This window comes from Brevibacillus reuszeri, assembly GCF_001187725.1.
Taxonomy (GTDB): Bacteria; Bacillota; Bacilli; order Brevibacillales; family Brevibacillaceae; genus Brevibacillus; species Brevibacillus reuszeri.
The window spans coordinates 748,547-806,217 of sequence record NZ_LGIQ01000009.1 but is presented as its reverse complement, the minus strand read 5'-3'; the positions used below and the strand labels follow the sequence as shown (position 1 = coordinate 806,217).

Annotated in this window: 47 protein-coding genes (1 of these 47 cut by a window edge); 41 read left to right on the top strand and 6 right to left on the bottom strand. The window is 46.1% G+C overall.

Features of this window, described 5'->3' with window-relative positions; genetic code table 11:
- From ADS79_RS18175 to ADS79_RS18140, 8 genes are all read left to right on the top strand, one after another.
- A protein-coding gene (locus ADS79_RS18175; RefSeq protein WP_049739811.1) for a cytosine permease crosses the window boundary here: on the top strand, positions 1–52 show its 3' end. It extends 1,274 nt beyond the left edge of the window; the window shows 52 of its 1,326 coding nt (coding positions 1,275–1,326); its start codon lies off the left edge, out of view; it ends in the stop codon at positions 50–52.
- A 27-nt stretch (positions 53–79) separates the two neighbouring features.
- Positions 80–1,177, top strand: a complete 1,098-nt coding sequence (locus tag ADS79_RS18170) for a DUF917 domain-containing protein (RefSeq protein WP_049739810.1) — start codon at positions 80–82, stop codon at positions 1,175–1,177.
- Positions 1,174–2,766 carry a hydantoinase/oxoprolinase family protein gene (locus ADS79_RS18165; protein WP_049739809.1) on the top strand — a complete coding sequence of 531 codons (1,593 nt, stop codon included), beginning with the start codon at positions 1,174–1,176 and terminating at the stop codon, positions 2,764–2,766. The genes ADS79_RS18170 and ADS79_RS18165 overlap by 4 nt, the downstream gene beginning before the upstream one ends.
- A gap of 98 nt (positions 2,767–2,864) precedes the next feature.
- Positions 2,865–3,593: an aspartate/glutamate racemase family protein gene (locus ADS79_RS18160; RefSeq protein ID WP_049739808.1), complete on the top strand. Its 729-nt coding sequence runs from the start codon at positions 2,865–2,867 to the stop codon at positions 3,591–3,593.
- 77 nt (positions 3,594–3,670) lie between these two features.
- Positions 3,671–4,387 (top strand): aspartate/glutamate racemase family protein, encoded by a 717-nt coding sequence (locus ADS79_RS18155; protein WP_049741052.1) that lies wholly within the window; start codon positions 3,671–3,673, stop codon positions 4,385–4,387.
- A 234-nt stretch (positions 4,388–4,621) separates the two neighbouring features.
- Positions 4,622–5,314, top strand: a complete 693-nt coding sequence (locus tag ADS79_RS18150; RefSeq protein ID WP_049739807.1) for a YjjG family noncanonical pyrimidine nucleotidase — start codon at positions 4,622–4,624, stop codon at positions 5,312–5,314.
- 132 nt (positions 5,315–5,446) lie between these two features.
- Positions 5,447–7,276, top strand: coding sequence for a UbiD family decarboxylase (locus ADS79_RS18145; RefSeq protein ID WP_049739806.1), 1,830 nt, complete (start codon positions 5,447–5,449; stop codon positions 7,274–7,276).
- Positions 7,277–7,362: 86 nt separating this feature from the next.
- Complete coding sequence (locus tag ADS79_RS18140; RefSeq protein ID WP_049739805.1) at positions 7,363–7,740, top strand: acyl-CoA thioesterase; 378 nt, start codon at positions 7,363–7,365, stop codon at positions 7,738–7,740.
- Here the strand turns inward: ADS79_RS18140 and ADS79_RS18135 are convergent.
- Positions 7,733–9,589 (bottom strand): sigma-54-dependent Fis family transcriptional regulator, encoded by a 1,857-nt coding sequence (locus ADS79_RS18135; RefSeq protein WP_409362405.1) that lies wholly within the window; start codon positions 9,587–9,589, stop codon positions 7,733–7,735. The genes ADS79_RS18140 and ADS79_RS18135 overlap by 8 nt on opposite strands.
- Before the next feature lie 208 nt (positions 9,590–9,797).
- Here ADS79_RS18135 and ADS79_RS18130 point away from each other — a divergent pair, with 208 nt between their 5' ends.
- Positions 9,798–11,300, top strand: coding sequence for an aldehyde dehydrogenase family protein (locus ADS79_RS18130; protein ID WP_049739803.1), 1,503 nt, complete (start codon positions 9,798–9,800; stop codon positions 11,298–11,300).
- 35 nt (positions 11,301–11,335) lie between these two features.
- Positions 11,336–12,388 (top strand): zinc-dependent alcohol dehydrogenase family protein, encoded by a 1,053-nt coding sequence (locus ADS79_RS18125; protein WP_049739802.1) that lies wholly within the window; start codon positions 11,336–11,338, stop codon positions 12,386–12,388.
- 94 nt (positions 12,389–12,482) lie between these two features.
- Here the strand turns inward: ADS79_RS18125 and ADS79_RS18120 are convergent, their stop codons facing one another.
- Entirely contained in the window at positions 12,483–13,007 is a 525-nt protein-coding gene (locus tag ADS79_RS18120) for a 2,4'-dihydroxyacetophenone dioxygenase family protein (RefSeq protein ID WP_049739801.1), read from the bottom strand.
- 180 nt (positions 13,008–13,187) lie between these two features.
- Here ADS79_RS18120 and ADS79_RS18115 point away from each other — a divergent pair, with 180 nt between their 5' ends.
- From ADS79_RS18115 to ADS79_RS18085, 7 genes are all read left to right on the top strand, one after another.
- Positions 13,188–15,941 carry an AfsR/SARP family transcriptional regulator gene (locus tag ADS79_RS18115; protein WP_084765986.1) on the top strand — a complete coding sequence of 918 codons (2,754 nt, stop codon included), beginning with the start codon at positions 13,188–13,190 and terminating at the stop codon, positions 15,939–15,941.
- A 79-nt stretch (positions 15,942–16,020) separates the two neighbouring features.
- A complete protein-coding gene (locus tag ADS79_RS18110; RefSeq protein ID WP_049739799.1) occupies positions 16,021–16,806 on the top strand; it encodes an SDR family NAD(P)-dependent oxidoreductase in 786 nt (261 codons plus the stop codon).
- A gap of 167 nt (positions 16,807–16,973) precedes the next feature.
- Positions 16,974–18,611, top strand: coding sequence for a GAF domain-containing sensor histidine kinase (locus ADS79_RS18105; RefSeq protein WP_049739798.1), 1,638 nt, complete (start codon positions 16,974–16,976; stop codon positions 18,609–18,611).
- Positions 18,612–18,638: 27 nt separating this feature from the next.
- Positions 18,639–19,271 (top strand): response regulator, encoded by a 633-nt coding sequence (locus tag ADS79_RS18100; protein ID WP_049739797.1) that lies wholly within the window; start codon positions 18,639–18,641, stop codon positions 19,269–19,271.
- Between the two features lie 197 nt (positions 19,272–19,468).
- Entirely contained in the window at positions 19,469–20,503 is a 1,035-nt protein-coding gene (locus ADS79_RS18095; RefSeq protein WP_049739796.1) for an ornithine cyclodeaminase family protein, read from the top strand.
- Between the two features lie 27 nt (positions 20,504–20,530).
- Positions 20,531–22,243 (top strand): gamma-glutamyltransferase, encoded by a 1,713-nt coding sequence (locus tag ADS79_RS18090; protein WP_049739795.1) that lies wholly within the window; start codon positions 20,531–20,533, stop codon positions 22,241–22,243.
- Positions 22,244–22,277: 34 nt separating this feature from the next.
- A complete protein-coding gene (locus tag ADS79_RS18085; RefSeq protein WP_276525292.1) occupies positions 22,278–23,801 on the top strand; it encodes a carboxypeptidase M32 in 1,524 nt (507 codons plus the stop codon).
- A gap of 124 nt (positions 23,802–23,925) precedes the next feature.
- Here ADS79_RS18085 and ADS79_RS18080 read toward each other — a convergent pair whose 3' ends face one another.
- Entirely contained in the window at positions 23,926–25,296 is a 1,371-nt protein-coding gene (locus ADS79_RS18080) for an MFS transporter (RefSeq protein ID WP_049739793.1), read from the bottom strand.
- Positions 25,297–25,525: 229 nt separating this feature from the next.
- On the opposite strand from ADS79_RS18080, the gene ADS79_RS18075 reads away from it, so the two are divergent.
- From ADS79_RS18075 to ADS79_RS18035, 9 genes are all read left to right on the top strand, one after another.
- Entirely contained in the window at positions 25,526–25,861 is a 336-nt protein-coding gene (locus tag ADS79_RS18075; RefSeq protein WP_049739792.1) for an ArsR/SmtB family transcription factor, read from the top strand.
- A gap of 168 nt (positions 25,862–26,029) precedes the next feature.
- A complete protein-coding gene (locus ADS79_RS18070) occupies positions 26,030–26,815 on the top strand; it encodes an enoyl-CoA hydratase/isomerase family protein (RefSeq protein WP_049741051.1) in 786 nt (261 codons plus the stop codon).
- 327 nt (positions 26,816–27,142) lie between these two features.
- Entirely contained in the window at positions 27,143–30,103 is a 2,961-nt protein-coding gene (fdhF, locus tag ADS79_RS18065; RefSeq protein ID WP_049739791.1) for a formate dehydrogenase subunit alpha, read from the top strand.
- A complete protein-coding gene (locus ADS79_RS18060; protein WP_049739790.1) occupies positions 30,103–30,585 on the top strand; it encodes a helical membrane plugin domain-containing protein in 483 nt (160 codons plus the stop codon). Before fdhF ends, ADS79_RS18060 begins: the two co-directional genes overlap by 1 nt.
- Before the next feature lie 41 nt (positions 30,586–30,626).
- On the top strand, positions 30,627–30,983 hold the full coding sequence (locus tag ADS79_RS18055; RefSeq protein ID WP_049739789.1) for a Na-translocating system protein MpsC family protein: 357 nt from the start codon (positions 30,627–30,629) through the stop codon (positions 30,981–30,983).
- 222 nt (positions 30,984–31,205) lie between these two features.
- Positions 31,206–32,264: a D-alanine--D-serine ligase VanG gene (vanG, locus tag ADS79_RS18050; RefSeq protein WP_049739788.1), complete on the top strand. Its 1,059-nt coding sequence runs from the start codon at positions 31,206–31,208 to the stop codon at positions 32,262–32,264.
- Positions 32,261–33,112 carry a D-alanyl-D-alanine carboxypeptidase family protein gene (locus tag ADS79_RS18045; protein ID WP_236700033.1) on the top strand — a complete coding sequence of 284 codons (852 nt, stop codon included), beginning with the start codon at positions 32,261–32,263 and terminating at the stop codon, positions 33,110–33,112. Before vanG ends, ADS79_RS18045 begins: the two co-directional genes overlap by 4 nt.
- Positions 33,090–35,243: a serine racemase VanT catalytic subunit gene (gene vanT, locus ADS79_RS18040; RefSeq protein ID WP_236700032.1), complete on the top strand. Its 2,154-nt coding sequence runs from the start codon at positions 33,090–33,092 to the stop codon at positions 35,241–35,243. Before ADS79_RS18045 ends, vanT begins: the two co-directional genes overlap by 23 nt.
- A gap of 182 nt (positions 35,244–35,425) precedes the next feature.
- The gene (locus ADS79_RS18035; RefSeq protein WP_049739787.1) at positions 35,426–36,211 is read left to right on the top strand and encodes a GNAT family N-acetyltransferase; all 786 of its coding nucleotides are present in this window, start codon (positions 35,426–35,428) and stop codon (positions 36,209–36,211) included.
- A 129-nt stretch (positions 36,212–36,340) separates the two neighbouring features.
- Here the strand turns inward: ADS79_RS18035 and ADS79_RS18030 are convergent, their stop codons facing one another.
- Positions 36,341–37,447: an AbrB family transcriptional regulator gene (locus ADS79_RS18030; protein ID WP_049739786.1), complete on the bottom strand. Its 1,107-nt coding sequence runs from the start codon at positions 37,445–37,447 to the stop codon at positions 36,341–36,343.
- A gap of 151 nt (positions 37,448–37,598) precedes the next feature.
- Here ADS79_RS18030 and ADS79_RS18025 point away from each other — a divergent pair, with 151 nt between their 5' ends.
- The 9 genes from ADS79_RS18025 to ADS79_RS35035 all read left to right on the top strand — a co-directional run bounded on the left by ADS79_RS18025 (position 37,599) and on the right by ADS79_RS35035 (position 47,727).
- Positions 37,599–38,480 carry a TetR/AcrR family transcriptional regulator gene (locus ADS79_RS18025; protein WP_049739785.1) on the top strand — a complete coding sequence of 294 codons (882 nt, stop codon included), beginning with the start codon at positions 37,599–37,601 and terminating at the stop codon, positions 38,478–38,480.
- Positions 38,481–38,534: 54 nt separating this feature from the next.
- Positions 38,535–39,347 carry a MerR family transcriptional regulator gene (locus tag ADS79_RS18020; protein WP_236700031.1) on the top strand — a complete coding sequence of 271 codons (813 nt, stop codon included), beginning with the start codon at positions 38,535–38,537 and terminating at the stop codon, positions 39,345–39,347.
- A gap of 68 nt (positions 39,348–39,415) precedes the next feature.
- Entirely contained in the window at positions 39,416–40,099 is a 684-nt protein-coding gene (locus ADS79_RS18015) for a DUF554 domain-containing protein (RefSeq protein ID WP_049739783.1), read from the top strand.
- Positions 40,100–40,270: 171 nt separating this feature from the next.
- Positions 40,271–41,806 carry a spore germination protein gene (locus ADS79_RS18010; protein WP_141260823.1) on the top strand — a complete coding sequence of 512 codons (1,536 nt, stop codon included), beginning with the start codon at positions 40,271–40,273 and terminating at the stop codon, positions 41,804–41,806.
- Positions 41,803–42,903, top strand: a complete 1,101-nt coding sequence (locus tag ADS79_RS18005; protein WP_049739782.1) for a GerAB/ArcD/ProY family transporter — start codon at positions 41,803–41,805, stop codon at positions 42,901–42,903. Before ADS79_RS18010 ends, ADS79_RS18005 begins: the two co-directional genes overlap by 4 nt.
- On the top strand, positions 42,900–44,021 hold the full coding sequence (locus ADS79_RS18000) for a Ger(x)C family spore germination protein (protein WP_049739781.1): 1,122 nt from the start codon (positions 42,900–42,902) through the stop codon (positions 44,019–44,021). Before ADS79_RS18005 ends, ADS79_RS18000 begins: the two co-directional genes overlap by 4 nt.
- A 337-nt stretch (positions 44,022–44,358) precedes the next feature.
- Positions 44,359–45,705, top strand: a complete 1,347-nt coding sequence (locus ADS79_RS17995; RefSeq protein WP_049739780.1) for an APC family permease — start codon at positions 44,359–44,361, stop codon at positions 45,703–45,705.
- A 104-nt stretch (positions 45,706–45,809) separates the two neighbouring features.
- Complete coding sequence (locus ADS79_RS17990) at positions 45,810–47,441, top strand: amidohydrolase (protein ID WP_049741047.1); 1,632 nt, start codon at positions 45,810–45,812, stop codon at positions 47,439–47,441.
- 67 nt (positions 47,442–47,508) lie between these two features.
- Positions 47,509–47,727, top strand: a complete 219-nt coding sequence (locus ADS79_RS35035; protein ID WP_141260825.1) for a DinB family protein — start codon at positions 47,509–47,511, stop codon at positions 47,725–47,727.
- Positions 47,728–47,888: 161 nt separating this feature from the next.
- On the opposite strand, the gene ADS79_RS17985 is transcribed toward ADS79_RS35035, so the two are convergent.
- Both ADS79_RS17985 and ADS79_RS17980 read right to left on the bottom strand, forming a co-directional pair.
- Complete coding sequence (locus tag ADS79_RS17985) at positions 47,889–48,182, bottom strand: SAV0927 family protein (RefSeq protein ID WP_049739779.1); 294 nt, start codon at positions 48,180–48,182, stop codon at positions 47,889–47,891.
- A 37-nt stretch (positions 48,183–48,219) separates the two neighbouring features.
- Positions 48,220–49,578, bottom strand: coding sequence for an APC family permease (locus ADS79_RS17980; protein WP_049739778.1), 1,359 nt, complete (start codon positions 49,576–49,578; stop codon positions 48,220–48,222).
- A gap of 801 nt (positions 49,579–50,379) precedes the next feature.
- Between ADS79_RS17980 and speB the strand changes: the two genes are divergently transcribed.
- The 6 genes from speB (at position 50,380) to ADS79_RS17950 (ending at position 57,656) form a co-directional block, all read left to right on the top strand.
- A complete protein-coding gene (speB, locus tag ADS79_RS17975; RefSeq protein WP_049739777.1) occupies positions 50,380–51,324 on the top strand; it encodes an agmatinase in 945 nt (314 codons plus the stop codon).
- A gap of 156 nt (positions 51,325–51,480) precedes the next feature.
- Positions 51,481–52,953, top strand: a complete 1,473-nt coding sequence (locus ADS79_RS17970; protein WP_049739776.1) for an aldehyde dehydrogenase family protein — start codon at positions 51,481–51,483, stop codon at positions 52,951–52,953.
- Positions 52,954–52,981: 28 nt separating this feature from the next.
- Positions 52,982–54,370, top strand: a complete 1,389-nt coding sequence (locus tag ADS79_RS17965; protein WP_049739775.1) for a putrescine aminotransferase — start codon at positions 52,982–52,984, stop codon at positions 54,368–54,370.
- A 108-nt stretch (positions 54,371–54,478) separates the two neighbouring features.
- Positions 54,479–56,617, top strand: a complete 2,139-nt coding sequence (locus tag ADS79_RS17960) for a sigma 54-interacting transcriptional regulator (RefSeq protein ID WP_049739774.1) — start codon at positions 54,479–54,481, stop codon at positions 56,615–56,617.
- Positions 56,601–56,846, top strand: coding sequence for a biotin/lipoyl-containing protein (locus ADS79_RS17955; protein WP_049739773.1), 246 nt, complete (start codon positions 56,601–56,603; stop codon positions 56,844–56,846). The genes ADS79_RS17960 and ADS79_RS17955 overlap by 17 nt, the downstream gene beginning before the upstream one ends.
- Before the next feature lie 495 nt (positions 56,847–57,341).
- Positions 57,342–57,656: a TniQ family protein gene (locus tag ADS79_RS17950; RefSeq protein ID WP_049739772.1), complete on the top strand. Its 315-nt coding sequence runs from the start codon at positions 57,342–57,344 to the stop codon at positions 57,654–57,656.
- Positions 57,657–57,671 lie beyond the last annotated feature (15 nt).

The following is a 57,671-nucleotide window of genomic DNA, read 5'->3' as shown; positions in this document are numbered from 1 at the left end:
AGCAGCGCTGGACCAGCGGTGGAAAAGCGTAAAAATGGACCAGGCAGGCTAAAGCTTGGAAACAAAGGAGAGGGACACGTTGAGACAACTCGGAAAACAAGAAATTGAAGATATTGCGGTGGGTGCCGCTTTATTAGGGACAGGTGGGGGAGGAGATCCGTATATCGGAAAACTGATGGCGCTCCAGGCGTTCGAAGAATTTGGCCCGATCACGCTATTGTCTGTCGATGAAATTCCAGACGATGCGCTGGTGGTAGCCTCTGGCGGCATGGGTGCACCAACCGTTCTGATAGAAAAAATTCCAAGCGGACAAGAGGTTTCCAAGGCTTTCAAGGGCTTGGAGAAATACATGGGAAAGGAAGTCTTCGCTACGTACCCAATTGAAGCAGGCGGAATCAACTCGATGCTTCCACTTGCTCTCGCAGCCCAACTTGGACTCCCGGTTGTGGATGTGGATGGGATGGGGCGCGCTTTTCCCGAGCTGCAGATGACTACATTTTATCTCAATGGAATCTCAGCGACCCCGATGGTGCTTGCTGATGAAAAAAATAACGTAACGATCATGGATACCATCGACAACTCCTGGACTGAGCGGATTGCCCGCAGTGTCACCGTGCAAAAGGGAGGCTCGGCAACCTGCGCCATCTATCCGATGACAGGGAAAAACCTCAAGGAAAGCGGCATTCACAACATCTTGAAATTGGAAGAAGAAATCGGTCGTGCGATCCGCATGGCAAAAGAAGCGAATGTCGATCCTGTCAAAGAAATTTTGAAGCTGACGAGTGGCTTCGAATTGTTTATTGGAAAAGTAATGGACGTGAATCGCAAGACAGAAGGAGGCTGGGCACGCGGTACAACCAAAATAGAGGGACTTCTGCAATACAAAGGCGAGAATCTCGAGCTGAGCTTCCAAAACGAGCATTTGCTTGCCCGAACGCAGGACCGTCTCCTATGTGTGACGCCCGATTTGATCGCAGTGGTGGACTCGGAGACAGGCTTGCCGATTACTACGGAAGGACTGCGGTATGGTGCTCGCGTCGTTGTGATCGGGATGCCGTGCCATCCAAAATGGCGGACGCCGAAAGGAATCGAGACGGTGGGACCTCGTTACTTCCGCTATGACGTGGATTACACCCCTGTAGAAGAATTGGTAGAGAAAGGGAGCGTTGTAAAATGAGCTATCGAATCGGGATTGATGTAGGCGGCACACATACAGATGCGGTTTTATTGGATAAAGACTATCGTGTGCTGGCTAAAACGAAGACCTCGACTACTCAGGATGTAAGCACAGGAATATACGAAGCGATGCGGGAAGTAATTGCCCAATCAGGTGTTCCACGCGAACAAATCACCTATGCGATGCTGGGAACGACGCATTGCACGAATGCGATTGTAGAGAGAAAGCACTTGAACCAGATCGCAGTTATCCGCGTTGGTGCTCCAGCTACTCTCGCCATTAAGCCGTTAATCGGTGTTCCCGATGACTTGAGAGCCCATCTCGGCAAGCATGTATATATCATTTCGGGCGGACATGAATTCGATGGAAGAGAAATCACAAAGCTCGATGAAGCACAGCTGTATCGCATTGCAAACGAGATCAAGGACAAAGTGGATTCGGTTGCCGTTGCTTCCGTATTTTCACCGGTATCCAAAGAGCATGAGCTGCGGGCTGCCGAAATATTACGAGAAGTTCTGGGGGAGCATGTCCCTGTCTCTCTCTCCTATGAGATCGGCAGCGTAGGTCTTCTGGAGAGGGAAAATGCAACGATTCTTAATGCTGCCATCGTCAATGTGGCAAAAACCACAGCTACCGGCTTTATCAATGCCTTGAAAGCGGAAAAAGTAGACGCCAGAGTCTTCTTTGGGCAAAACGACGGGACACTGATGAGCATCGAATACGCCATGAAGTACCCGATTCTGACGATTGGCTGCGGACCAACTAACAGTATTCGGGGAGCGTCGTACTTGTCTGGGCTGGCAAATGCCCTTGTAGTCGATGTAGGCGGCACGACGACAGATATCGGTGTACTTGTCAACTCCTTTCCACGTGAATCTTCGCTCGCTGTTGAAATTGGCGGTGCTCGTACGAACTTCCGAATGCCTGACTTGATCTCCATCGGACTCGGCGGAGGAACGATCGTCCGAATCCAGGACGATGGAAGCTTCACGGTTGGTCCTGACAGCGTTGGCTATCAGCTCCCGCAAAAAGGGCTGGCGTTTGGTGGTGATACCTTGACGACGACAGATGTTCTGATTGCATTAGGGAAAAGCGATTTGGGAGATGCCGAGAAGGTAGCGCATCTGGATCCAGACATTTTGCTAAAAGTGTATGACAGAATCGTCGAGATGGCTGAGGAAGCAATCGACAAAATGAAAACAAGTGCAGACCCAGTCCCTGTCATTCTGGTTGGTGGCGGCAGCATTTTGTTCCCCGAGCAATTAAAAGGGGCATCCCAAATGATCCGACCTGAAAACTTTGGTGTGGCCAATGCTATCGGCGCTGCAATCTCGCAAATTAGCGGGCAAATTGATCGCGTCTTTTCCCTTGATGAAATGGGACGTGACCAAACTTTGGAGGTGGCAAAAGGCATTGCGATCGAAGAAGCCATCGCTGCAGGAGCAGAGCCTTCAACTGTTGAAATCGTGGAGTTTGAGGATATCCCACTAGCCTATTTGGGCAATGCGACGCGAATTCGTGTTAAAGCTGCCGGAACACTTGCATCCGTGGGTACAGCATCCACACGTGAACAGGTGAGCAATTCCTGATAGTTGATGTCCTTTTCACACAGAAGCATAGACATCAAGTGGATCGATCAGCACAGGCGGGCTTCTGAACCAAAATGACTTTGAAAGAGGGAATTTGGATGAAAATCAGAGTCTTATTGCCGATCGTTGTAGACATTTTTAATGAAGAAGTCAAACAAGAATTCAGAAACTATTTCCCAGAGACGACCGAAATTGAAGTTTGCCATTTGGACTATGGCCCTGCATCCGTCGAGGGGGAGTATGACGAAGCACTATGTGTTCCCAACATGCTTGAAAAAGCGATTCAGGCAGAAAAAGATGGCTGTGATGGCGTGATTAGCTTATGTGGTGCTGATCCTGCAGTAAAACCTGCACGCGAAGTGTTAAATATCCCGATTGTCGGTGCGGGTGAAGCGTCCATGCTCTATGCTACGCTCTTGGCGAAATCTTTTTCGATCGTGACGGTTTTACCCAATGTCGTATCCATGGTGGAAAACGTCAGCAAAATGCTCGGTGTGGACTCGAAATTGAATTCCATCCGCTATGTCAACATCCCTGTTCTGGAATTGGTCGATAAGGAAAAGATGGAAACCTCCCTGCTGGAAGAAATGGTGCTGGCGATCGAACAAGATAAAGCCCATGCACTCATCCTAGGGTGCACAGGAATGATGGGAGTAGCTTCTATACTCCAGGAAAAGCTCAAAGAACGGGGATACGAGGTTCCTGTCATTGATCCTTCTTTTGCCGCAGCAAAGCTTTTGGAAAATCTGATCGCGATGAACATCAAACAAAGTCGCTTGACGTATATGACGCCGACGAAAAAAATGTACAAGCAACGTGAGCGGTAAGGAATGGTTCGAAGGCAATCAAGGGGACGCCAGTTTTTCAAAACGACATCGTTTTTGAGGAAAAGGGGGAAATGGAGTTGAAAATCAGAGTCATTTTACCTACTGTGGTAGACGTGTTTGTGGAAGAAGCGATCCAGGAGTTCAAACATTATGTTTCGGATGCTGTTGAGGTCCAAGTGCGTAATCTCGATTACGGTCCTGCGTCTGTAGAAGGCGAATACGATGAGGCATTATGCGTCCCCAATCTGCTAGAGAAAGCCATCGAAGGGGAAAAAGAGGGCTGCGATGGAATCATTAGCTTGTGCTTTGGCGACCCCGGAGTCAAGCCAGCACGTGAAGTGGTTAATATCCCGGTTGTCGGCGCGGGCGAGGCATCCATGCTCTATGCCAGCTTGCTCGCTCGGTCATTCTCTGTTGTGACGGTTTTACCAAACGTAGTGCCCATGATTGAAAATATTAGCAAAAAGCTGGGACTGCATTCCAAGCTGGCATCTGTCAGATATGTGAATATTCCTGTTTTGGAGCTGGTTGATAAAAAGAAAATGGAGGATTCTCTGTTTGAGGAAATGGTACGAGCTATTCAAGAGGATAAAGCCCATGCACTAGTTTTGGGCTGCACCGGAATGATGGGTGTTGCAACCACGCTGCATGAAAAGCTGAAAGACCATGGGTATGACGTGCCAGTGATCGATCCATCCTTTGCATCAGCCAAAATGCTGGAAAGCCTGATCGCAATGAACGTAAAACAAAGCCGCTTGACATACATGCCTCCTACTCAAAAGCTATACAAATAATGGGATGGTAAGTGAATCGAACCAAACAATCAGCTTTCGTCCGTTGCATCGATAAGGGGTGAGCACAGCAATAAAGCGATTGGATGAATGATAATCTACCTGCTATTTGTGAGAGATTGCCTCGAAAGATACATTTTTCGGGGCTTTTTTGTATTAGTGAGGTGATTGTTTTTGATATGATAGAGAGAAAGCGATTCAGGAATAACTTGATCAGCAATGTTTTTGGAGGTTTTTATGAAATACGACGTGATCTTATTCGATGTTGACGATACATTAATGGACTTTTCGATTACCGAAGAAAATGCGCTGCATAACACTTTTACAGCATTTGGTCTGCCTCATGGGCTGTCCGATTATCGCGGACCATACAAAGAAATCAGTAAAGTGCTGTGGAGAGATCTGGAAGAGGGACGAATTACAATCGCTGATCTGGGAGTCGAGAGATTCAGAAGATTGTTTGCGACAAGTCTGCCAGATATGGATGCCCATGCTTTTGGAACAGCGTATTTGGAGAACCTGGGAAAAGAAGTCCATCTCATTCCAGGTGCAGTAGAATTGTGCAGCAAGCTCGCCGGTTGTCGGCTGGTCATTATTACGAATGGTTTTACCTCTGTGCAAACAGCGAGAATCGCAGCTTCCCCGCTGTGCAATACGTTTGAACAGCTGATTATTTCTGAACAGGTTGGCTTCAAAAAGCCTGATCGGGAAATTTTCGAATATGCCTTTTCCAAGCTGGGGCTGACGGACAAGAAAAAGGTTCTGATGGTTGGTGACTCGTTGACCTCCGATATTCAGGGGGGTAATCGTTTTGGTATTGATACATGCTGGTTTAATCCGTTGAACAAGGAGAACCATTCGGACATTTTGCCAACCTATGAGATTAATGAGCTTGGCGAGCTGCTAGCAATCGTGGCAGGAGAAAAATAGGGTCCAATCTAAGCAAGCATGCCATAAGCCTGATAGCGTTATTCATCGCTGGCGTGTATTTGCTATGTCGATCATGTATGATGAAAGAAATACGGCTAGCGACGTGAATCTAGCGATAGGAGCCATTTGAATATGTATGGTACGTTAGAAGAATGCATTATTGATTTGGAAAAAAACGGACATTTGGTGCGGATTACTGAGGAAGTAGATCCTTACCTGGAAATGGCCGCCATCCATTTAAAAGTATATGAAGCGGGCGGTCCTGCCTTGCTTTTTGAAAATGTCAAAGGCTCGAAGTTTCGTGCCGTGTCCAACCTTTTTGGTACGATTGAACGCAGCAAATTTATATTCCGAAGCACGTGGCAAGCTGCTGAAAATGTGATTGCCCTGCGCAATGATCCGGTAAAGGCGTTAAAGCATCCTTTTAAAAATATGGAGAGCGGTTTTGCAGCATTGAAAGCTCTACCGATCAAAAAGTCTGTTAGCACACCAGTTGCGGCACAAGAAATCAACATCTCAGATTTGCCCTTGATCCAAAGCTGGCCGATGGATGGAGGGGCCTTTGTCACCTTGCCGCAGATTTATTCCGAAGACCCGGACAAGCCGGGTATTATGAATTCCAATCTGGGAATGTATCGTGTGCAGCTTACCGGAAATGACTACGAGATGAACAAAGAAATCGGCTTGCACTATCAAATCCATCGGGGAATCGGCGTTCATCAGGACAAAGCAAACAAGCTGGGGCAACCGTTGAAAGTGAGCTGCTTTGTAGGCGGTCCTCCAGCACATACATTGTCAGCAGTTATGCCATTGCCAGAAGGAATGAGTGAAATTACGTTTGCTGGCTTGCTGTCGGGACGTCGTTTTCAATACAGCTATATAGACGGCTATTGTATCAGTAATGATGCTGACTTTGTGATAACAGGAGAAATTCATGCCGGAGAAACGAAGCCAGAAGGACCATTCGGCGATCATTTGGGGTACTACAGCTTGACACATCCGTTTCCAGTGATGAAGGTGAAAAAGGTATACGCGAAGCCAAATGCCATCTGGCCGTTTACAGTGGTTGGTCGTCCGCCGCAAGAAGATACTTCCTTTGGCCAGCTGATTCACGAGCTGACTGGAGATGCGATCAAGCAAGAAATTCCAGGGGTAAAAGAAGTGCATGCTGTAGATGCAGCAGGTGTCCATCCATTGCTGTTTGCCATCGGAAGTGAGCGTTATACTCCTTATCAAAAGGTAAAACAGCCGACGGAGATGCTAACGATCGCCAACCGGATTTTGGGAACGGGTCAGCTCAGTCTCGCGAAATATTTGTTCATCACGGCTGAAGAAGACCGACCAATCACCACTCATGATGAAGTGGATTTCATGACATACATTCTGGAGCGAATCGATTTACACCGCGACATTCATTTCTATACGAATACAACCATTGATACATTGGACTATTCCGGTACGGGTTTAAATAGCGGCAGTAAGGTTGTTTTCGCAGCCTATGGAGACCAGAAACGAGAGCTTTGCAAAGAAGTGCCAGATGAGCTGAAGGAATTGCGTGAGTACGGAAACGCTCGCTTGATCATGCCAGGTGTGGTCGCCATGCAAGCGCCAGCCTTTACGGATTATACGAGTGTGCAAAAGGAAATGAAGGGCTTGGCTGATGCGATTCAGGCGAGAGGCCCGATTCCTTCCTGCCCATTGATTATTCTCTGCGATGACAGCTCGTTTTTGAGCGCAACGATTCACAACTTCTTGTGGGCGACCTTTACACGAAGCAATCCGTCCCATGATATTTATGGTCTGAACAGCTATTATGAGAACAAGCATTGGGCGTGTGATAATGTGATTATTGATGCCCGTGTCAAGCCTCATCAAGCGCCACCGCTCATTCCCGATCCGACAGTCGAGAAAAACATCGAGCGTTTGTTTGTAAAAGGGGCTAGCCTGGGCGCAATATCCTAGCAGGTTAGCTGACTGCACAAAATCAAAACAACGGTTACTTTCTGGACCGTTGTTTTGATTTACCAAAAAAGAAGGGAAGGACTGCGATGACTTTTTCCGATTTTGAGCTCACCGTCCAAGAGGAGGCAGTGATCGGTGGTCATGTAAACAATGTGAAGTATTTGGAGTTTCTTGAAGCAGCGCGGCAGACTTGGTATGAATATTTTAATCGTTTAGGCTTTGTTTCGTTTGTGGCTCATTTACGCGTGGACTATAAAAAAGAGGCATTTTTGGGTGATCGACTGCGAATCAGCACCATCGTTCACCAAGTAGGAAATACGAGCTTTGTTCTTAAACAAATGATTAAAAATCAACACGATGAGGCTGTTTTGGAAGCGGAGGTTACGTTCGTCTCGATTTGTCGGGAGACAGGGCAAAAAATACGCGTTCCAGATGCTTTACGAAACCTGCTAACAGCTACATAGGTCCCGATAATTTTTTGATTTTTCGATAAACAGTACTGCGACCAATCCCAAGCAGTCGTGCCGTTTGCGAAACATTTCCGCCCGTCTTGAGCAACACTTCTACGATAGCATCATTTTCGAGCTTCTCCAGCTCACTCGTCACTTTCTGTGGCTGATGGTAGCTTGACAGGATGTAGGGTGGAAAGCAGCTGATATCTAATCTCCCATTTTCGGATAGAAAAGCGGCTTCACGCAGTGCCGCAGACAATTGCCGCACATTGCCAGGCCAGGGATAATTCTCGATCAATTGCTCAGCTGCAGCTGAAAGCGAGAGAGGTCCCTGGTTTAATTCCGTTTCAATACCAGCTAGCAGCAATCGTGCAAGCTGAAGACGATCTGCGCGCTCCCGGAGTGGGGGGAGGATGATATGCACGCCTTGCAACCGGTAAAAAAGATCGGCACGAAAACTTCCCTCCTGCACTTTTTTCCACAAATCCGTATGGGTCGCCGTGATGATCCGAACATCTACATGAGTAGGTCTGGTTCCACCAATACGAGTGACAGTAAAATCTTGAAGCACACGTAAGAGAGCGACCTGCATCTCCAGCGGCATTTCTGCGATTTCATCGAGAAACAGAGTACCTTGATGCGCTTGTTCGATTTTCCCAGGCTGACCTGACTGCTTTGCCCCGGTAAATGCTCCTGCCTCATAACCAAACAATTCACTCTCCAGCAAACTTTTCGGGATTGCCCCGCAGTTAATCGCTACAAAAGGCTTATTCGCTCTCGGACTTGCCAGGTGAACTGCTTGACTGACGATATCTTTTCCCGTTCCACTTTCCCCTGAAAGCATAATCGTGTAATCCGTTATGGCAGCCCGTTTGGCGAGACGGATTGCCGTCAAAAATGGTTCGTCGTTGCCGTATATGTCATGAAAAGAATAAAGAGCAGAGGCGTTCCCTCGTATTGGCTTCTGTTTTACCTTCGATCCAGCACTCCAGGCTGTCTGAGGTGGGCGAGTATCAAGCAAAACCGAAGCATGCCATTTGCTTTCCTCGGATTCTATGTTGCGCAAAACGAGCGTATCCGACCTCACCGCACCGGTTGGCCTGTGCAGCAAAGGCTCTATATCAGTCAAAAGCTCAGATAGTAATGTGGTTCCGAGTACATGCTTGTCCAGATGGAGCAGCATCTGTGCTTCACGATTGCCACCGATTACGACGCCATCCGAATTGACGGCAACAAGCGCCCGATGTGCACCGTGCAGCTGTGGGGAAAGTGAAAGCACTACTTGACGCTCTGGACGGTGAATGAGCAGCCAGTCCTCGATCTTGCGAGCCATCGCATCTACCATTCCCAGCATAGAAGGATGATATTTTTCGGAAAGTCCGCTGAAGTCAAGGACAGCGAGCAATTCACCATAAGGGTCAAAAATAGGGGAGGCAGCGCAGTACAGCATGTGATTCGCTTCTAAGTAATGCTCTTTTCCGACGACTGCCAATGGCTTTTTTTCGACGATGACGGTTCCAGCCGAATTAGTGCCACGAACCTGCTCTGACCAGCAAGCGCCTTGGTGCACTTGAATTTTTTCCGTATCCTTTAAAAACGAAGGGTCTCCTTTGCTCTCCAAGATGTATCCGGATGTGTCACAGATAATCACGATTGAGTAGGAAGACTTTAGCCAATAAGCCAAATGCTCCATAGTGGGAGAGATCTCTCTCATGAACTCTTCCTTTTGTTCGCGGTACTGCTTGAATTGAGAGTGCTCCAGGATGGCATCTTTTGCGGTTAAAGCATTTACTCCATTCATTCGACTGCGTTCCCATGATTTTTGCAGAAAAACACTTGTGGGCTCCAGCAAGGTTTTCACCCCTCGTCAAAAAATGGAAAATTCTAAAAATATTGTACCACAACTTTCATAGATTCTATCAATTGTATCACGTGTAATGGAGCAACTGTTTCATTTTGAACCAATGGATGTAAGCAAGATTGGCGGTTTGTAAGCGTTTTATGCTTGGCACAAAACATGCTTCTATCAAATTGCGAACGCACATGAATGAGGTAGAGGAGGATATCGGATGGCAGAAACGGTAAAAATCGCATTGGACCCCAGGGTAGAGGCTTTCCTGGCGAAGGGTCCGAAGAAGCTGTTTATCGGTGGGGAATTTGTAGAATCGCTTTCTGGCAAAACGTTTGAAACGATTGACCCATCCAGCGGGGAAATGATTACAACCGTTTACGAAGCGGATGCTGCTGATGTGGACAGGGCAGTAGAGGCAGCAGAGCGAGCGTTTCATGGGGACTGGGCAAAAGTAAGCCCGAGTGAGCGTGGCCGAATGCTGTGGAAGCTCGCAGATTTAATGGAAGAGCATGCCGAAGCATTAGCCCAACTGGAGACGATCGATAACGGTAAACCAGTGACTCATGCTCGTGCAGCAGATGTACCGCTTGCCATCGATCATTTCCGATACTTTGCAGGCTGGTCCACGAAATTGTCAGGAGAAGTGATCAATAACTCAGCAGGAAGAAATATGCTAACATACACACGCCATGAGCCGATTGGTGTCGTCGGACAGATCATTCCTTGGAACTTCCCTCTGCTGCTAGCTGCATGGAAACTGGGAGCTGCACTTGCTACAGGTAACGTTGTCATACTGAAAAGCGCGGAGCAAACACCACTATCGGCTATTTACTTGGCTGAGCTGATTCAGCAGGCAGGTTTCCCGGAAGGTGTGGTCAATATCATCACAGGGTATGGACCAACGGCGGGGGCTGCGATTACAAATCATCCGCGCATTCGCAAGGTCGCATTTACCGGATCGACCGAGGTTGGGAAGCTGATCATGCAGCAGGCAGCCGGCAATCTGAAAAAGGTATCGCTTGAACTGGGTGGCAAATCACCTAATATCATTTTCCCGGATGCAGATTTTTCTAAAGCAATTCCAGGCGCTTTGATGGGCATCTTCTTCAATCAGGGGCAGGTTTGCTGCGCGGGCTCACGCTTGTTTGTACATAAAAAGGTGTACGACAATGTGCTGGCGGATATGACTAGCTTTGCTGCCAAGATGAAGCAGGGACCAGGGCTGGATGAGTCTTCCGAAATCGGGCCGCTCGTATCAAGTGAGCAGTTTGAGCGTGTCTCTGGTTATTTGCAAAAAGGTAACGAGGAGGGAGCTACTGCACTCACAGGTGGTTCACCGCTTGATCGCGCCGGATATTTTGTCCCACCGACCATTTTTGCCGACGTCAATGATCGGATGACGATTGCACGGGAAGAGATTTTTGGACCTGTTGTTGCAGCTATGCCTTTTGATGACGAAGCACAAATCGCTGACGTCATTCGCCGGGCGAACGATACAGAATATGGACTTGCAGCAGGTGTGTGGACAACGGATTTGCGAAAGGCGCATAGGGTAGCACACGCGCTGGAGGCAGGAACCGTCTGGGTAAACTGCTACAATGCCTTGGACGCTGCCGTTCCTTTTGGGGGCTACAAGCAATCTGGATACGGACGGGAAATGGGCTCGTACGCATTAGATTTGTATACACAGGTAAAAGCGGTTTGGATCAATCTGGATTAATCATAGAGGCTTGGATGACGAAAGGAGGAGCATAAATGAGAGCAGCACAAATTATGGAGCATAGAATGCCACTTCGTATTGGAGAGGTACCAGACCCAACCCCTGGACCAAATGATGTGATTGTAAAGGTGGAGGCTTGCGGAGTATGTCGCAGTGACTGGCATGCATGGATGGGGGACTGGGCATGGATTGGCTTAAGCCCGCAATTGCCAATCATTCCGGGACATGAATTGGGCGGTGTAGTGGAAGAGGTAGGCAAGGACGTGAAGAATTTCCGTCCGGGTGATCGAGTAACAACGCCGTTCCATGAGGGTTGCTCGTATTGCTCGAATTGCCTGAGCGGTCATTCCAACCGATGCGATAATCTGGCGATCTTTGGTTTTAGCTACGATGGTGCCTACGCCGAATATGTGAAGGTTCCAAACGGAGACTTTAACCTGATTCGCTTGCCAGATGAAGTGGATACACTGACAGCTGCAGCGATTGGCTGCCGTTACATGACTGGCTATCACGGTGTACTGCGGGGAAATGTACAGCCTGGTAATTGGCTGGCGATACATGGTGCTGGTGGAGTCGGTTTGTCAGCCGTTCAGGTGGCGACTGCTGTAGGGGGAATGGTCATCGCTGTCGATGTGGATGACGCCAAGCTGGTAAAAGCAAAAGAAGAAGGCGCAGTTGCGGTCATCAACGCTCGAAAAGAAAACGTGGTGGAAGCAATCAAGGAAATCACAAAAGGAGGCGCACACGCTTCCATCGATGCCCTCGGTATTCGCGAGACGATTCTTAATTCCGTTTTAAGTCTGCGTAAAGGCGGTCGACATGTTCAAATCGGTTTGACAACAAAAGAAGAGGGAGGAATGGTTGATCTGCCTATCGATGCCATTACAGCGATGGAGCTGGAGATCGTTGGCAGCATCGGAAATCCGCATTCTGCTTATGATGGGCTGCTTACTCTGATTGCCCAAGGTAAATTGAACCCTGCATCGCTCGTGACCAAACAGGTCGCTTTGGACGATGTATCGGGAATATTGGATGACATGACCACGTTCCAAACCTATGGCTTCAACGTCATTACGAAATTCAGATAAAAACAGGAAGGGATGGCCGGCCCAGCTGTCGGCTTTTTCCGCGTAAAAAAGGCTTTCTCTCTCGCGAAAAACGGAGGAGAAAGCCTTTCCTTCTTTACAGAGAGCCGTGCGTGTAATCTACCAGCGTGGTGTGTTCTACCGCGCCGTTATCACGTGCCATGAGGTAATGCAGGCGTGCGTCTGCCATGACCACCAGCTGTCCATCGTCATCGTAGCCACCGATCGGTCCATGAGAGATCGCTAGCATGACCGCTCCTTCTGGAGACACGAAAGGCTCATGAATCGCCCCGGCGGATTCACAGGTATAGTAGCCTGCATATCCCTTGTCGTCTCCCTCGTCGTAATAGAACCCGCCCTCGACGATGAAAGCTTCTGTGTTATGCAAATGCCAGTGAACAGCTGCTTTAATACCCGGATCGACTTTTAGCAGCATCGTGAAATTTCCGGAGACGAGATCACAGAAAAACAGCTTGAAATACGTTCCTGGCATGAGCCAATTTGTCCAGGGAATCCAATCCGGATTGATGAAATCGCGCCGGTCACCTTTCGGGGTCAGTCCTGGATTTTTCATCCAGTACAAAGGATTGATCGCTTTTGTTTCATTTGGATTGATTGCCATGTGAATCGCCCTCCTGTAATCGTTTTCAAAAGCACGATGTCATCGTACTTTGGCGATCTTACAAGAGTCTTACAAAACGAAACGGATTTCTTCACCTTTTCCCCATCTTCTTTTCTTCAGACAAAAACGTTATAATTTTCTGTAATATCAAACAATTTGATTCGGTGGAAGGAGCGGTCTATGATGAAGATTTTCGAATCCAAGCTGAGTCCCCCTGAGATGAGAAAATGTTTAACTCGAGAGAGGCTGTTCCATTTCCTTGATCAGAATTTGCATAAAAAAGTCATTTCGATCACGAGCGAAGGGGGCTATGGCAAAACAACACTCGTTTCAAGCTATGTTCAAGCGAAAAAGGTTTCCGCTGTCTGGTATCGTCTGGAAGCATCCGATCGTGACCCACTCGTATTTTTATCGTATTTGAAAGCGGGATTACGTCCATATGTAGCTGATAGTCAGATCGAGAAGGAGAAAAAAGCTGTCCAATCCCATGATCTCGCCCCGTTCTTGCAAGAAGTGAGCGATCAGCTCGCATCGGTGAAGGAGCGGCTTCTGATTATTTTGGATGATTATCATCATTTAAAAGAAAACGAGGAAGTCAGGCAGGTAATGATAGACTTGCTTCGAGCCGCCTCTCCACATGTCACTTTTATCATGAACGGTCGGATGAAGCCCGATTTGCCGCTCATTCCACTGAAATTGCGTCAACAGCTGGCTGAGCTCACGTCACCGGATTTAGCTTTTACGAGAGACGAAATCGAAATCTTCTTCCGCGAACTGTTTGATCTGTGTATGACAGGAGAGGAGATTCAGTCCATTCTCCAAAGAACAGAGGGCTGGGCAGCAAGTCTCGTGCTGCTGTGGGACGTACTTAAAAACCTGAACAATCGACAGCGAAAGCATTTTATTACACACATGGACATTACGGATGACATCTACAGCTATTTAGTGACGGAGGTTCTGGGACAGCAATCACCAGAATTACAGCGTTTTCTCCTGCATACGAGTCTGCTCGAAGAACTGGACCCGAACATCATCAATCGCTGGCTAGGCATCACAGACGCACAAAAAAAGCTGGATCACCTTCAAGCACATCATCTGTTTTTGAATAAGGATCATCGGGGATTATTTCGCTATCATCAATTGTTCAAAGCATTTTTGTACCTGCATGTAAAAGGGGAGCTTTCCCAGGCAGAGCTCAATGAGAAGCATGCCAGGCTTGGCGAAATCTATGAAAGCAACCATCTCCTATTACGAGCATTTGTTCATTACACGTGGGGAAACGAATATGCGGAGGCAGCCAGACTCATGCGAATCATGGTGAATCGCTATCGGCCGGACTGGTTTTTACATGTGGTTGATGGTGCATTGGAGTCCGTAGCCGCAGAGCATTCGCTTGCGACGACAAGCCTTTTCCTGTTCCGCTGTGTTCCACTTGAAGTACTGGAGACACTCATTCCGGCACTCGAAGAAAGCATTGATCGGCATCAGCATAACAGCACGTTAGCGGCTCAGCTTCAGCATCGATTGGCCAATATCCTTTTTTATCGAGGAGACTTGAAGCGTTCACTGGAATTCTTTCACTCCTCAGCGGCCGTGGCAGAGCAAGTCCAGGACTTTGCCCTTGTTGCATTGAATTTGTCGATGGCCTCTCAAATCTATCGCTTGCAGGAGTATCACGATGACGCCATCCGTTATGCTCGTCAATCGCTCGCATACTCCGAGCAGCATGCGATACCACCCCACGTGCTGATGCATGGCTTATGGAATTTGGCAGAAGTGTTGCTAGAGCAAAAAGAGCCAGAGTCCGCAGAAATATTTATCCTGCAAGCAATCGAGGTCTCCGAATCATGTGATGAAGCATCCAAGGCGTTTCCCTATAGCTCGATGGGCAAGCTATACAGACTGCGTCAAGACTATGTGCAGGCAATCGAGTGGGGGCAAAAAGCAGTAAAGCATGCTGCCCGTTTCCACATCGATACAGACAAGGGGTGGGCAAGCAAGGAACTGGGCATCACCTATTTGCATACCAAACAGCTAGATTTGGCCGAGCATTGCCTGCGCGCAGCCCAGCAATTCTTTCTCTCTTATACATACTTGCATGAAATCATAGGGAACTGGCTGCAAAAATTAGGACGGAGGGAAAGCGCGATTTCCCCAGCAAAACCTGAAGCTCTTATGCCTATCGCATCTCTTTTTATACAAATATTGGGGGAGCTCCATATCAAGCGGGGGAAAGAGGATATCAAAATTGCGAGGAAATCCAGTCTGTACTTATTTCTATTGTTATTGACGCATCGCGGCAGCAAGCTCACAAAGGATTACATCATGGAAGAATTGTTTCCCGAGGATGAATGGAGTGCAGCGCAGAACAAGTTTTATGTCTCGTTGTCGATCTTGCGCAAAAGTTTGGAGCCAGAGCTGGAGTTCGGCCGAAAGTCTACGTATGTAAAGCAACAGGGTGACAACTATTTTCTGTGTATGGATCACATTCATGTGGATGCCGATGTGTTTTTACAAGACGCAGGTGGGAGGGAGACGAGCGCTACTCCATTTCCGATTGATCAGCTGTTACAAGCGGAAGCCTGTTACCTGGGGGATTTTGCTAGAGACTTTCCGTTCCAGACGTTTTTAGCCATGGAAAGAGAAAAGCTGCGTGCCATGTATCTCCACCTCGCAGAACGGTTAGCCAGGTATTTTTGGGAGAGTCGGCAATTTGAGCAGGGCATGTACTTCTATGACAAGCTACTGACAGTTGATCCTTATTGCGAACATATTTACCGCGAGTATACAGCTCGGTTGCTGGAGGAAAAACTCGTACTCAAAGCAAAGAATGTGTATGACAAAGGAAAAAGACACATGGAGCAGGAGCTTGGGATTCCGCTGTCGATAGACGATTTTCCGGAACCTGTGCAAAAATCGGTAAGAAAGAAGTGAGATTTTGTAAGCGTCTGGTAAGAAGCGAACGGTACCTTTGAAAGCGTTATCAATACGCTTGTTGAAGGGACTGAAGAGAATGGGTACATTAACAGGTCAGGTAGCGGTTGTAACGGGTGGAGGAAGCGGGATCGGCAAAGCAATCTGTCAGCAGCTAAGTAGCCAAGGAGCACATGTGTGGGTTACGGATATCCAGGCGGAGCATGCGAGTCAAGTCTCGGAAGAAATCAGACAACAGGGACACCAGGCTACTGCTTTTCGCTTGGATGTAACAGATCATTCCGCTGTCAGAGATTTCTTTGCACATGTCGATCAAGAATGTGGACGTGTCGATATTCTGGTCAACAACGCAGGAATTGCAGGTCATCCGTCACTCCTTGTAAACATGAGTGACGAGGCATGGATGCAGATGTTCAATATTCACGTGCACGGTTCCTTTTACTGTCTCCGTGAAGCCGCCAAGAGGATGATCCAACAAAACTATGGCCGAGTAGTTAACATGTCTTCGCTGGCTGCGGAAACCTCGCTGGCTGGTTTTGCCCATTATGGAGCGGTAAAATATGCATTGGTCGGTTTGACTGAGGCTACAGCAAAAGAGCTGGCTGGCTATCAGATTACCGTCAATGCGATTAAACCGGGAGTCATACGCTCGGCACTCACTCAGGGCTTTCTAGCTTCGGCAGAAGAGAGGCTTGCGACAGCCACCCCGGCAAAAAGAATTGGCAATCCCGAAGACATCGCCATGGCAGTATCCATGCTGGTTCAGCCAGCGGCATCCTTTGTCACAGGGGCTTCGCTCGTCGTTGATGGCGGATTTAACCTGATGAATGAAATGGATCGGGTTATGCTGGATATGTTGCAATAAGAGAAATTTACGTTTAGGACAGTCTACCGTTTCGAGCATTATTCATGTTCGGAGAGGTAGCTGTCTTTTTTTATGAATGCGAATGAAGGGAACGGAACCACTGAAATAGAAAAGATATCAGCACAAATTGTTGTTCTTTAACCAAACATGCATGCTTGGAGGTTCAGATGAGCAGCGATCACACGAAAAACCTATCATCTATTCATGCACTCAGCAAAGTTTCCATCGCGCTAAGTGAAACGCTTAGTCTGGACAAGGTTTTATATAAAGCAGTGACGCAATGTATTGAAATTTGCCACTTTGATGCAGCGCTCGTCTATTTTCTCGAGCCACCCGGGGATTATTTTGTCGCCCAACATTCTTATGGCATCCAATCCGAATCAAGCAAGCAGCTACAAAAACTCCCGACGGATTTTATCGGGGGAATGGTCATGAAAAACGGAAAAACGGTCATTACCGACATTTTGGCACATCATCTTCAGCAGCGCCCTCAATTGGAGGGCTTTCAATCGCTTATCTCCGTTCCGATCAAAGCACGAAAGGAAACGATTGGCGTTTTAGATGTGCTTACAAAGGAGCATCGTGATTTCTCTCCCGAAGACATTTCATTAGTCGAATCAATCGGCTTGCAAATTGGCGTTGCCAGCGAAAACGCAAAGCTGTTTGAATCCGTCGAAAATGTTACGACAAAGCTGCGTGAGCTAGTCACTCTCAATCAACGAATTGCCTCCTGTTTACACATAGATGTTCTCATCCCGATGCTCACGTCTGAATTAAGCAAAGTATTCAAAGCAGATGTGCTTTTTCTGAGCCAGGATGACACTCCGATCATTCATATGAAAGCTTCTAACAAGTTCGACGAATACCAATTTGCAAGTGATGCCTCGGTACAATGCTTGTGGCAAAAAGAAGGGCTTACGATCCATTCGTATAAAAAGCTTCCTTCTCGCCAAAAGCTGGACGTACTGTTTGGGAGATTTGGAATCAAGCGGGCAGAATATATGGTTTTTACGTATGGAGTGAACAACCATGCTCTGATCATCGGGAAAAATCAAAACGGTGATTGGTCAACGGCAGAGCAAGAAGTGATGGAAGGGATTACGAAGACCATCACGCTTGCTTTGACGAATAGCTATCTATTTCAAGAGGTAGAAAAAAGCAGAGAACGGAACTCGAATCTTCGCGCCCTTCAAACAGCTGCACAGGAAAGAGAACGCCAGCGAATTGCAGGCGAAATTCATGACTCGATCAATCAATCCTTGTCAGGGCTTTACTTTCATTTGCAATATTGTCGTGATGAAATCGAGCATTCGCCAGATAAAGTAAAAGCGATTCTCGATAAGCTGCTGTCTATCACCAAAGACAACATTAATGAGCTGAGACAAATCATTCATGACCTGCATCCGCTGGCGATTCAAAAATTTGGTTTTGTTGGTGCTGTGGATGAATTGGTTAAAACGTGCTCGCTTCAAGAGATCATGGAAATACGATTGGAGATTGTAGGACAGCCCATTCGGTACGAGCCAGAGGTGGAGATTCAGTTATACCGTGTGATACAAGAATGCATGAATAACGTGATGAAGCATTCACTCGCCTCGGAGGCACAAATCACCATGTACTTCGAGCAGTCGCAGCTGCGCATTCAAATTGTGGATGATGGGGTGGGATTTGAACCATACCAGCAGCTGAGAGACAATGATGCATATGGAATCATGGGGATGGAAACGAGGATAAGGGATATCGGAGGAGCCTTGTCCATATTTAGCCGGCCTGGAAAGGGGACAAAAATAGTCATCACTCTGTGAAGAATCGGCATAAGGGGGGAGCTAGCCTTGGGTAAAACAAGGGTTTTTATCGCAGACGACCACAATATCGTTCGAGAAGGCCTGCAGCTATTGTTCAGTACATCACCTTTTCAGGTCATTGGGGAGGCTGCCGATGGAGAAGCAGCCCTGCACAAAATCTTGGCGGAGCTGCCTGATGTAGTCATTCTCGACTTGAACATGCCTGAAATGGACGGGATTGAAGTAACCAAGCGCATCAAAGCGACAGCGCCTGAAATTAAAGTCATGATCCTCACCATATATACTGAAGAAAAATTTCTGGTGGAATCCATGCTGGCAGGTGCGGACGGTTATGTCCTGAAGACGATCAAGAAGTCTGAGCTCTTTTTCGGGATTGAAGAGGTGCTCAGAGGACAAAAGTATATCGATGGCAATCTCATGCAGCGCGCATTTTTACAAGTCATCAAGGGAGAACAGAATAGAGACTCTATGTTGACTGATCGGGAATTGGACGTACTGAAGCTAATGGCGAGGGGAAAAACGAACAAAGAAATTTCAACCGAGCTATATATCGGCTCAGATACGGTAAAAGAATATGTAACAGCCATCATGAAGAAATTAGATAGCAAAAACAGGACGGATGCAGTAGCCAAAGCGATCCGCAATCAAATTATCTTATGAGTGATCAGAACCGCCAGCAATAACAGTCTGGGGGTTCTTTTTGTTTCGAAAAATCCCCACCTGGGGCAGAAGAGAACCACTTTAGGGGGAGGAAAGGAAGCGGCATTTTTCGTAAAGTAAAACTATCCTCGCGGGGACGGATTAGGATAGAGAGTTCCGAGAAAAGTTGGAAACGATTACAAGAGGAGGTTTGTTGAATGAACTACCGCGATCAAATTCAATCAAAGCTGAATATTGGCCAAGAACTGTTATATCTGAGCATGCAGGATGTGATAGATACCGGAATTTCAGTGAAGGAAGTATTAGAACTGACCGAACAGGCGATGGTAGCCTACAGTACAAAAAAAGCAGAGATGCCAGCCAAAATCGGGTTACATCCACAGCCGGATTCCTTGATGCATGCGATGCCAGCCTACTTGCCGGATCAAATGGCGTGCGGAATCAAATGGGGAAGTAATTTTCCTACAAATCGGGAACGTTTTCCTGATCTTACCCCCACAAATTGCCAAATCATTTACAATGATTATGAATCAGGGCTTCCACTCGCATTTCTCGATGCAACATGGATCACAGAAGTAAGGACGCCTGCTGTATCACTTGTCGCTGCGAAGTACTTGGCAAACCCGGATGCTACCACTTTCGGAATGTATGGATGCGGGATACAGGGCAAGGCCCATGTCAAAATGATTGAACATGTCCTGACCAAGCTTGAAAAGATTTACGTGTTTGATGTTTTTGAAAAAGCCATGGACGACTTAATCGAGCGTTGCCAGCCACATGTCAAGGCCCAAATCATCAAGGCATCCTCCTACGAGGAAGTTGCCAAATCATGCGAAGTCATTGCGTCCGCGATTCCGATCCATCATCATCCCAACCCGATGGTAAAAAGCGAATGGATATCCAATGGACAAACCTTGATTGCATGCGACTGCCACTCAGTCTATGAGGACGAAGTATACAAAAGAGCGGAAGTTTACACTGTGGATAGCGAAGAACAGCACCGTTTACTGGAGACGTACGGCTATTATCCGTGGGGACTACCTCTGATTCACGCCGAAACAGGAGCGGTTGCGGCTGGACTTCATCCTGGCAGAACCAGCAAAGATCAATTGATCGTATCCAATAATGTCGGGATGGCGGTTGAGGATATGATCGTCGCAAGAAAAGTGTTTGACAAAGCTTTGGAGCTGGAAATTGGTTTGAAATTGCCTTTGTGGAACAGAACGAACTAAATTTTCTAATGAAAGGACTGGATTCTGATGATCGATCCTCGAACAATCAATTTATCCGATCCGAAATGGCTTCCTGATGAAAAGCCAGTCGTGAAAAACGTTCGGGCTGCGGCTAGCTCAGACAATGCTGTCGTAACCCATACGATGCTGAAGATCATGCGGGATGGCGGGAATGCAGTAGATGCGGCAATTGCTGGGTGCATGGTGCAGGCGGCAATCGAACCTTTCATGACCAATCACACAGGCACTGTCACCTTCCTGTTCTACCATGCAAAAGAAGACAAGTACTATCAACTAGATTCGACGGGTACATTTCCTGCCGATTTGCCTCCTCACATGCCTGTTCCTCAAGGAATGGGGCCATATGCAGGTATCCCGCCGAGATCGGTTATTCCCGGGTTTATGCCTGGATTAAAAGCTATTCATGAACGATTCGCTACGCTTGAATGGGAGGTGCTCTGCGAGGAGGCTGTCTGGTGGGCTGAGAAAGGACACCATGTTTCGCATTTTGAGCACGAAGTAAATCTTTTCGCAGAAGACTTCATTACCTTTTTTCCAGAGGGGCGAGCGTTTTATATGCCAGAGGGCCGGTTTCCGCGTGTAGGTGAGAGATTTGGCCCAAGCGAAATGGCTCAAACGTTGAAGAAGGTTGCGGAGGAAGGCCCGAGTTATATGATTACGGGTGAGTGGGCAGATGCGTTTATCAAAAAGGCAAACGAGTTGGGCTGGATGATTACCAAAGAGCATATGATTGAGAATCCGCCAAGATGGATGGAGCCGATTCGCTTCTCCGTTGGCGATTATGAAATCGTCTCACTCGCCCCACCACAGCAGCAGGGGGTCTTTATCGCACTCGTTCTCGGAATATTGGATAAAGTGGGAATCAGGGAAGTAAAGCCGTACTCTGCGGAGCATATCTTTTACATGGGACACGCTTTGAAAATGGCGCAAACCATGTGTGGCTATTGCCACGATCCACACATTTTGCATGTGAAGGAAGATGCATTTTTGGATCAAGGATTCCATGCCTCCCTGGCGAGCCTGATCAAAGGTATGAAGCCGCAGGTAAACTTAACGAGTCATACCACTTTTACAACAGGATTCGGAGGATCAACATCATTCATAGACAGCATGACTGGTGGGAAAATTCCGACTCCAAGGCAAAACAGCCATCATGATCAACCATCAGGCAGCTGCGAGCTGAGTATTGTGGATGCAGAGGGAAACTGGGTGCAAATGATGAATACACTCCAATCGGGCGGCATTCCTGGGCAAGTCGTCAAAGGAATTCCGATGGTTGGCTCACACGCCATTCCCAATGTCCAAGCCAGCTCGATGCAATACTATCAGGCGAAGGGTGCCAGAATGAGATCCGTGATCGGAAATACCATGGTTCTAAAAAATGGCAAGCCGATCTTACAGCTCGGATCGCCAGGCAATGTCCATGTTACCGTTCCCCAAGTCCTGTGCAACATTCTGTTTTTTGGTATGGAACCATATGAAGCGATTCGTGCTCCGCGCATGCTTGCCCTGCAGGATGGCGGGACGATTGTAATCGAAGACCGAATACCCGAAGATGTACAGCATGAGTTATTGGCACTTGGAATACGGATGAAGGTTTCCGGGATTTGGGATTATCACATGGGCTCCTTCCAGATTTGCTATCGCGATCAGGAATCTGACGAGCTGTGTACCATCGCTGACCCGAGACGATGCGGTGTTGCGGATGGGCTTCGATAAATTTTTGAAGGAAGAGGATACAGGAGGTGTTCCTTTGCTGACCACGATTCGCTCACGTGAACAGGAGTTTTTGCAATATATTCGCGAAATGATGCATTATCAGGAAGTTTTGCATCTGCTGTTTTGGGATGTACGAACCGGTGCCCCGAAAAAAGGGTTGGGGCTGCGGGCAGACGTAATTGGTACGATGTCCACCAAAAAATTTGCCATGTCCATTTCAGCAGAAATGAAAACGTACGTAGAAGAGCTAAGCCAAGCAGAGTACTACCAACAGCTTTCTCCAATCACAAGAAAAGTACTTGAGCATGCCAAAAAAGAATACGACCTCCTCATCAAAATTCCGGAAAAAGAATTCGCCTCGTATGAAGTCGCTAAGGCGAATGCGAGTGCGGCATGGGAAGAAGCGAAGCATGCATCCGATTATTCCATTTTTCAACCCCATCTGGAGAAGCTCGTTGAAACGAACAAACGGTTTATCGACTATTGGGGCTATCGGGAAAATCCTTACAATGCTCTGCTCGATCAGTATGATCCTGGGATGACAGTAGTGCGCTTGGATGAAGTGTTCACGAAAGTAAAAGCAAAACTGATTCCGCTGCTTCACCGTACGCAGGAAGCGAAATCAAAACCAGATACCACATTTTTAGGTGCGGCATTTCCCGTAGAAAAGCAGAAGGATTTTCATCATTTTCTCTTGCGGGAGCTCGGATACGATTTCGGAGCAGGGCGTTTAGACGAAACGATTCATCCTTTTGCAGTCCCACTTAATCGAAAAGATGTGCGCATTACCACCAAGTTTAACGAGAGTTACTTTGCAGGCGGTTTGTTTGCAACCATTCACGAGTACGGGCACGCCCTGTATGAGCTGAACATTGCTGATGAGCTCATCGGTACGTCACTATGTACGGGTACGTCTACAGGGTTTCATGAGTCTCAATCACTCTTATGGGAAAAGATGATTGGACGCAGCAAACCATTTTGGAAGCAGTATTACCCGACTCTTTCCACATACAACCAGGAGCAATTTCATGGAGTAGGACTGGATGATTTTTATCGAGCTGTCAATTCCGTGTCTCCTTCTTTTATCCGTATCGAAGCAGACGAATTAACCTATCCTTTACATGTGATTCTCCGATATGAGATTGAAAAGGGCATCTTTGCCAATGAGATTGAGGTGCGGGACCTGCCTGAGATTTGGAACCAAAAGATGCAGGAGTATCTGGGAATTGTTCCACCTGATGATAGACGTGGAGTGCTGCAGGATATGCATTGGTCTGCCGGGATGTTTGGCTATTTCCCTTCGTACGCATTAGGCTACTTGTTCGCTGCACAGATTCGAAACACCATGCGAAAAGAAATAAAAGAGATCGATCAATTGGTGGAGGAGGCGAAGTTTACCCCGATCAAACAATGGTTAGCCGAAAACATTCATGTCCATGGAAAAATGAAAGATCCGGATCAGTTGTTGCTGGAAGTGACCGGAGAACCATTGAATTCAGACCATCTACTTTCGTATTTGGAAGAGAAGTATAGTGACATTTATAAACTAGATAAATAAAATGAAACTAGGGGATATTTATCACGGAGCAAAACGGAGAAAGTCATTTTTCTGGAGAAAAAGAGGAAAGCCCGATCCTGAGCTTGATCGGGCTGTTTGCTTTCTATGCTGTTGGATGGAGAGATTATGAAGTCTGCGTTCTGCGTGAAGTCATTTGCAGATAAAGGAGAGCGCACGCAATAGACAAAAGGACGATGGCTGACATTCCCCAAAAAATGTTGCTGTAGGCCTGAGCGATCGGGAGTTCCTTTTGCCAAACGAGAGCAGTAGCAGTCATTGCTACGCCGAAGCCGCCACTGAAAAATTGGAGGAGCTGGAATAGTCCGAGTCCTGAACCAATTTGTCCTGGAAGCAATATTCTCGACATTTCATTAGAGATGCTGCTGGATAAAAACGTAAACCCGATACTCATGAGCATGTAAATGGACATGACTGCGAAATAGGAGATTCCCTCAAATAGGGCGAACAAAACGACCGACGACAGAAATAGCGCGGGAATGTACCGGATGATAGGTGCATTTCCTTGTAAATCGATGATTTGACCCACATAGCGGGAAAGAATCATCGCGAGCAGCGAGCCTGGAAACAGGACCAGTCCTACATTGACTGCGCTTAGATGATACTGATTAACCATGATTTGCGGGATAAGGAATAGTGTCGAAAAGCTGCACAAATACGCCCCGATACCAACTGCCGCGAGTGTGAGATAGGATCGATTAAGAAAGAGCGACGGCAGTACGAAAGGGTCCTTCGCCGTGCGGATATTGACAATAAATAAGCCAAGTGCAACAAGTCCAATGGCAAGCGAGACCCAGGAGTGGTTTGTTAAAAACAGGAGTAGACCGGTAGTGCCAGCTCCAATGAAAACTGCACCGAGCACATCAAACGAGCCTTTTTTAGGAAGCTCTTTTGGAATAAGCGACATATAGAGTGGGACGAGCAGCAATGTTACCGCCGTCACAACAAACAAGGTGTGCCAGCCTGAAAATTCAACGATGGCACCTCCGACTACAGGTCCTAATCCGAGACCTAATGAAACGGCGGACATAATCAATGCCATCGCTTTTCCCCGACGCTCTGTCGGAATATAGCGGGAGAGTAATACCATGGATAAAGCAGGTATGGAGCCAGCTCCGGATGCTTGAATAATGCGGACGATCAAAAGCATGATGAAGCTGTTGGTGAACAAGCCCGCAATGGAAGCAAGACTCAGTGACAAAATACCGATCAAGTACAATCGCCGTATCGGAATGAAATCTGACAAGCGGCTATACGTAATGGATGAAATAGCAAAAACAATTGAATAGCCTGTAACAATCCACGAAGTCGAAGAGGGAGACAAGTGGTAAGCCACGGCTACATCTGGCAGTGCCAAATTGAACATCATGGTATTCATGATGACGAGTACGATTGTGATCCCGAGGAGAAGAAGAGCAGGTCCTTCTCTCAGCGGCCCTCGTTCTGGCGTGTGAGTAGGAATACGCGCTGTGGCCATTTTTTATACCTCGTTTCCTTTTTCTTATTTCGATTGTTATCGAACAAATGAAATATAACATGTGTTTTGTTCATTTGCAATCATTATGAAACAGTTTGCTCGCGGATTTATGTAAAGAAATGGTGAAGGAGTACCTGACCTTATTTCGATTGTTATGGAAGAATAGGAATAACACTTATCCTATGATAAGATGAAAGGTGTCGTTATAAATAGTCAGGGAGGCGCTACCATGAAAATACTCCATCACCCGGACAGGTCAGACATTCATTTGTCCTCCGTACTGTATGCGTTAAGTGATCCTGTACGGCTATATATCGTTTCTGAAATTAAAAAAGTAGGCGAGCGCACCTGCGGAGATATAAGCGTTCCGGTGGCAAAATCTACCTTGTCTCATCATGCTCGTTGCTTACGAGAAGCGGGGATCGTTCATGTTCGCGTCCAAGGAACACAACGCTTTTTATCCTTGCGAACTGAAGATCTGGAATTTCGTTTTCCCGGCTTGCTTGCCTCCATTCTGAATGCATTTGATTCCTCCTCAGAAAAAGATCAGCTCTTGCAGTTATAAAAAATACGCTCCCCTCCTTCTAGAAAATAGCCAACGATGCTTATGACCGTATTACCTCGTGCAAATCTTTTTGTTGGCTCTTTCATTAGCAGGAGGGATTTCTTTTTCTATCAAGAATATTTTGGGGAGATTGTTATTTTCTTGCTTCTGAATTGGGGAGGGATCAGTATTAGTAGGGATGAGGTCATTCTTTACGCGGAAGAAAACGGAATAGCAACACTTACACTAAACAGGCCAGAAGCACTCAATGCTTTGAACAAAGCGGTATTGGAGCAGCTATCCGTTCACTTGGACAACATCAAGAGAAATACTGATGTCAAGGCAGTAATCCTGACGGGAAGTGGTGACAAGGCTTTTTCAGCTGGTGCGGATATTCAGTATCTGAATCGGGCGACTCCTCTGGAAGTTCGAGATCTAGCTATGTTGGCGGTTAAGGTTACGAATCAGATCGAGTCACTTGGAAAGATTGTGATCGCTGCTATCAATGGATTCGCATTAGGTGGAGGACTTGAGCTGGCAGAATCCTGCGCGTTGCGTATCGCTGTCAATGAGGCTCGATTAGGACATCCCGAAGTTCGTATCGGAGCAGTTGCAGGCTTTGGCGGCACGACCAGACTCCCCAGACTCATTGGCAAAGGTAGGGCGGCAGAGCTGTTGCTTACAGGAAAAGCCTTAAGCGCAGAAGAGGCTTATCACTTTGGCTTGGTAAACCGAATCGTGGCGGCGGAGTCACTATTGTCTGAAGCAAACGAGCTACTCCAGGAAATTTTGTCCCATTCTCCACTTGCCGTCAATTTGACGTGGGAGGCTATCCATCGCGGAGGAAATTTGACATTGGAGGAGTCAGCACTTCTCGGGGCAGATTACTTCGGACTCATTGCTTCTACGGAGGATTTTCGCGAAGGGACAAAAGCATTTCTCGAAAAGACAAAGCCAGCTTTTAAAGGAAAATAGAAAAAGAGTGATCCATTCTTACATTTCATACAAAAACGATCCAGGGTGTAGCAACTGTGGCCGATTGTAAAAACGAAAATGCTATTTCATGGATAGAGATGGTTTTAAAACGGTTTCAATGCTATAATGGACGCAGAGAAGATTATTGATGTCAGGGTAATCTGGATTGCCGCTTACATCCTGATCTCCTCCATTTTTATATGGCGGGATGGATAACTGGTATCATAGATGCTTAGTCGTTAACCCACCATAAAACGGTTTGTGCAATAATGCTGCACAGATTGTTTTGTGGTGGGTTTTTATTTATCTATTGGAGGTTGCGACTAGATGAGACATGTGAGCTTTGATTTAAATGGTACAAAACATCAAGCAGAAGAGGGGACCCGTATTCTCGATTACCTTCTTTCGCACGATATAGAACATCCACATGTTTGCTACTCTTCTGAATTAGGTCCAATTCAGACTTGCGATACCTGTGTGTGTGAAATCGATGGCAAAATCATGCGTGCCTGTTCTACTCAAATTCAGGATGGCATGAAAATTCTTACTGCATCTGAGCTGGCTAAAAATGCACAACGGGAAGCCATGGATCGCATTTTGGAAAACCACATGCTCTATTGTACGGTTTGCGACAATAACAATGGGAACTGCCGAGTCCATAATACGGTAGAGCTGCTGGAAATTGAACATCAAACCCGTCCTTTCCGTGAAAAAGGCTATGAAGTGGATATGTCGCATCCATTTTATCGCTATGATCCAAACCAATGCATCTTGTGTGGACGTTGTACAGAAGTTTGTCAAGATTGGCAAGTGAATGAAACGCTCACCATCGACTGGGAACGGGAAATGCCACGCGTGATTTGGGATGACAATAAATCAATTAATGAATCCTCCTGTGTATCATGCGGTCAATGTGTAACAGTATGCCCTTGTAATGCATTGATGGAAAAGTCCATGCTGGGTGAAGCTGGCTTCATGAGCGGGATGGAACAGGATCTGATGAATCCGATGATTGACCTGATCAAAAAGGTCGAGCCTGGCTATAGCAGCATCTTTGCGATCTCCGAAGTGGAAGCGGCGATGCGCGAAACGAAAATCAAAAAAACCAAAACGGTATGTACGTTCTGCGGGGTAGGCTGCTCGTTTGAAGTGTGGACAAAAGACCGGAAAATTTTAAAGATCGAACCTAGTCCGGAAGCACCAGTGAATGGAATTTCTACATGTGTGAAAGGAAAGTTCGGTTGGGATTTTGTCAATAGCGACCAGCGCATAACAAAGCCGTTGATTCGCCGCGGAGATGCTTTTGTAGAAGCGACATGGGATGAGGCACTGGACGTCGTTGTAAGCGGACTGAGTGGGATTAAAGACAGCTATGGCTCCAACGCACTTGGCTTCATTTCTTCATCCAAGTTTACAAACGAAGAAAACTATTTGATGCAAAAAACAGCACGTCAGCTCTTTGGCACGAACAATGTTGACAACTGCTCCAGATATTGCCAGTCACCTGCATCGTGGGGACTCCAATATACAGGTGGAATTGGCGGAGACTCTGGAACGATCCAAGATATCGCAAAGGCTGGTCTGGTGATCCTGATGGGCTGTGCGCCAGCTGAAGCGCATCCGGTACTCGCAACAAGAATCAAGCGCGCACAAAAATTGCATGGACAAAAACTGATTACAGTCGATCTGCGCAAGCATGAAATGGCGGAACGGGCAGATTTGTTCATTCGCCCGAAACAAGGAACCGACTATGTGTGGTTAGCGGCAGTATCCAAATACATGATCGATCAAAATTGGCAAGACGCAGCATTTATTCAGGAGCACGTTAATTTTTATCCGGAATTTGTTGAATTGATGCAAAAATATACGCTAGAATTTGCAGAAGAAGAAACTGGCATTTCCAAAGAAACATTGATTCAGATCGCGGAAATGATTCGTGATGCCGATGGCACAGCTGTTTGTTGGGGCATGGGTGTGACGCAAAACGCAGGTGGTTCCTACACATCAACAGCGATTGCGAACCTGCTGCTCATCACTGGTAACTTCATGCGCCCAGGTGCAGGAGCGTACCCACTGCGTGGACATAACAACGTGCAGGGTGCGGCAGACATGGGAACCATGCCGAACATTTTCCCTGGCTACCAACCAGTTGCAAACGACGAGATTCGTGCAAAATTCGAGGCTGCTTATGGCGTGAAAATCCAGGAGCAACCAGGTCTGGACAATATCGAGATGCTGCAGGCAGTAGATCGAGGAGAGCTTCGCGCGATGTACGTTGCAGGAGAAGATATGGCTTGGGTAGATGCCGATTCCAACCATACACAAGACATGCTTGCCAAGCTCGATTTCCTCGTGGTGCAAGATGTTTTCTTGAGCAAAACAGCGCAGTTTGCTGATGTTATTTTGCCAGCAGTTCCATCTCTTGAAAAAGACGGTACGTTTACCAATACGGAGCGTCGTGTACAACGACTTTATCAAGTGCTTGAGCCGGTGGGCGAGAGTAAGCCTGACTGGTGGATCTTCAGTCAGCTCGCGAAAAAGATGGGATATGATTGGAATTATAGCCATCCGAGCGAAATTTTTGACGAAATGGCATCTCTTACACCATTCTTCTCACAATGCAATTATGAAGTGCTTGCAGGCTGGAACAGCTTCAACTGGGGGTCACCAGACGGTAGCAACACACCGCTTCTCCATACAAAAGGATTCAATTTCCCGGATAAGAAAGCACGCCTGGCACTGTTTGACTATATTCCACCAGCGAAGTTCCCTGAGGAGTATGACCTAACGCTCGATAACGGACGACTGCTTGAGCAGTTCCACGAAGGAAATCTCACGAACAAATCCAAAGGCATCCAGTACAAGCTGCCAGAAGTGTTTGTGGAGGTTTCACCGGAATTGGCAAAAGAACGCGGATTGTCTGACGGTACCTTGGTGCGTCTTCTGTCGCCATACGGAAAAATCAAGCTGCGTGCGCTGGTCACAAATCGGATGAGTGGAAAAGACATTTACGTTCCGATGCACTCCGCAAGTCATGAAAGTGCCGTGAATTTGCTAACGGGTGGAGCAGTCGATGTTCAGACACATACACCTGCGTATAAGCAAGTGAAGGTACGGATGGAGATTCTTGAGGAAAAAGGAAAATCTCCGCTTCCAGCATACAACCCTCGTTATGCCAAGCGGAATCCACAGCTCGGTGTACAAGTAGAGCGTAAATGGGCGCGCGAAGATTACAAGCCGATTGCCGACGTGAATGTGGCTGTTGATGTAAGAGGAGGTAGAAAATAATGGCGAGTCCAATTACGCGTATTGTCAAACCAACACTGTCGGACAGTGAAAAGCAAAGTCAAACAGTCGAAGCCATCCTCCAATTACTTGCCAAAAACCCGGAAGGCATACAGGAAACGATCAAGCTGCTTCAGGAACTGCATGATAGTGGAATTTTGCCAGCGCTTACGGCAGCGGTGGAAGCCAAAGAGGAAATTGCCAAAATCGTTGTCGGCCAAATGGTGCGGCCACCCGTCACCAACATGATTAATAATGCAATGGCAGCAGCAGGTGGACTTGCAGAGCTTGAGCCAGAGATGACGCAAAAGCTGATGAAAGGCGTCACCAAAGGTCTCCAAAAAGCCGATGAGGGGTTGCGCTCCGGACAAAAGGTTGGCATTATGGATTTGATGAAGGCCTTGTCTGATCCTGATATTAATCGGGCCATTGGCTTTGGCATCAATTTGTTAAAAGGAGTAGGCGAGGGCTTAAAGGATTCTTGATGGTTGTCTCCGAATGATTATGACGAGGAAGGAGATACGCCATGTCAAAACAATTGGAACATCAATTCAGCATGCTTGTTCGTGAAATTCGTAAAGAATATGTGGGGAATGGCCCCAAAGAAATTTTTACTCGTTTCGTTGATTCCTGGGCGATCAGTGAGATGAAAGGGAATCTGACGAATGTAGAAAAATTTATGATCACCTCGAATGATGGCAGACGAATGGTGCATGATGCGCGTACCAAATTGGTGAAAAAAATTTATACGAATCCTGAGGTCGTAGCCAAGCTCGAAGACTTGATGAAAGCCAGGATCGTAAGAATTTTTTCAGATATTAATATTGAAGAAGATATCGCCATGACCGTTTTTGTATTTGATCGGTCCATTGAATCTAAATAATACAGGGTACCAAAATCCAGTGATATAGCCAGTCTTGCACTTCAAATGAGTGCTCGACTGGCTTTTTTTATTGGAGTTTTTAGTAAAAAGTTACCCTGATTTTGTAAGAACTGGGCATGGCGTGCTATTTAAGAAAAACGTAAGACTTAACCTACCATTTTTTTAAATAGTTTCTCCTAAGCTTATGTCTGTGGAAAGACATGCTTTCAGGAGGGATCTCATTTGGAAAAGAAAACCGTCGCGATCATATTCGGAGGTTGCTCGAACGAGTACGGAGTTTCCCTGATCTCCGCAGCCTCTGTGATCGAACATATCGATAAAGATAAATACAATCTGGTACTAATCGGGATAACAGAGGAAGGCAAGTGGCTTCGGTACAGTGGCAGCATCGAGGCCATTCGTGAAGACCGCTGGCATATGCATCCGAGCTGCATCCCGTCATTTGTTTCGCCGAGCAGAGAAACAGGGGGACTTATCGAGCTCGTCCATACAGAATATCATCGGGTTCCAATCGATGTTGTTTTTCCCGTGCTTCATGGAAGAAATGGGGAGGATGGAACGATACAGGGCCTTTTAGAGCTGGCAGGAATCCCTTATGTCGGTTGTGATATGCTATCCTCTGCGATTTGCATGGATAAAGATATTGCACATACACTGGTTCGTGCTGCTGGAATCGATACGCCACGTGCTATGACCATACACCAAGGAGACGATGTTGAAAAGGCAATCGTAGCAGCAAAAGATTTCGGCTACCCTGTTTACATCAAGCCGGCGAAGTCTGGATCGTCTATCGGGATCACGAAGGCTCATACTTATCAACAATTCATCGAAGGAATAGAATTGGCGTTTGCTCACGACAACAAGATCGTCATTGAAGAAAATATCGAGGGCTTTGAAGTGGGGTGTGCCGTTCTCGGAAATAGCAGCCCGCGCATAGGTGTGATAGATGAAATTGAACTATCGGATGATTTCTTCCATTTTACGGAGAAGTATTCTTTGCACACTTCTACAATCCACTTGCCTGCTCGAATTGACACGGATACTGAGAAAAAAGTCAGAGAGACAGCAAGCCTTATTTATCAAACACTTGGCTGCAGCGGATTTGCCAGAGTAGATATGTTCCTGTCTGGGGACGGTAGACTCATGTTCAATGAAGTCAACACGATACCTGGATTTACTTCGAGCTCCAGATATCCAAATATGCTGCGAGCCAGTGGAATTTCTTATACACAGCTACTCGATGAGCTAATCGAGCTTGCGCTAGGGAGGGATGAAAAATGATGAGAATGCTTCCGATCAAATTGACAATGGATAAGCCACAATTTGTTTTCTATAAGGAGCTTCAGCTTAACCAATCGGCCATACATCACGGGCATCTCATCCTCGTTAACCGCGAGCATCCTATCCGGTTGAAGGAACAGTTTTTGGAGCTGCTACCCGTATCGGAGCTTCAGACACTTCGACAGAACAATCGCCTGCTCCTGGAAAAAACATGTCTGCGTCAGCTAATGGCTTTAGTGAACGCTGCCTCAGCGATAAACGATATCATCGCAGTGAGTGGATTTCGTTCGCAATCGGAGCAGCGGGAGCTATATGAATCTTCTTTACGTGAGAATGGAGCTGCTTTCACAGCAAGTTTTGTGGCCCGGCCAGATGAAAGCGAGCATCAGACAGGCCTCGCTGTAGATGTCGGTGAAAACAAGGAAGAGGTTGACTTTATTTGCCCATCCTTCCCGGATCGTGGTGTATGTCAAACCTTTAAGGAACGGGCAGCAGAGTACGGCTTCATCCAAAGGTACAAAAAAGGGAAAGAGTCTATTACGAACATTGCTTGCGAGCCTTGGCATTTTCGCTATGTCGGTTTTCCACATGCGCTCATTATGGAGCAAAATGATTTTTGTCTGGAAGAATACATCGCATTTTTGAAGAGGTTTGTGTTTGCCAAGGAGCATTTTTATTTTGAAACGGAAAGCACAATACTTGAAATTTATTATGTAAAAGCAGCAATGGGAAGTACAACCGTACCGATTCCCAATCATGCAAGGTATGAGTTGTCCGGAAATAACGCTGATGGATTCGTCGTAACCGTTTTCCATGAGAAAGGCAGTGAACAGGCAAGTGGTCTCTAAAGAGAATTATGGATTTATTGACCACTTCAAGGTGATTGCAGCCATACTCGTCATTGCGATTCATACAGGTCCATTCACAACCTACAATGAATACGTCGATTTTTTGTTTACCGGAATCGTCGCTCGACTTGCTGTCCCGTTTTTCTTTATCGCATCAGGCTTCCTTCTGTTTCAGAAGATACGAGGGGAGGCTGCTCAGGATAGAGCAACGATACACCGCTATATTGCCAGAATTGCTACTCTGTACGGGCTAGCCGTTTTGATCTACCTTCCAATTAACGTCTACGCTGGTTATTTTTCAAGTGATTTCACCGTGTACACTCTGGTAAAAGATATCCTGTTTGATGGGACCATGTATCATCTGTGGTACTTTCCTGCTTTAATCACAGGTGTTTTGATCACTTCTTTTCTGTATCAACGATTTTCGTTTCCGGTCATGCTTGTGATTGCTGGATTGTTGTACATGATAGGGCTTCTTGGTGATAGCTATTACGGCTTGATTGAGCAGAGCGATTTACTGCATGCAATCTACACCCAAATGTTCATGCTATTTGACTATACAAGGAATGGCTTGTTTTTTGCTCCCATTTATTTGATACTGGGTGCTTGGATCGCCAAAAGACCGCTCACGGGACAAACAAGAGGCGTTATGGCATTTGGCTTTGCCCTCTCGTTCGTGTTGATGCTGATAGAAGGGATTCTTGTCAATCAGGGCAAGCTCCCACGTCATGACAGTATGTACATTTTTTTGGTCCCGACTGTTTATTTCCTGTTTTCCTTTCTACTGCTGCAAAAAGGGAGAGGCGGGCCCTATATCAGGCAGTTAACGACATGGATTTACATTTTGCATCCATTCGCAATTGTGCTGGTAAGAGGAATTGGTAAAGCAACGGGAACAAGCGCGATTTTGGTTGAGAACAGCTTTATTCATTTTGTTGCCGTCACCTTACTGGCGATTTGTATCTCCCACGTCGTTGTCCGGTTTCTCACAAGAAAAAAAACAAAACGAGCAACGAAGCAAAGAGCGTGGGCAGAAATCAAGGTAGCTCATTTGAAGCATAATCTGGAGGAGCTGAAAAGGCTTCTTCCTCCAGCGGCTGAGCTGATGGCGGTCGCGAAAGCCAATGCTTATGGACATGGCAGCCCACAAATCGCAAAAATACTCAATCAAATTGGTGTTGGTCATTTTGCTGTAGCCGAGCTGGAAGAAGGAATTGCACTGCGCAAGCAAGGGATAAAAGGAGAAATATTGATTCTCGGTTATACCTCGTTGAAGAATGTCAGCGAGCTTATACACTACAAGCTTACGCAAACGGTTATCAGTGAAGAATATGCTGCTTCTCTTGATGAGTGTGGCAAAAAGCTGCAGGTGCACATCAAAATCGATACAGGAATGGGGAGATTGGGCGAGGCACATGACAACATCGGAAAAATTCTTCGCATGTATCGGCATGAGCATCTCCAAGTAACTGGAAGCTATAGCCATCTGTCTGTCTCCGATAGTCCCAATCATGAGGACATTGCCTATACAAAAGAACAAATCGATCGTTTTCATAATGTAATCAGACAAGTCGAGTTGGAGGGAATTAATCCGGGGATTCTTCATATCCAGAGCAGCTACGGAATTCTGAATGGTGTGGACGAAATATGTGGAATGTCTCGGGCAGGAATTGCGCTCTTTGGATTGCTATCCAAAGAAGATGACGTCGTAAACAGGAGCATCGATCTGCGTCCCGTCCTTTCCTTGCACGCTAGAGTAACGCTTGTCAAAACGATACAGGCAGGGAGTGCGATCAGCTACGGCAGAAATTATAGGACGAGTAAAAATAGTCAGATCGCGACGGTGTCCATTGGATATGCGGATGGTATACCCAGAAGGCTGTCAGAAGCAGGCGGATATGTTCTGGTGAGGGGCCAGAGGGCAAGCATCGTTGGGAATGTGTGTATGGATCAACTGATGATCGATGTCACACATATTCCAGGGGTGAAGGAGGGCGACGTCGTCACGCTGATTGGACAAGATGGCGGGGAGACGATCACAGCGGAACAACTCGCAAGTCGTTGCAACACAATTACGAATGAAATAGTAAGTGGTATTGGAAGCAGAGTGGAGCGAGTGTATGTGGAGTAAGAAAGGAACTCAAGGCGGCTTAGAAACGGTAAGTTGTCTTGCCTGCTTTCCCATTTCATTAATAATTATCAGAATATTATGGGAGGATATAGAATATGTGAACTGCCTATGAAACGGGGAGATCACTCGGTATAATACATTCTCAAGAGCGCTCTTACATTTTTGGGAAAATGGTGGTCAATATGTTATCCAATCAAGATTTGGTGTTAGATAATTTTAAGAAAAAAATATCATCGCTTCCATTATGGATTCCAGGTGCTCATGTGTATGATAATCCGCATTTCATAGCCGTTGATTGCGGCTTGCCATCCGATACTTTCAACGTATTTCTCCCGTTATCATCGTTGACAAAAGATACACAAGTGAGCGTTCAGCAAGCCATTCGTTCTTTTTTGGACAAAGGATTTCCGATAAGTATCTGGATGGATCAGCGTTTTGTCACACCAGATGTGGTCGAGCTGTTTGCTGAACTGGGAAAAAATGAAGCGGAGCGCAATATCACCATGAAGCTCGAGAGTGGCTCCATTGGCTCTAGTGCTCCAATGGCAGCAGGGCTTGAAATAAAGCGGGTAAAGAGTGCAGATGAGCTTCTTCAGTACGCCGGCGTTTTTCAATCGTTGTTTGCCGGAAGTCGCGAACAAGAATCTCTTGTCCACTATTTTGATCAAGCAGCTGCCAATTTTCACATAGATCAACAGCATCAATGGTTCGTTGGGTTCCTGGACAATCAAGCCGTGTCTACTGGATATTTGATTGAAACGGAAAATAGCTATGGTATTTATGATGTGATGACCAGAGCAGAGCATAGGGGAAAAGGACTGGGAAGCGCCATGTTTGATCATCTACTTCAGCAGGTAAGAGAGGAAGGGAATGGCAAGCCATGCGTTTTGCAAGCCTCTGAAGATGGGATTAACATTTATAGGAGAGCTGGCTTTACAGAAGTAGGAGAAATGGTTGTGTTTGAATAGGAAAACATGTCGTTCAAACGATTTCGTGCAAAAACAGTATAAAGGAGAGCATGCTTTGCAGATTATCTCAAAGCATGCTCTCTTGCTTTCTCCGAGTCGATGTGGGGAATGATCCTGTTGCGAGCATCGTTAATTTGCAGCAGATTTCCATTTTTCATATTTCTTAAAAGCAGCCTTTAAAAGCGGAGGTACAGCTACGGATATAAACAAAGCTCGAAAAAGCTGGTAACAAATCAGGATGGAAAGATCTCCATGTACTTCCTTTGCGATAATCGCCATCTGGTCCATCCCGCCTGGGGAAAGACTCAAAAAAGCAGTAACAAATGAGACTGGATGCATGATAGTCAAAAGCACACTTAGCGCAAGCGCACATAAGATCAGCACGATTCCACTTAAGACAGCAGTTGCACTGATTTTTACGGCATTCTTCAGGCTCTCTGGCTTGAGTAAGAGACCGATATATCCGCCGAGCATCAATTGTGTACCATTCATGAGGACTGTAGGCAAGTCAGGACCATGGAAGCCTGCGATATTCAATGCGATGGTGCCGATCATGGGCCCAAGTAAGAATGCAGTAGGGAAGTTTATTTTCTTTGCCAATAAGGCAAGGAGTGTGCACACAACAATGAATAACAAAATATTTGGAAAAAGTCCTGCCCAGCTTACACTCGCGGGATGAGTCGAAGCAGATAAAGAAGGATTGCCAAGACCAGTCATCAGAGGACTAAAAATGAGCAACGGCACACAGAAAATAATCATCATAAGCCGTGAGACCTGCAAGAAGGTGACGACTGTCAAATCGACCCCTTTGATTTCTTCCGCCAACGGGATCATTTGGCTCAGACCACCTGGAATACTTCCGATCAAAGCAGTTGGAAAAGAAATTCCAGATAATTTGGACACAAAGAAAGTGATCAAAAGCGTAAAAAGCAAAAGCAGAACCGTCAACAAAACCATGGAAGGCAGTTGTTTGCCAATTTCCTTTAGTGTCGATAGTGTGAAGGAAAGTCCTATCGTATAACCGATAATCCCCATTCCGGTGTTTCGTAGCATCCCTGGCCAATATGGCTTGATCTGTGTGAACAGCTTTGAGCCGATCAGTACGAACACCATAGACCCAAGCAGCCATGGGAGAGGGATATGAATCAGCTGAAAAACGGCACCACCGATAATAGCGAACATACAGGTGAAAAGAAACTGGACCCATTTATTCTCGGTCAGCTGTGCACCTTTCATAGAAACCACTTCTTTTCGCTGAATTGTGACGTAAAACCAAACGAATTCCAAAAAAACTCACTGGTTCATTATATGACCTATGGGTTTTCTTCGTCAATTCCCATGTTGAATATGTATCACCTGCATGTCAGAATAAGTAGGGGTGGTCATGATGGAAGACGTAAAAAAACAGCAAATCCTCCATGTAGCGATGGGGGTTTTTAAGGAAAAAGGGTATACCTCGTCATCGATGCAAGAAATTGCAGAGGCTTGTGGAATGGCAAAGGGCAGCATTTATAAAATTTTCCCCTCCAAAGAAGATTTATTTACGGCAGTCTTTGAGCTCTGTCATCAAGGGATGTTTGAGAAGGCAAGTCAGCTGGATTCCGCAGGAAAAAGAGAAGGGCTGACACCAAAAGAGCAGCTGCTTCGAAAAATAGAATTTCAGCTACAGTACATGCTAGAGAACTACTTCTTTATGGTTGAGTTTAAAGAGCTGCCGATCAAGGATAATGAGACGTTTCAGGCTGCTTGGAAGAAAAAGAGAGCAACGCTGCTTACCTGGCATAAAAATGGCTTTTTGGAAGCGTACGGTGCCGAAATTAGCCCTTATATTTGGGATGTTGTTGCGATATTCCGCGGACTCTTGAAAGAATATCTGTTTTATGTCATGCAAAAAGGTCTATCACTGACGATGTCCGATCTGGCCCACTTTTTGATTGAGCGGATGAATGCCGTCGTAGCAGATATGCTAGACACGAAACCAAAGGCGATCTTGAACGAAACGAACATTTACTTTAACAGTTTAAATCCGATTAGCTTGCAGACACAGCAATTGACGATTCATGAATTTTTGCAAGTGATTTCATTAAAGATCTCGGAGCTGCAAAAACCGGCTAACTTGCGCCAAGAACTGCAGGAAGTTGTTCATATTTTGCAAAAGGAGCTGGCACTGGAGACACCAAACAAAACGTTGGTGAATGTTTGTCTATCCTATTTAGAAGCTGTATCCGAACTGAAGCCACTTGCCAGACAGCTTACCTATATGCTCTAACAACCAAGTACCGTCACTACTGGCAAAGCGGGAAGAGAAGGCGGGAATGTCATCGTGTTTTTGATTGGAGAAATCTCAAAGCTGTTCCAAATCGATGTTCGAACTTTGCGCTATTATGATGAAATTGATCTCTTTAAACCTGCTCATGTTGATGAGCGCTCGGGTTATCGCTATTACACCATTGAACAATTCGAGCAGCTTAATACCATTTTGTATCTCAAAGCACTTCATATTCCGTTGAAAAATGTGAAGCTATTTCTGCAAAATCGTAATATTGACCATATCCTGCAGCTGCTAGAAGAGCAAAAGCTGGAAACGGAGCAGCGCATTTCGGATTTTGTGCAGATTCAGAAAAAAATTGAAAGTCGAATCCATCAAATCAAGGATGCTGCGAATGATCAACAGATGGGTACGATTCGGGAGGTTGTCCTACCAGAACGAATGATTGTGCGGTTGAAGCAAAAGATACGGCATACGGATAATCTGGAGATGTCTATACGGTTACTGGAGAACGCGACGAATATGAAATCCACGATCTTTTTAGGGAAAGTGGGATTATCGATATCGCTTGATAACTTGAGACTCAGACGCTTTAAGGAATATGACTCCATCTTTGTGTTCGTGGAAGACGATAGCTACCGCGTGACTGGTACAAACGAACAAATTCTTCCAGAGGCAACATACATAACAATCCGCTTTGTGGGGACTCATGAGGATGCTGCCCCCTATTATAAGAAGCTCATGGATTACGTCGAGCAAAAGCAATATACAATCATAGATGATGCGATTGAAATTACGTTAATTGATTACGGCTTGACAAGCGATCAATCAAAGTTTGTGACCGAAATCCAAATCGTAGCGAAATAGTTTTTGACCCTCTAGTAACTGGAGGGTTTATTCTGATTCCAATACATGCTTAGGGGAGGAGCTTTTGCGTGATTGGAACGATCGTAAATGTGGTATTGATTGTGATGGGAAGTATGATCGGTAGCGTGTTTAAAAAGGGGTTGAAGGAGCAGTATCAGGATATTCTGATGCAAGGAATGGGTTTAGCGGTTGCTGCGCTTGGCGTTTTCGCGATTACCAAACATATGCCAGACAGTGAGTATCCGGTTCTGTTTATTGTGAGTCTTGCAATCGGAGGGGTGATCGGGGAAAGGGTAAATATGGAGGAAAAATTCCATCAGCTTGTTTCCAAAGTGTCAAAAGGAAATCTGGCAGAAGGACTATCAACTGCTATCCTTTTATTTTGCATTGGGACACTGTCTATTGTTGGACCTATCGAAAGTGCGTTAAATGGAAATCAAACCTACTTGTTTACCAATGCGATTTTAGACTTCGTGACCTCTATCGTACTGGCAGCTACCTTTGGCATCGGGATTGCGCTTTCCGCAGTCGTGCTATTTTGCTGGCAAGGCTTCTTTTATGTTGCTGCCAAAATGGTCTCTGGATTTATAACTCCCGAGCTGTTGACTGAGATATCGATTATTGGCGGTGTATTAATTCTGAGCTCGGGGCTGAGTATTCTTGGCGTAAGAAAGTTCAGAACGATTAATCTGATTCCTTCCCTTGTCATTCCGGTTATTTATCTCGTCGCTAAAAATCTGCTTTGGACGTAAACGTAAACAATTAAGAAGGGAAAATGAAGGGCATCCATGATCGAAACGGGTGCCTTTTCTTTTTGATGTGCGGAAGATTTTTCAGTCGTTCATTCATATTTTTAACAGGGAAGTGAAACCATATGGGGAGAAATGGATGGAAAATCATGATCTAGTCCAGGAGAACGAGCGATGGGATCTATATTTACACGGTACGGGAAAAGATTACGTATGCGAGCTTGGATGAATACAGACAAAGACGAGCTGATCAGCCCCGATATTCCGACCAACATAAAGAAGCTATATACCATTTTTTGTGATGCACCAGATCTAATCACCACCAAATTTCTAATCAATCAAACGAACCATTCTGCTCTCTTGGTCTATCTGGACGGCATGGTGGACAAGCCAACCATCAATAATCATATCATGCGTCCACTTTTGTTTGAGAATAAAACCTTCGCAGGGTTAAACAGCCTGGATCTTTCGCTTGGATCCAGTCAGACAACGCAATCCTGGAGAGTAATTGAGAAATCCATCCTTCGCGGACAAAGTGCTTTGTTTATTGAAGGGGAGGCTCACTGTTTGCTCCTGGATACACAAGGCTGGCCACAGAGAGAAATCAGTGAACCTCTTTCTGAATCCGTGCTCAAGGGAGCCCGGCAGAGCTTCGTTGAATCGATCGGGCAAAATATATCCATGATCCGCAGGTATATACCGGATCGAGAGCTCAAGATCAGGGAGCTTCAGGTTGGGGCCAGGAGCCAGACAAAAATAGGTTTGCTTTATCTCGCAGATGTGATAAACAATGACATCCTTATGGAGCTGGAAAAACGGATTAAACGAATCAACATCGATGGAATAATCAATGTAGGGGAATTGGAGGAGCTCATCGAAAACAATTCGTTTACTCCTTTTCCACAATATTTAACGACAGAGCGGCCAGACTCCGCTGCTTCACACATCCTCCAAGGAAGAATTGTCATCATTGTGGATCAGTCCCCTTGGGTCATGGTCGCACCGATGAGCCTAGTATCCTTTTTTCAAAGCGCAGATGATTATAGCATGCGCTGGATCATTGGCTCTTTCATCAGGCTGCTGCGTTTTATTAGCTTTTTTGTCTCCATTTTCCTTCCAGCGCTCTATATTGCTGGACTTACTTTTCATTATGAGATTATCCCGCTTGGGCTCATTCTATCGATTGGGGAATCTCGGGAGAGGGTACCGATCCCTCCATTTTTGGAGGCAATCATCATGGAAATAACTTTGGAGATGCTCAGAGAAGCAGGGTTGCGATTGCCCTCAAAAATTGGTCAAACGGTTGGTATTGTTGGGGGTATTGTAATCGGCCAAGCAGCCGTTTCAGCTGGGATCGTAAGTAACATCATGGTAATTGTCGTTGCTGCTACGGCGATTGCGTCTTTTATTTTGCCGAATGCAGATTTATCAGCGGCGGTGCGGGTTCTCCGCTTTCCCATGATGGTTGCATCCTATCTGTTCGGGATTGTAGGAATCGTAATCGGAATGATGGTCTTGATCGTTCATCTGATTTCACTCGAATCTTTGGGTACCCCTTATGGAAGTCCGCTTGCCCCTTTACAATTTACCGCATGGAAAGACAGTTTCGTGCGCTTGCCGATTTGGAGCCTGATCAAGCGGCCACAAGCGGTGCATGCCAAACAAGAGAAGCGACAAGGAAAAAACGACAAAAATGGCGATGAGATATGAAAACGAATCATTTCAATGACGTTAGCTTGTTTCAGTACATCTTGTTTATTTCTCAAGTGCAGATTGGAATCGGTATTATTACGTTGCCATCCGACCTAGCAGATGTGGCGAGTACAGATGGGTGGATTTCCATTTTGCTCGGATGGGTAATCGCCAATGTAATAAGCATTCTCATCATCCAGATAATGAAACGCCATCCGGATGAGACTATATTTGATTTGCTCCTCCGCTATTTTGGGAGGTGGATAGGTGTTTTATGTTCGATTCTGTTTATTTTGTACAGCATCTTCGTCTTTACCGTTACATTGTTTGCAGCGATTCACATTACCCAAACGTGGGTATTGCCACAAACAGCAAATTATTTTTTGATGCTGCTTTTCATCATTCCCAAGCATATGCTCGCACAAAAAAGTATCCGAATGCTTGGGCGGTACGCCGAATTTGTAGGACTGAGTATGATTTTCATGCTTCCGCTCTTTTTTATCGCAATGCGTGAAGGTCATTGGATTCATCTGTTACCCGTGATCAAGGAAGGCTGGCTGCCGATAATGAAGGGAGTAAAAACGACAATTCTCTCGTTTCTCGGTTTTGAGCTAGCTTTTATTTTGTATCCGTTTTTACAGAAAAAACAACACGCTACTGCAGGCATACTCATCGCAAATACCATCACAATGCTTACCTATTTACTCGTGACTATCGCTTGTTATGTTCAATTTAATCCCTATCAGATTGGGACATATATTTGGCCAACTCTTGACATGTTTGAGACGGTAGAATTTCCATTTGTAGAGCGAATAGAAGTGATTTTCGCCGCTTTTTATCTGTTTATCATTTCAACAAGTGGTATTCCGTATTATTTCACCGCTTCATTCGGGGTGAGTCAATTACTCCGATTGAAGGATCATAAAAAAGTGGTACTGATTCTCTCATGTTGCTATGTGGTGTTATCCTTCTTTTACAACCCTACCTATTACCAGGTTATTACCATTCAAAATTGGGGTGGTCATGTAGGCATGTACATCTCATACCTATTTCCGATTTTCTTCTTACTCTATGTGATGGTTGCTGAGCGGTTCCAGATGAGGTTATCGAAATGAAAAGACGACTTCTGATCATTTTACTATGTCAAATTCTGTTGATTACGGGGTGTCTGGGGCAAAATCGACTGGACGATTTAACATTGATTTTGACAATTGGAGTTGACGTGCGAAAAGATGGAGAACTCGAAATTTACTCAGCGGTTCCCGTCTTTCAGCGTGAGGCCAAGAAGAAAACCGAAATCCTGCATGTGCATGCATCCTCATTCCGAGAAGGTAGAGATAGGTTTGATGATGAGGCGAATGGCCTGGTCCAAACTGGGAAGGTACAAAACATCGTCATTTCCAAAAAAGTGTTGATGAAAAAGGGGCTACTCGACCTCTTAGATGTCATTTTCCGTGACCCGAAAAGCTCGCTGAAGGCTGACCTGATCATGGCAAATGAACCGATCGATGAGGTACTCAATGTCGATGTCAGTGATAAACCGCGACTTCCCGTTTACTTGCGTGAGCTGATTAAATCCGGGCATACAAGTGAAGCCTCTGTCTACACGACAGCCCGCAAAGCATACGATCAATTTTATGAGAAGGGCATCACTCCTTATTTACCAGAAATCAAACTCAGCGACGATAAACTAAAGATAGCGGGTACAGCACTAATCGATAAGCGTGGTTACTATGTTGACTCGCTTAGTTCTGAGGAAAGCATACAATTGCTGATTTTGCAGCGGGATACCATGCATCCGATCTTTATGACCACCCAAATTAAGGATAAGTCTTTTAAAGCAAAAGATGAAGAGAGTAAGAATGTCAGCTACTCGATTGATTACACCCATTATGATTATAAAACAAAGGCAAAAAAAGGTCAGTTTCAATTTGATCTTCATTTAAAGTATGCCATTGTCCTGACTGAAATTCTTGTGCAAGTCAGCCCGGTAGAGGACAAGAAGCGATTGGAAAGGGCGATCGCATCAGATATGAAGAAAAAGATGGAAGCAGTCATTGCCAAGTTCCAAAAAAATCAGTTGGACCCGATTGGACTGGGAAAATTTGCTCGAGCATATGCCTATGAGGACTGGAAGCGAGTGGAGGATGATTGGGGAAAAGCGTTTTCGAAAGCGAAAGTGAACGTCTATCCAGAGGTTGAGATTATCAGTATCGGCTCTTTAAAAAAATAGGTTGATTCAATGTGCTTGGTAACCAGCGACTGGGTGATTCCTGCCACTCAGTCTTTTAGCTGGTTACAAGAACGGACTCCTTCAAAATGATCCGTAGCAAAAAAAGGGTTTTTTAACATCTGAAGAGAAATGAAAATTCAGTCTTATGCAAAAGTGGGTAGCAATGCGTGAATGAATAATAGTATCTACATCATTATTCCATGGAGCACAGGAAAAAGGGGTGCTTATTGCCACTCGTTTATGCTTATTCCAACCATCAAAGAGTTTGGCATAACCTGTGCATTGAACAAAATATTCAAAATGTTCTATTTTTTAAGGCGGAAAGGAGGATTGATCAATGGAAAATGCCACTGCACCAACATTGAAACGCTCGCTTACTTTGAAGTATGTTGTCTTTTTTGGATTAGCTTTCATGGCGCCACAAACGTTCTTCTCGACGTACGGGGTTGCCGTACATAGTACAAACGGGATGATGCCGATTGCGTACGCGATTGCACTTATTGTCATGCTATTTACTGCGTACAGCTATGCGCAATTAGTAAAAGCGTTCCCGAACGCAGGGGCGGCTTACACCTTTACACAAAGAACGATTAGTCCGCACGTCGGCTTCATAGTAGGGTGGACGATCATCATCGACTATTTGTTTAGTCCGATGATCAGCTCGCTCTTGATTGGAATATCGCTAAATGCCTTCTTTCCGTCCGTTCCCATGTTTGTCTGGATTGCTTCCTTTGTTGTGATCATCACAGCTGTCAACATTTTGGGCATCAAATTTGCAGCGCAATTCAATACGTATATGCTCTTCCTGCAAATTTTCGTATTCGTCCTCTTTTTTATTCTAACGATCCAAGGCCTGCTTTCGGGGGAAGGAGCAGGGACATTATTTTCTGCCGTTCCCTTTTATGATGCAGAAATCAAGATACCGACACTGCTGTCAGTTGTCCCTCTATTATGCTTCAGCTTTTTAGGCTTCGACGCAGTGACAACTCTTTCAGAAGAGACGAAGGATGCCACGAGAACATTGCCCAAGGCAATCTATCTCATCACGCTGATTGGGGGATTATTGTTTATTTCCGGTTCGTATTTTGCCCAGCTGATTTTTCCTCAGTTTCAATCTTTCCAGAATCCCGATTCTGCTTATCTAGAAATCGCGATGTATGTAGGAGGTAATATTTTTACCAGTATTGTGGTTGCAGTAGGGCTAACAGCCGGTTTTGCCTCAGCTGTTGCATCTGGAACGAGCGCTTCTCGCATCTTGTATGCGATGGGCAGGGAGAATGTCCTTCCGAAAAGAGTATTTGGCTATTTGTCGCCGAAGTATCGGACACCTGTTCTCAATATTCTCATCATTGGAGCGGTAGCCTTCAGTGCGCTCTTTCTGGATCTCATGACTGCCGTTTCATTTATTAATTTTGGTGCATTGTTTGCCTTTTTCTTTGTAAATCTTGCAGTGGTTGCCCACTACTATATCCGTCAGAAGCAAAGGTCGCTTAAAGCGACGCTGCAATATTTGATTATTCCGCTCATTGGCGCTGCACTTATTGGGTTGTTTTTTATCAATTTGGATAAGCATTCCTTAATGCTGGGCGGATCGTGGCTAGTGATCGGTTTTCTGTATTTGCTGAATTTGACCAAAATGTTCCGACAACCGCCTCCGCAGCTTAGCTTTGAAGAAGCCTCCTAAAACGATTCAATCACCAAAAGGTTTTGACACCCCCAGCAGGGCTTGGCTTCAAGCAACCTGACGCAGGGAGTTTCTTTATCAAAAAAGGAGATGAAGTAATGATGATGAGTAAAAAAATAGCTGACCTGATTGTTTCTGGCAACGCCGTTTTTACAGGACTTACTGATGAGCCACAGCCTGCATCAATCGCGATTGTAGACAATAAAATAATAGCGATTGGCTCTATGGAAGAGATCATGATTTATAAGGGAGAAGAGACTAAGGTTTATTCTTTTGAAGATCAATTAATCATGCCTGGATTCCACGATTTCCACCTGCATGCCATGGATGGAGCTGTTGCGATGGAAACTGCTACTTTGTTCTCGGCCCGTTCCGAAGCGGAGGCGCTGGAAATTATTCGCGAATTTGCAGAATCTAGACCAGATGATCCGTGGGTAATCGGATCGGTGTGGGACGCAGGATACTGGGATACCAAGCAATTGCCAGATCGGCATTCGTTAGATCGTGTTGTATCTGACCGACCTGCCCTTATGTTTCACGCCGAGGGTCATTACGCGTGGGTGAATTCGAAAGCTCTGGAGATTGCAGGGATCGATCGGAATACGGAAAACCCTGCTTTTGGGATTATTGGAAAAGACGAGAACGGAGAACCGGATGGCTTATTGTACGAAAAAGCAATGGGTGCCGTAATCAGGCATGCCTACAACTTTACCAAAGAAAAAAAGAGAGAGCTGTTCAAAAATTTCCTCGCTTACGCGTCCAGCTTGGGCGTTACGGCTGTGCATGACTTATTCGCAACTGAATCGCTGGCAATTCTTACTGATTACGATTTATTTAAAGAATTCGAGGACAAAGGCCAGTTAACAGCTCGTATTCACTTATGGCCAGCCTTGGATGGAAACCTCGATCGTGCGAGGCAGTTAAGAGAGACATACCAAACAGACATGCTGCGTGTTTCCGGACTGAAGCAATTTATCGATGGCGTGATTACGGCTCGTACGGCATACTTGCTGGAGCCGTATACGGATCAGACAGATACATGCGGAGAAACATCGTTTCCGCCTGAGACAATCAAAAAGTGGGTAGTAGACGCGGATAAAGAAGGCTTTAGCATTCGCTTCCACGCAATTGGTGACGGGGCAATCCGCTTGGCTTTCGACGCTTATGAGGAAGCACAAAAGGAGAATGGGAAAAGAGACTCACGCCATTCCATCGAACATGTGGAAGTGATTCACCCTGACGACATACACAGATTTAAAGAGCTGGATGTGACTGCCTCGATGCAGCCTGATCATTTTGCCATGTCAGAGAGAGGGGTGTATACAGAACGGATTGGTGCAAAGCGCGAACAGCATGTATTCTCCATCCATTCATTGCAAAAAGCGGGGGCGAGATTGGCTTTTGGAACAGACTTCCCGATTGATATCTTGAATCCGCTTCTGCAAGTCTATCGCGCTGTAACGAGAATCGACAGCAGCGGAGTAACGGTTTGGCATCCAGAAGAGCGCATCACCCTTACCGATGCACTAAAAGCGTATACGGCTGGATCTGCCTACAGCACGTTCAGAGAGCATGAGCTAGGGACATTGGAAGTAGGCAAGCTTGCTGACATTACGGTTCTGGAGCGCAATCTTTTTGAAATACCTGCGGAAGAAATACCCGATACGAAGGTTCAGCTGACGATTGTCGATGGCAAGGTCGTGTTTGAACATACGGAGACGTTAATCGAAAAATAAGAGGATCGTAACCTCACCAAGGATGGTGGGGTTTTTTCATCTTCGAAAAAACCGATAAGTGGCATCATTGCAGCACTACCAGCAGACGCCGCTATCGGATATTACTACGCTTTGGCTTTCGTTGAACAAGTCAATCATTCGCGTTGTCTCTCAAACTCCCGAAGCGAAATATGCTTGCAGGTGTCAATTGCCGAATGGCGAAATCGTGACCCTGCAATGGCTTGTCAGTGATTATGTATCTCATATGGAGCATCATTTGCGACAGATCACGGGAGTTTCGATTTGAGGGAAGGGCTGTGATGGAGGATAAATTTCAAAATGAAGGAACGTTAGGCATACGGATTGCTTCTTTTTGAGGGGAACGAATGTTTAGGAAGCTTTCCACCTCGCAAAAAAGCTGATGCCAACTATATAGGCATCAGCTTACGTTTTAAAATCATTTCCTTCTCAATCAAGATCGTCATGCTTGAATAAAGTAGATAGCGTTTTTGCCAAGAAGCTGGAAACGATGTCCACATCCTCTTGTGGCACTTCCAACGAACGGACCCAGCTGTCATCATGCGAAATGTCCTCAGAAGAGAGTAGAGCAGCGCGCATATTTTGCAGCGACAGGACAATGCTTTTTCCATCAAAATGTTGGGAGTAGAAAAAGGCCAGGTCATATCGATGCTTCTCCGTGGCAAACGTGATGAAGCGAGAAAACAGATTTTCCGATTGATCGTACAAATAGTCGAATGTCATAGAAGATATCCTCCTGAATAGTAAGTTTGGCTGGTAGTCAAATCGCTTCCTCAAAGTCGATAAGCGGTGGTTTTTTGGTGAAAAATTTGGTGGAAAACAGTAAGTAGCCAATGCCAACGAATGTCCAGATGAGTCCGAGTGTTAACGCGTGAGCATCCAGGTTGTACCAGAGAAAGACGACGAAGCTGGTCCCAAGCAAAGGGGAGATCAGGTAATGAAACGTATCAGTGAGTGAGCGCCGATTGCCACGAATATAGTAATGAGCGATCACAGAGGCATTGACAGCGGTAAAGGCTGTCAACGCGCCAAAATTGATGAAGGCGAGTGCCGTTTCCAAATCAAGGAACAGGGCAGCGAGTGAAACGACTCCAACAAAAAACACGTTTCGTGCAGGAATGCCTCTGGTTGGATGCAAATGGCCAAAAAGCCTTTTCGGCAAGACGTTTTCCCTGCCCATCGCGTAGAGCAAACGAGAGGCGCTTGTATGGGAGGCAATTCCTGACGCGAGGGCTGCTGTAATGCTGCCAGCTACGAAGATCGCATAGAACAGGTCTTGTCCGAGAATCATCGACATCTCCGGTGATGGTGACTCGGGATTCTGAAACTGCTCTACGAGAGGGAAAGCGAGCTGCGTGAAATAAGAAGTGGTGATAAAAATGACACCACCAATCAACGCTACGAGGAAGATGCCTCGAGGAATCGTTTTCATCGGGTTTACTGCTTCTTCGGTATACGTCGTTACAGCGTCAAAGCCTAGAAAAGAGAAGCAGAGAATCGCGGCACCTGTTAAAAGTGTTGGTAGTGAGATCTCTTCGCCATAAAATGGACGAACAGTAAAAGCAGCATCTCCTGCACCGGTGGAGATGTGCGAAATACTCAGACCGATGAAAATCGTGACCACTATAACCTGAAAGACGACCAAGAGTGTGTTGAAGTTTGCTGTTGACTGAATTCCGCGAAAATTAACAACAGTAGTAACCGCAGCGAGCAGAAGTCCCAAAATCCAACCGGGTATCATAGGGAAGGCCGCAGAAAGATAGATTTTGCCGAGCAAGACATTAATTACGGGCAGAAAAACGTAATCCAGCAAAGAAACCCACCCAACCAAAAAGCCAATATGCGGGTTGAGTGATTGGCGGGCGTAGGAGTAAGCGGAGCCTGCAACCGGGAACACTCTCACCATCTTGCCATAGCTGGATGCAGTGAAAAGCATTGCGGTCAGAGCGAGGATATAAGCGGTTGGGACATGCCCACCCGTTTCCTGTGTGACGATTCCATAGGTGTCAAAAACGGTGAGGGGAGTGAGATACCCGAGCCCCAATACGATGACTTGCCATAGTTTCAAACTTCTTTTTAATGTAGGTGTATTTTGTGCTTGCCCCATGCTTTTTTCCATGACCAATCCCCTTTACGATCAGAGTGAAAGCGTTTTAGTTCTTTATCACCAAAAAACCATCTTCTCTCCTATTCGCACGAGTCCCCCGGCAGCGCGACCTTGGCATTTTCTCGTAGCAACGTTTTTCTTCATGCGTTTTGCCCCTTTACGTCTGGTGTGCATGATGCGATTTCTTGGATATACAAGGGTAAGCAATTGATGTGCCAAACCGGTAAGGCGAACAGGGTGAAGCTTATTCTCAAAAGAACAGTCCTTATCGAGAGGGCATGACTATGCAAAAAATCATTCTTTACCCAAAACTGCATAAGACCAGGGCGTACCTCGATGAAGGAATTTTGTCCGTAGAAACACGCGCTTTGATGCAAAAGGAATGATTCAAAAATGCATAAGCTATGAAAAATTGAATAGATAATTGACTGAGAAGCGAGAGAGGATCATGGAATTTAAAATGGCATAATATTTGCATAATTTACATGTGCGTATGAACCTTTCATCTGAGGTGTTCTAAACGAAGCACCTGCACGCTGGTGGAAAGGAAATAAGGAGTGGTCAACACCGATGCGAAACAAGCTATTCCTCATCGCTGTCCTGTTATCGATGATCTTACTGCCGACCTGGATGCTGACAGCGTTGGGCAGGAGCTATGCAGTAAAGTGTCTAAGGTGACACTAACATACGATACCACTTATTTGTTCGTTATTAGATAGAGGTAGCGAATGCCCGTCATTTTACCAATCGTCCAACGCTGTAGAAGAGAAGCAGTCAAAATAAAGACTACCTACAAACGGAGGACTCGATTCCATGCAATATCCACTTTCACCAGACGTAAAACCGGAGTTCTGTACGACAGGCACATTCATGCGTTTACCATCTGTGAGAGAAAATGCCAAGGTAGCGATTCTCGGCCAGCCGTTCGACACGGCAGCTTCCTTTCGGGTAGGGGCGCGCTTTGCTCCACAAGCGATTCGCCAGGCATCGATGACCTTGTTTCCCTATCATCCGACACATAAGGTATATCCCTTTGAAGATACGAATGCAATCGACATCGGGGACGTATCGGTCATTCCGCACAATATCCACCGCAGCTATGAACTGATGGAGGAAGCTATGCTCGACCTGATGCAAAAAGGCATTGTTCCGATCGGGCTGGGTGGGGATCATTCCATCACGCTCGCATCGTTACGCGCTGCGAAAAAGGTGTACGGACAGGTCGCCATGATTCAATTCGATTCACATACGGATACATGGGATACGTATTACGATGAAAAATATTGGCATGGATCGCCTTTTATCCGTGCTCACGAGGAAGGACTCCTGCAGCCTGACAAGGTGTTTCAGGTTGGGATTCGCGGGACGCTAAATCATCCGGGCGACATCGAGGCAAGCTACGAGCTCGGGTACAATGTGATTACGACACAGGAGCTGCGTACACGTGGATTTGATGATGTGATCCAGAAAATCAAAGCACAGATCGGGGATACACCGTGCTTTTTGACCTTTGACATCGATTTTGTCGACCCTGCATTTGCGCCGGGTACTGGTACGCTTGAGGTAGGCGGCTTTACCAGTCATGAGGCGCTGCAGTTGGTTCGCTCGCTGACAGGACTGAACTACATCGGATTTGATCTGGTAGAGGTGCTTCCGCCTTATGATCCGACACAAATCACATCACTTCTTGCTGCAACCTTGATTCACGATTTTGCTGCATTAGTAGCCCTTCAGCAGAAACAGGCTATCACGAAGTAATTTTCTATTCATTTTTGCATAATCTATGATTTTTTGAATAACGATTCGTGCACAGGTCCGAGACTTCGTCACGAGAATCGCGAGGTTTTCGAATTGGCACGAGAGTTGCTTTAGGAAGTAGTGTGAGTGAAACCCGGGAAGGAGAGGATAAGCTGCATGATAAACCTGAGGATGTACATCAATGGGGAATGGGTTGATGCGCAAAGCAAGAAAACCCGTGAAATTGTGAATCCCGCGAATGGGGAAGTGATTGCCCTCTCGGCAGAAGGGGATATCGAGGATGCCCGTCATGCCATTCAAATCGCCCGTGATGCATTTGACAGCGGAATCTGGTCGGAGCTACCGGCAGCAGAAAGAGCGAGATATCTGCTATCCATCGCAGACAAGCTGGAAGAGCGTGCGCAAGAAATCGGCAGATTGGAAACATTGGACAACGGAAAACCACTGCGGGAGACGGCCTTTGACGTCGCAGATGCAGCAGCCTGCTTCCGTTACTATGCAGGATTGGTTACCAAGCCTGACGGGCAAACCTATCATGTGGCCGATCCTGTGCAAGCCATGGTGGTACGCGAGCCAGTCGGTGTATGTGGATTGATCGTACCGTGGAACTACCCGCTGCTCATGGGGGTATGGAAAATCGCCCCTGCGCTTGCCGCCGGGAATACAATCGTCTTCAAGCCATCGGAGGTCACGCCGGTTAGCGCACAAAAGCTGTTTGAAATCATCGAAGAGGTAGGCATCCCAAAAGGGGTAGCGAATATGGTTCTGGGTCCTGGACCAACGGTAGGGAACGAGCTTGCGGAAAGTCACCTCGTCGACAAAATCTCATTCACGGGTGGAACAGCGACGGGACGCAGCATTATGCGGGCAGCTGTTGGCAATATCAAAAAGATTTCACTCGAGCTGGGAGGCAAATCACCGAATATCGTCTTTGCCGATGCTGATTTCGAAACAGCTGTTGATTACGCTTTATTCGGGATTTTCGCAAATCAAGGTCAGGTTTGCTCGGCTGGCTCTCGTTTACTGATCGAGGATAGTATCCACGACCGCTTTGTAGAAAGACTGGTGGAGCGGGCGAAAAAAATTCGTGTTGGCCCTGGTGACGATCCCGCTACGGAGATGGGGCCAGTCGTGAGCAGTGCCCATATGGAAAAAATCCTGCACTACATCGAGCAAGGGAAATCTGAGGGAGCGCGGTTGGTGTGTGGTGGTAACAGAATGACGATAAACGGCCTTGAGAGAGGCTACTTCGTGGAGCCAACGATTTTCACGGACACCCAGCCTTCCATGAAAATTGTGCAGGAAGAAATTTTTGGCCCAGTACTCGCTATCCAGCGCTTTAAAGACGAAGCCGATGCGATCCGCATTGCTAACGATACGGTGTACGGATTGGCAGGAGGTGTATTCACGCAGGACGGCGCTAAAGCGATGCGCGTCATCAAAAAATTGCGTGCAGGCATTACGTGGATCAACTGTTACCATCCAACGTACAACGAAGCTCCATGGGGCGGATACAAGCAAAGTGGAATCGGACGTGGACTGGGTACATTTGGTTTCGATGAATATACCGAAGTGAAGCAAATCAATATCAATCTGCAAGTACAGCCAACAGGCTGGTTTGAAAACTAAACAAGATCGCTGATCAGGAGGACTACAGATGAGTCAAACAGTGGAGAGCAAGCAAACAAATAACCAGGTAAACGAACAATATAAAGAGGTATATGCCTACACCCAGCAAATACTCGATCTGATTGCAAAAGATGAAATCACCAAGGACGAAGCAGCCTGGGTGACACGGGAGACTGTCGAAAACTTCCGTGACCATGTGAATCCGGGGTTTCTCGGATACCGCAAGTCTGTAACCAAAGACGGTCAATTTGCTGCCGTTGAATGGAAGGACGCAGGGCCGAACTCGTTCATGGATGTGAATGGCAAGGTATACATTGACTGCTTGGGCGGCTTCGGGATTTACAACGTAGGTCATCGTCATCCAAAGGTAGTAGAGGCGGTCATTAACCAGCTTAACCGCCAACCGCTGCACAGCCAGGACCTGCTTGACCCGCTTCGCGCCATGCTTGCAAAGATTTTGGCTGATGTGACTCCGGGCGATCTGAAATACGCCTATTTTGCCAACAGTGGCACGGAGACAGTCGAAGCGGCAATCAAGCTGGCCAAAATGCATACAGGCCGGACTACGTTTATCGCGACGACCAAAGCCTTTCACGGCAAGAGCCTTGGTTCCTTGTCTGCCACCGCAAAAGGAGTATTCCGCAAACCTTTCTTGCCAATGATTCCAGGATTTCGTCATGTGCATTTTGGCGACATCGACATGCTGCGTAAAACCTTTGAAGCATGCGCGCTTGTCGGAGAAGAGATAGCAGGGGTCATTCTCGAGCCGATCCAGGGGGAGGGCGGCGTCAACCTGCCACCTGAAGGTTATTTGAAAGAGGTTCGTGCGCTATGCGATCAGTACGGTGCGCTACTGATCCTTGACGAAGTGCAAACGGGGATGGGGCGTACAGGAAAAATGTTCTGCTGCGAGCATTACGATGTGACGCCGGATATTTTGTGCCTGGCCAAAGCGTTTGGCGGAGGAATCATGCCGGCTGGAGCCGTGGTCGCTACGGAAGAAGTATTCAAAAGCTTTTTCCCTAATCCGTTCGTCCAGACAACGACCTTCGGAGGCAATCCGTTGGCATGCGCGGCTGCTATCGCGACCTTTAACGTGCTGATTGAGGAAAATCTGCTGGAGCGTTGCGTCGAGTTGGGCGAGTACATGCTGAACGGCTTGCGTGAAGCGGCAGCGGCTCACACGGACAAGGTACATGAAGTACGTGGAAAAGGCTTGCTGATTGGTATTGAGTTCCATAATGATGAAATCGGCTATGAAGTATCCAAAGGCTTGTTCGACAATGGTGTCCTGGTTGCAGGGACATTGATCAATGCGAAAACGATTCGCATCGAGCCGCCTCTGACCATTACGTATGAAGAGGCAGACCAGGTGATCGAGACCTTCAAAAAAGTTCTGCCGCTTGTAAAAATCTAAGTTGCCAGGTGCAAAGAAGACTGTCCACCCCAGTCTTCTTTGCCCTTTTTCTCCATGGGAGCCCCGGGTATAATAGGAGAAACAAACCAAGCAAGATTGGGAGGACCTATGGTTTCAAATTGGTTCATGAAAACAGTGTATACAGTATCTTTTGAATCTTCAGCGAATGAAGTTTGGAACATCATGTCTAGGTTCAATGAACGCTATGTCTTTGTAACTGATCCCGAGAATGCTGAGCATCTGGTTGCCTATATCCGAAATACGGACATGATTCCGCTTCAGCAGGACCCGGATCACGAGAGCAAAACCGTACGAGAGCTTCCTCTCCATACAAAGCTTTCTTTTCTCAAGCAGGAAGCGGATATGCTCGATTTTTTCAACTTGTTTGGGGAAGAACTCGTTATCATTCAAAATGCAGCGGGAGTACCGGTTGGCTATTTGCATCGCGAGGATGTCCTTTATACGCTATTGACCAATGAATCAGCACATACAGACTGGATACGGTCGCTGCTCAACTCGATTCCGATGGGGATCGTCATTGCCGATCTGGAAGGAAAGATCGAAAACTTCAGTTCGGAAGCACTTCGCATGGTCCGAGTCACGCCAGAGGAGCTGCGAGCGCAAAAGGTAGGAGAGCTGCTTGAGCATGATGTCTTTCAAAAGGTCATCGAACATGGCGAAACCGTACTAAACTACATCATTGTGAATGACCGAATCGGTGTCCTAGCCGATTTTTGTCCGATCCGCAACCAGCACGGGGCTGTTACGGGTGCAACCATCGTTCTACAGGATCTGCCTTACATTGAGAAGATGGCATTGGAGATGGAGTACGTCAAAAATCTGAACACCGATCTGCAAGGCATTCTCTCCTCTATTTATGATGAGATTCTCGTCTTGGATGAAAAAGGCATTCTGCTGCGCTATAGTGGCAATCTGATCAAAGATTTCTGGGAGATTAACAAGGAGCAATTGATCGGCTTGAACTTGATGGAGCTAGAGCATGAAGGGCTGTTTTTCTCATCTATCGTCAGAATGGTACTGGAAAGGAAACGAAAAGTCTCTGTCACACAGGAAAGCCGATCGGGAAAAAATGTACTGGCTGTTGGCAATCCCATCTTTGATAACAAAGGAAAGCTGGAGCGAATCGTAATCGCATTGCGGGATATTACCGAGACGGTGATGCTAAAGGAAGAGCTGCTCCAGGCGAAAAAGATGTCTGAGAAATACAAGAAAGAACTGGAGCATCTTCGTGATCAACAACAGTATTCCAAAAACCGCCAATTGATTTACGCGAGCGAGCAGATGGAGAAGGTAATGAAATACATCCATAAGATCGCGAAGACCTCTTCTACCGTATTGCTGACCGGGGAATCGGGCGTCGGAAAAGAAGTATTTGCCCGTACGATCTACGAATTGGGGCCGCGTTATAGCAATCCATTTGTCAAAGTGAACTGTGGTGCGATCCCGGAAACACTGCTTGAAAGCGAGTTGTTCGGGTACGAAAAGGGTGCCTTTACAGGAGCAAATGCTAATGGAAAGCCAGGCTATTTCCGAATGGCTCACAAAGGTGTTCTGTTTTTGGACGAGATTGGGGAAATGCCGCTGAATCTCCAGGTGAAGCTCCTTCGTGTGTTGCAGGAGAGGGAAATCATCCCGGTAGGTGGCTCCGAAGTGGTAGAGATTGATGTGCAAATTATCGCAGCCACAAATAAGAATCTCGAAAAAATGGTCGAGGAAGGTACGTTTCGTGAAGATTTGTACTATCGTCTTAATGTCATACCCGTAGTCATTCCTCCATTGCGGGATCGCTCAGAGGACGTTCCGTTGATCAGCCTGCATTTTCTGCAAATCTTCAACGACAAATACGATCGCAACACGCAAATGTCCCAGGATGCCCTCGACCTGTTGGAATCATACTCCTGGCCAGGAAATGTACGCGAGTTGCAAAATATTATGGAACGGCTCATAGTCACTGCGGATGAGGATTTAATCGAGGCTCACCATATTACACCTCTGTTAAAAAAGAGGAAGAAGCAGTTTTTCAAGCAGAACATGAATAAAATTATGCCATTAAAAGAGGCGACAAGAGCAATGGAAGAGCAGCTCATAAAAATGGCAATGGACGAATTCAAGACAACCTCTATGGCAGCAAAAGTGCTAGGTGTAAGCCAATCCACGATTAGCCGCAAATATATGGAGATTCAAGAGAAGCTGAGTCGAGGTGAGCCAATTGGGTTTAAGGTATGACGTCATTTCGCCATTTGCTGGCGCCATTGAACGAATATTATTTCGCACGGGCGAACGTGTCCATGAGGGAGAAGTCATTTTCACGCTGGTTGACGGCCAAAAAAGCATCGATATTTTGGCTCCGGTATCGGGCATCATTGATGCAGTGGAAGTTGAACGGGGCGATCTTGTCATCGCCAGCATGATTTTGGCATCAATCATGCTCCGCTACGAGTGTGAGAGGACATAATTAGTCGGACTAATGACAGAATTAACCGTACATTGAGTGTATATTATACATTAAAATACATAATTATACGTTATATAAAGACTCGACTTTTCGATGGTTGAGTCTTTTTTCCTTTGGTATTGGTACTTATCAAATTCGGTATAAGGTAAAAGGATATAAAATGATTTAATTGAAATAAGGTTAGAAATGTTACAATAAATATGGTATAACTAAATTTATCTTTTAATGTCCAAGAATAATGAGATGTTCAATTTCAATATATTATTCAAAGGAGTAGTTAGTAACAATGTTAATTACAGTAAAATCTAAAAATATTACTAGAGAATATATTTACATTAAAGACCTCGTTGTCCACTAATCGTGGATGCGGGGTCTTTTATTTTTCGATTTCAACCATGAAGAACAAGAACAGAAAATGCTCTTATTGAATTATAATTCTTCGAGTAGTGAGGCTAATACGATTAAAAATTGATATTTCAAAAGGAAGTGTTTGAGATGAATCAACCTATTAAATTGCTTTGTACTCCACAACCATTACCCGATGAGAGCTTTATGGGATACATTATTCGCTTATCACAAGAAAACCGATGTGAATCGTTAATATGGATTTTTAAACTTGCCAACATTAAAACTAATCCTCCAAACAATAAAAGTAATAAACTAACAGAAACTGATTACGGGAATTTAAGTGCTTTAACTGGTTTAACTATAAATGCTTTGAAGTTATTATCATTTGAAGTGGTCGAGAGTGTTGCAGCGGCATGTAATGCTCCCCATTGTCAAGACACGGGTCGAGAGGAAATAAGTTAGTTCCTCCTTCTCGTG

Coding starts and splice junctions, on each gene's coding strand:
- ADS79_RS18025 (WP_049739785.1), top strand. CDS start 37,599: ATGGAAGACGTAAAAAAACAGCAAATCCTCCATGTAGCGATGGGGGTT.
- ADS79_RS18005 (WP_049739782.1), top strand. CDS start 41,803: ATGAAAACGAATCATTTCAATGACGTTAGCTTGTTTCAGTACATCTTG.
- ADS79_RS17985 (WP_049739779.1), bottom strand. CDS start 48,182: ATGACATTCGACTATTTGTACGATCAATCGGAAAATCTGTTTTCTCGC.
- ADS79_RS18145 (WP_049739806.1), top strand. CDS start 5,447: ATGTATGGTACGTTAGAAGAATGCATTATTGATTTGGAAAAAAACGGA.
- ADS79_RS18035 (WP_049739787.1), top strand. CDS start 35,426: ATGTTATCCAATCAAGATTTGGTGTTAGATAATTTTAAGAAAAAAATA.
- ADS79_RS18140 (WP_049739805.1), top strand. CDS start 7,363: ATGACTTTTTCCGATTTTGAGCTCACCGTCCAAGAGGAGGCAGTGATC.
- ADS79_RS18060 (WP_049739790.1), top strand. CDS start 30,103: ATGGCGAGTCCAATTACGCGTATTGTCAAACCAACACTGTCGGACAGT.
- ADS79_RS18165 (WP_049739809.1), top strand. CDS start 1,174: ATGAGCTATCGAATCGGGATTGATGTAGGCGGCACACATACAGATGCG.
- ADS79_RS18080 (WP_049739793.1), bottom strand. CDS start 25,296: ATGGCCACAGCGCGTATTCCTACTCACACGCCAGAACGAGGGCCGCTG.
- ADS79_RS17990 (WP_049741047.1), top strand. CDS start 45,810: ATGAGTAAAAAAATAGCTGACCTGATTGTTTCTGGCAACGCCGTTTTT.
- ADS79_RS18090 (WP_049739795.1), top strand. CDS start 20,531: ATGATCGATCCTCGAACAATCAATTTATCCGATCCGAAATGGCTTCCT.
- ADS79_RS18055 (WP_049739789.1), top strand. CDS start 30,627: ATGTCAAAACAATTGGAACATCAATTCAGCATGCTTGTTCGTGAAATT.
- ADS79_RS17965 (WP_049739775.1), top strand. CDS start 52,982: ATGAGTCAAACAGTGGAGAGCAAGCAAACAAATAACCAGGTAAACGAA.
- ADS79_RS18105 (WP_049739798.1), top strand. CDS start 16,974: ATGAGCAGCGATCACACGAAAAACCTATCATCTATTCATGCACTCAGC.
- ADS79_RS18120 (WP_049739801.1), bottom strand. CDS start 13,007: ATGGCAATCAATCCAAATGAAACAAAAGCGATCAATCCTTTGTACTGG.
- ADS79_RS17960 (WP_049739774.1), top strand. CDS start 54,479: ATGGTTTCAAATTGGTTCATGAAAACAGTGTATACAGTATCTTTTGAA.
- ADS79_RS18115 (WP_084765986.1), top strand. CDS start 13,188: ATGATGAAGATTTTCGAATCCAAGCTGAGTCCCCCTGAGATGAGAAAA.
- ADS79_RS18160 (WP_049739808.1), top strand. CDS start 2,865: ATGAAAATCAGAGTCTTATTGCCGATCGTTGTAGACATTTTTAATGAA.
- ADS79_RS18000 (WP_049739781.1), top strand. CDS start 42,900: ATGAAAAGACGACTTCTGATCATTTTACTATGTCAAATTCTGTTGATT.
- ADS79_RS18075 (WP_049739792.1), top strand. CDS start 25,526: ATGAAAATACTCCATCACCCGGACAGGTCAGACATTCATTTGTCCTCC.
- ADS79_RS17995 (WP_049739780.1), top strand. CDS start 44,359: ATGGAAAATGCCACTGCACCAACATTGAAACGCTCGCTTACTTTGAAG.
- ADS79_RS18030 (WP_049739786.1), bottom strand. CDS start 37,447: ATGAAAGGTGCACAGCTGACCGAGAATAAATGGGTCCAGTTTCTTTTC.
- ADS79_RS18010 (WP_141260823.1), top strand. CDS start 40,271: ATGGGATCTATATTTACACGGTACGGGAAAAGATTACGTATGCGAGCT.
- ADS79_RS17980 (WP_049739778.1), bottom strand. CDS start 49,578: ATGGAAAAAAGCATGGGGCAAGCACAAAATACACCTACATTAAAAAGA.
- speB (WP_049739777.1), top strand. CDS start 50,380: ATGCAATATCCACTTTCACCAGACGTAAAACCGGAGTTCTGTACGACA.
- ADS79_RS18150 (WP_049739807.1), top strand. CDS start 4,622: ATGAAATACGACGTGATCTTATTCGATGTTGACGATACATTAATGGAC.
- ADS79_RS18130 (WP_049739803.1), top strand. CDS start 9,798: ATGGCAGAAACGGTAAAAATCGCATTGGACCCCAGGGTAGAGGCTTTC.
- fdhF (WP_049739791.1), top strand. CDS start 27,143: ATGAGACATGTGAGCTTTGATTTAAATGGTACAAAACATCAAGCAGAA.
- ADS79_RS18095 (WP_049739796.1), top strand. CDS start 19,469: ATGAACTACCGCGATCAAATTCAATCAAAGCTGAATATTGGCCAAGAA.
- ADS79_RS18125 (WP_049739802.1), top strand. CDS start 11,336: ATGAGAGCAGCACAAATTATGGAGCATAGAATGCCACTTCGTATTGGA.
- ADS79_RS18110 (WP_049739799.1), top strand. CDS start 16,021: ATGGGTACATTAACAGGTCAGGTAGCGGTTGTAACGGGTGGAGGAAGC.
- ADS79_RS18045 (WP_236700033.1), top strand. CDS start 32,261: ATGATGAGAATGCTTCCGATCAAATTGACAATGGATAAGCCACAATTT.
- ADS79_RS17970 (WP_049739776.1), top strand. CDS start 51,481: ATGATAAACCTGAGGATGTACATCAATGGGGAATGGGTTGATGCGCAA.
- ADS79_RS17950 (WP_049739772.1), top strand. CDS start 57,342: ATGAATCAACCTATTAAATTGCTTTGTACTCCACAACCATTACCCGAT.